The 55,653-nt window shown below is 69.1% G+C and carries 57 protein-coding genes and 1 tRNA gene (1 of these 58 only partly in view); 47 read left to right on the top strand and 11 right to left on the bottom strand.

Annotated features, from left to right (window positions below; all coding sequences use genetic code 11):
• Together dnaJ and ON23_RS10500 are read left to right on the top strand one after the other, a co-directional pair.
• Positions 1-1,095, top strand: the 3' portion of a protein-coding gene (gene dnaJ, locus ON23_RS10505) for a molecular chaperone DnaJ (RefSeq protein ID WP_036499695.1). It extends 54 nt beyond the left edge of the window; the window shows 1,095 of its 1,149 coding nt (coding positions 55-1,149); its start codon lies off the left edge, out of view; the stop codon is at positions 1,093-1,095.
• A 7-nt stretch (positions 1,096-1,102) separates the two neighbouring features.
• Positions 1,103-1,843: a 16S rRNA (uracil(1498)-N(3))-methyltransferase gene (locus tag ON23_RS10500; RefSeq protein ID WP_039777823.1), complete on the top strand. Its 741-nt coding sequence runs from the start codon at positions 1,103-1,105 to the stop codon at positions 1,841-1,843.
• A 31-nt stretch (positions 1,844-1,874) separates the two neighbouring features.
• On the opposite strand, the gene ON23_RS10495 is transcribed toward ON23_RS10500, so the two are convergent.
• Positions 1,875-3,149, bottom strand: coding sequence for an MFS transporter (locus ON23_RS10495; protein WP_051042347.1), 1,275 nt, complete (start codon positions 3,147-3,149; stop codon positions 1,875-1,877).
• 101 nt (positions 3,150-3,250) lie between these two features.
• Between ON23_RS10495 and ON23_RS10490 the strand changes: the two genes are divergently transcribed.
• The 8 genes from ON23_RS10490 to recO all read left to right on the top strand — a co-directional run bounded on the left by ON23_RS10490 (position 3,251) and on the right by recO (position 10,413).
• Positions 3,251-4,147, top strand: coding sequence for a LysR family transcriptional regulator (locus ON23_RS10490; protein WP_039777822.1), 897 nt, complete (start codon positions 3,251-3,253; stop codon positions 4,145-4,147).
• A gap of 196 nt (positions 4,148-4,343) precedes the next feature.
• Positions 4,344-5,420 (top strand): PhoH family protein, encoded by a 1,077-nt coding sequence (locus tag ON23_RS10485; protein ID WP_039777863.1) that lies wholly within the window; start codon positions 4,344-4,346, stop codon positions 5,418-5,420.
• Between the two features lie 186 nt (positions 5,421-5,606).
• On the top strand, positions 5,607-6,161 hold the full coding sequence (ybeY, locus tag ON23_RS10480; RefSeq protein ID WP_030512859.1) for an rRNA maturation RNase YbeY: 555 nt from the start codon (positions 5,607-5,609) through the stop codon (positions 6,159-6,161).
• A 43-nt stretch (positions 6,162-6,204) separates the two neighbouring features.
• Positions 6,205-7,563 carry a hemolysin family protein gene (locus tag ON23_RS10475; protein ID WP_051042346.1) on the top strand — a complete coding sequence of 453 codons (1,359 nt, stop codon included), beginning with the start codon at positions 6,205-6,207 and terminating at the stop codon, positions 7,561-7,563.
• Entirely contained in the window at positions 7,550-7,915 is a 366-nt protein-coding gene (locus ON23_RS10470) for a cytidine deaminase-like protein (protein ID WP_039777859.1), read from the top strand. Before ON23_RS10475 ends, ON23_RS10470 begins: the two co-directional genes overlap by 14 nt.
• Positions 7,912-8,832 carry a GTPase Era gene (gene era, locus ON23_RS10465; RefSeq protein WP_039777821.1) on the top strand — a complete coding sequence of 307 codons (921 nt, stop codon included), beginning with the start codon at positions 7,912-7,914 and terminating at the stop codon, positions 8,830-8,832. The genes ON23_RS10470 and era overlap by 4 nt, the downstream gene beginning before the upstream one ends.
• Before the next feature lie 247 nt (positions 8,833-9,079).
• Entirely contained in the window at positions 9,080-9,493 is a 414-nt protein-coding gene (locus tag ON23_RS10460) for a hypothetical protein (RefSeq protein ID WP_143859879.1), read from the top strand.
• A gap of 146 nt (positions 9,494-9,639) precedes the next feature.
• Positions 9,640-10,413 carry a DNA repair protein RecO gene (recO, locus tag ON23_RS10455; protein ID WP_039777858.1) on the top strand — a complete coding sequence of 258 codons (774 nt, stop codon included), beginning with the start codon at positions 9,640-9,642 and terminating at the stop codon, positions 10,411-10,413.
• Between the two features lie 9 nt (positions 10,414-10,422).
• On the opposite strand, the gene ON23_RS10450 is transcribed toward recO, so the two are convergent.
• Positions 10,423-11,298: an LLM class F420-dependent oxidoreductase gene (locus ON23_RS10450; RefSeq protein WP_039777820.1), complete on the bottom strand. Its 876-nt coding sequence runs from the start codon at positions 11,296-11,298 to the stop codon at positions 10,423-10,425.
• Positions 11,299-11,453: 155 nt separating this feature from the next.
• Between ON23_RS10450 and ON23_RS10445 the strand changes: the two genes are divergently transcribed.
• The 3 genes from ON23_RS10445 to ON23_RS10435 all read left to right on the top strand — a co-directional run bounded on the left by ON23_RS10445 (position 11,454) and on the right by ON23_RS10435 (position 13,542).
• Entirely contained in the window at positions 11,454-12,272 is an 819-nt protein-coding gene (locus ON23_RS10445) for an SAM-dependent methyltransferase (RefSeq protein ID WP_039777819.1), read from the top strand.
• Between the two features lie 74 nt (positions 12,273-12,346).
• A complete protein-coding gene (locus tag ON23_RS10440) occupies positions 12,347-13,135 on the top strand; it encodes an isoprenyl transferase (RefSeq protein ID WP_036499713.1) in 789 nt (262 codons plus the stop codon).
• 8 nt (positions 13,136-13,143) lie between these two features.
• Entirely contained in the window at positions 13,144-13,542 is a 399-nt protein-coding gene (locus ON23_RS10435; RefSeq protein ID WP_039777854.1) for a hypothetical protein, read from the top strand.
• Between the two features lie 784 nt (positions 13,543-14,326).
• On the opposite strand, the gene ON23_RS10425 is transcribed toward ON23_RS10435, so the two are convergent.
• Positions 14,327-14,758 (bottom strand): Fur family transcriptional regulator, encoded by a 432-nt coding sequence (locus ON23_RS10425; RefSeq protein ID WP_086006886.1) that lies wholly within the window; start codon positions 14,756-14,758, stop codon positions 14,327-14,329.
• Complete coding sequence (locus ON23_RS10420; RefSeq protein WP_210743711.1) at positions 14,755-15,150, bottom strand: ArsR/SmtB family transcription factor; 396 nt, start codon at positions 15,148-15,150, stop codon at positions 14,755-14,757. Before ON23_RS10420 ends, ON23_RS10425 begins: the two co-directional genes overlap by 4 nt.
• 158 nt (positions 15,151-15,308) lie before the next feature.
• Between ON23_RS10420 and ON23_RS10415 the strand changes: the two genes are divergently transcribed.
• The 7 genes from ON23_RS10415 (at position 15,309) to ON23_RS10385 (ending at position 22,204) form a co-directional block, all read left to right on the top strand.
• A complete protein-coding gene (locus ON23_RS10415) occupies positions 15,309-16,700 on the top strand; it encodes a glycine--tRNA ligase (RefSeq protein ID WP_039777817.1) in 1,392 nt (463 codons plus the stop codon).
• A gap of 212 nt (positions 16,701-16,912) precedes the next feature.
• On the top strand, positions 16,913-17,833 hold the full coding sequence (locus tag ON23_RS10410; RefSeq protein ID WP_039777816.1) for an NADP-dependent oxidoreductase: 921 nt from the start codon (positions 16,913-16,915) through the stop codon (positions 17,831-17,833).
• A 68-nt stretch (positions 17,834-17,901) separates the two neighbouring features.
• Complete coding sequence (locus ON23_RS10405; protein WP_039777815.1) at positions 17,902-18,837, top strand: ABC transporter ATP-binding protein; 936 nt, start codon at positions 17,902-17,904, stop codon at positions 18,835-18,837.
• A gap of 1 nt (position 18,838) precedes the next feature.
• Entirely contained in the window at positions 18,839-19,615 is a 777-nt protein-coding gene (locus ON23_RS10400) for an ABC transporter permease (protein WP_039777814.1), read from the top strand.
• Positions 19,616-19,697: 82 nt separating this feature from the next.
• Positions 19,698-20,891 (top strand): sensor histidine kinase, encoded by a 1,194-nt coding sequence (locus tag ON23_RS10395; RefSeq protein WP_051042343.1) that lies wholly within the window; start codon positions 19,698-19,700, stop codon positions 20,889-20,891.
• 195 nt (positions 20,892-21,086) lie between these two features.
• Positions 21,087-21,710, top strand: a complete 624-nt coding sequence (locus ON23_RS10390) for a response regulator transcription factor (protein ID WP_039777813.1) — start codon at positions 21,087-21,089, stop codon at positions 21,708-21,710.
• A gap of 35 nt (positions 21,711-21,745) precedes the next feature.
• Positions 21,746-22,204: a VOC family protein gene (locus ON23_RS10385; RefSeq protein WP_039777845.1), complete on the top strand. Its 459-nt coding sequence runs from the start codon at positions 21,746-21,748 to the stop codon at positions 22,202-22,204.
• A 10-nt stretch (positions 22,205-22,214) separates the two neighbouring features.
• On the opposite strand, the gene ON23_RS10380 is transcribed toward ON23_RS10385, so the two are convergent.
• Positions 22,215-24,212 (bottom strand): TPM domain-containing protein, encoded by a 1,998-nt coding sequence (locus ON23_RS10380; RefSeq protein WP_039777812.1) that lies wholly within the window; start codon positions 24,210-24,212, stop codon positions 22,215-22,217.
• A 64-nt stretch (positions 24,213-24,276) separates the two neighbouring features.
• Between ON23_RS10380 and ON23_RS10375 the strand changes: the two genes are divergently transcribed.
• The 5 genes from ON23_RS10375 to ON23_RS10355 all read left to right on the top strand — a co-directional run bounded on the left by ON23_RS10375 (position 24,277) and on the right by ON23_RS10355 (position 29,856).
• Entirely contained in the window at positions 24,277-24,972 is a 696-nt protein-coding gene (locus tag ON23_RS10375; RefSeq protein ID WP_039777843.1) for an MBL fold metallo-hydrolase, read from the top strand.
• A 102-nt stretch (positions 24,973-25,074) separates the two neighbouring features.
• The gene (locus ON23_RS10370) at positions 25,075-25,767 is read left to right on the top strand and encodes a YdcF family protein (protein ID WP_039777842.1); all 693 of its coding nucleotides are present in this window, start codon (positions 25,075-25,077) and stop codon (positions 25,765-25,767) included.
• Between the two features lie 24 nt (positions 25,768-25,791).
• Entirely contained in the window at positions 25,792-27,054 is a 1,263-nt protein-coding gene (locus ON23_RS10365; protein ID WP_086006885.1) for a deoxyguanosinetriphosphate triphosphohydrolase, read from the top strand.
• A gap of 49 nt (positions 27,055-27,103) precedes the next feature.
• Complete coding sequence (dnaG, locus tag ON23_RS10360; protein ID WP_039777810.1) at positions 27,104-29,014, top strand: DNA primase; 1,911 nt, start codon at positions 27,104-27,106, stop codon at positions 29,012-29,014.
• 14 nt (positions 29,015-29,028) lie between these two features.
• Positions 29,029-29,856, top strand: coding sequence for an alpha/beta fold hydrolase (locus ON23_RS10355; RefSeq protein WP_051042339.1), 828 nt, complete (start codon positions 29,029-29,031; stop codon positions 29,854-29,856).
• Between the two features lie 60 nt (positions 29,857-29,916).
• Here ON23_RS10355 and ON23_RS10350 read toward each other — a convergent pair whose 3' ends face one another.
• Entirely contained in the window at positions 29,917-30,162 is a 246-nt protein-coding gene (locus ON23_RS10350) for a hypothetical protein (protein ID WP_036499775.1), read from the bottom strand.
• A gap of 284 nt (positions 30,163-30,446) precedes the next feature.
• Here ON23_RS10350 and ON23_RS10345 point away from each other — a divergent pair.
• Both ON23_RS10345 and ON23_RS10340 read left to right on the top strand, forming a co-directional pair.
• Positions 30,447-30,519: transfer RNA gene (locus ON23_RS10345), tRNA-Asn, on the top strand.
• Between the two features lie 374 nt (positions 30,520-30,893).
• Entirely contained in the window at positions 30,894-31,427 is a 534-nt protein-coding gene (locus tag ON23_RS10340; protein ID WP_039777809.1) for a hypothetical protein, read from the top strand.
• Positions 31,428-31,460: 33 nt separating this feature from the next.
• Here the strand turns inward: ON23_RS10340 and ON23_RS10335 are convergent, their stop codons facing one another.
• Positions 31,461-31,793, bottom strand: a complete 333-nt coding sequence (locus ON23_RS10335; protein ID WP_223273247.1) for a winged helix-turn-helix transcriptional regulator — start codon at positions 31,791-31,793, stop codon at positions 31,461-31,463.
• Positions 31,794-31,967: 174 nt separating this feature from the next.
• Here ON23_RS10335 and ON23_RS10330 point away from each other — a divergent pair, with 174 nt between their 5' ends.
• From ON23_RS10330 to ON23_RS10320, 3 genes are all read left to right on the top strand, one after another.
• On the top strand, positions 31,968-32,705 hold the full coding sequence (locus ON23_RS10330; RefSeq protein WP_063821250.1) for a DsbA family oxidoreductase: 738 nt from the start codon (positions 31,968-31,970) through the stop codon (positions 32,703-32,705).
• The gene (locus ON23_RS10325) at positions 32,702-33,193 is read left to right on the top strand and encodes a nitroreductase/quinone reductase family protein (RefSeq protein WP_051042353.1); all 492 of its coding nucleotides are present in this window, start codon (positions 32,702-32,704) and stop codon (positions 33,191-33,193) included. Before ON23_RS10330 ends, ON23_RS10325 begins: the two co-directional genes overlap by 4 nt.
• Positions 33,194-33,266: 73 nt before the next feature.
• Complete coding sequence (locus ON23_RS10320; protein WP_039777807.1) at positions 33,267-33,737, top strand: PaaI family thioesterase; 471 nt, start codon at positions 33,267-33,269, stop codon at positions 33,735-33,737.
• Here ON23_RS10320 and ON23_RS10315 read toward each other — a convergent pair.
• Positions 33,716-34,384 carry a chymotrypsin family serine protease gene (locus ON23_RS10315; protein WP_039777805.1) on the bottom strand — a complete coding sequence of 223 codons (669 nt, stop codon included), beginning with the start codon at positions 34,382-34,384 and terminating at the stop codon, positions 33,716-33,718. The genes ON23_RS10320 and ON23_RS10315 overlap by 22 nt on opposite strands.
• Before the next feature lie 168 nt (positions 34,385-34,552).
• Here ON23_RS10315 and ON23_RS10310 point away from each other — a divergent pair, with 168 nt between their 5' ends.
• The 9 genes from ON23_RS10310 to rfaE2 all read left to right on the top strand — a co-directional run bounded on the left by ON23_RS10310 (position 34,553) and on the right by rfaE2 (position 45,129).
• Positions 34,553-34,798: a hypothetical protein gene (locus tag ON23_RS10310; protein WP_036508828.1), complete on the top strand. Its 246-nt coding sequence runs from the start codon at positions 34,553-34,555 to the stop codon at positions 34,796-34,798.
• A gap of 338 nt (positions 34,799-35,136) precedes the next feature.
• The gene (locus ON23_RS10305; protein WP_039777804.1) at positions 35,137-37,206 is read left to right on the top strand and encodes a catalase; all 2,070 of its coding nucleotides are present in this window, start codon (positions 35,137-35,139) and stop codon (positions 37,204-37,206) included.
• Positions 37,207-37,208: 2 nt separating this feature from the next.
• Positions 37,209-38,192, top strand: a complete 984-nt coding sequence (locus ON23_RS10300) for an NAD-dependent epimerase/dehydratase family protein (RefSeq protein WP_039777803.1) — start codon at positions 37,209-37,211, stop codon at positions 38,190-38,192.
• Between the two features lie 41 nt (positions 38,193-38,233).
• The gene (locus tag ON23_RS10295) at positions 38,234-39,856 is read left to right on the top strand and encodes a carbamoyltransferase family protein (RefSeq protein WP_039777802.1); all 1,623 of its coding nucleotides are present in this window, start codon (positions 38,234-38,236) and stop codon (positions 39,854-39,856) included.
• A 5-nt stretch (positions 39,857-39,861) separates the two neighbouring features.
• Entirely contained in the window at positions 39,862-40,920 is a 1,059-nt protein-coding gene (locus tag ON23_RS10290) for a glycosyltransferase family 2 protein (protein ID WP_210743710.1), read from the top strand.
• On the top strand, positions 40,913-42,214 hold the full coding sequence (locus ON23_RS10285; RefSeq protein ID WP_039777801.1) for a UDP-glucose dehydrogenase family protein: 1,302 nt from the start codon (positions 40,913-40,915) through the stop codon (positions 42,212-42,214). Before ON23_RS10290 ends, ON23_RS10285 begins: the two co-directional genes overlap by 8 nt.
• Positions 42,211-43,086 (top strand): glycosyltransferase family 2 protein, encoded by an 876-nt coding sequence (locus tag ON23_RS10280; RefSeq protein WP_039777799.1) that lies wholly within the window; start codon positions 42,211-42,213, stop codon positions 43,084-43,086. The genes ON23_RS10285 and ON23_RS10280 overlap by 4 nt, the downstream gene beginning before the upstream one ends.
• An 87-nt stretch (positions 43,087-43,173) precedes the next feature.
• Positions 43,174-43,590, top strand: coding sequence for a ChaB family protein (locus tag ON23_RS10275; protein WP_039777798.1), 417 nt, complete (start codon positions 43,174-43,176; stop codon positions 43,588-43,590).
• A 45-nt stretch (positions 43,591-43,635) separates the two neighbouring features.
• On the top strand, positions 43,636-45,129 hold the full coding sequence (gene rfaE2, locus ON23_RS10270) for a D-glycero-beta-D-manno-heptose 1-phosphate adenylyltransferase (protein WP_039777796.1): 1,494 nt from the start codon (positions 43,636-43,638) through the stop codon (positions 45,127-45,129).
• Between the two features lie 16 nt (positions 45,130-45,145).
• On the opposite strand, the gene ON23_RS10265 is transcribed toward rfaE2, so the two are convergent.
• On the bottom strand, positions 45,146-46,315 hold the full coding sequence (locus ON23_RS10265) for a glycosyltransferase family 9 protein (protein ID WP_083903822.1): 1,170 nt from the start codon (positions 46,313-46,315) through the stop codon (positions 45,146-45,148).
• A gap of 246 nt (positions 46,316-46,561) precedes the next feature.
• Between ON23_RS10265 and ON23_RS10255 the strand changes: the two genes are divergently transcribed.
• The 8 genes from ON23_RS10255 to ON23_RS10220 are packed head-to-tail and all read left to right on the top strand — an operon-like array spanning position 46,562 to position 53,875.
• Positions 46,562-47,773 (top strand): glycosyltransferase, encoded by a 1,212-nt coding sequence (locus ON23_RS10255; protein WP_039777792.1) that lies wholly within the window; start codon positions 46,562-46,564, stop codon positions 47,771-47,773.
• Between the two features lie 19 nt (positions 47,774-47,792).
• Entirely contained in the window at positions 47,793-48,494 is a 702-nt protein-coding gene (locus ON23_RS10250) for an SDR family oxidoreductase (RefSeq protein ID WP_039777791.1), read from the top strand.
• Positions 48,491-49,510 (top strand): glycosyltransferase, encoded by a 1,020-nt coding sequence (locus tag ON23_RS10245; protein WP_083903825.1) that lies wholly within the window; start codon positions 48,491-48,493, stop codon positions 49,508-49,510. The genes ON23_RS10250 and ON23_RS10245 overlap by 4 nt, the downstream gene beginning before the upstream one ends.
• Positions 49,507-50,505, top strand: a complete 999-nt coding sequence (locus ON23_RS39200; RefSeq protein WP_306307117.1) for a glycosyltransferase family 9 protein — start codon at positions 49,507-49,509, stop codon at positions 50,503-50,505. The genes ON23_RS10245 and ON23_RS39200 overlap by 4 nt, the downstream gene beginning before the upstream one ends.
• Complete coding sequence (locus ON23_RS38695) at positions 50,486-51,088, top strand: D-glycero-alpha-D-manno-heptose-1,7-bisphosphate 7-phosphatase (RefSeq protein WP_223273248.1); 603 nt, start codon at positions 50,486-50,488, stop codon at positions 51,086-51,088. Before ON23_RS39200 ends, ON23_RS38695 begins: the two co-directional genes overlap by 20 nt.
• The gene (locus ON23_RS10230) at positions 51,085-51,705 is read left to right on the top strand and encodes a D-sedoheptulose-7-phosphate isomerase (protein ID WP_051042337.1); all 621 of its coding nucleotides are present in this window, start codon (positions 51,085-51,087) and stop codon (positions 51,703-51,705) included. Before ON23_RS38695 ends, ON23_RS10230 begins: the two co-directional genes overlap by 4 nt.
• Positions 51,702-52,706 carry a PfkB family carbohydrate kinase gene (locus tag ON23_RS10225; RefSeq protein WP_051042336.1) on the top strand — a complete coding sequence of 335 codons (1,005 nt, stop codon included), beginning with the start codon at positions 51,702-51,704 and terminating at the stop codon, positions 52,704-52,706. Before ON23_RS10230 ends, ON23_RS10225 begins: the two co-directional genes overlap by 4 nt.
• Positions 52,703-53,875, top strand: coding sequence for a glycosyltransferase family 9 protein (locus tag ON23_RS10220; RefSeq protein ID WP_245555928.1), 1,173 nt, complete (start codon positions 52,703-52,705; stop codon positions 53,873-53,875). The genes ON23_RS10225 and ON23_RS10220 overlap by 4 nt, the downstream gene beginning before the upstream one ends.
• Before the next feature lie 61 nt (positions 53,876-53,936).
• Here the strand turns inward: ON23_RS10220 and ON23_RS35855 are convergent, their stop codons facing one another.
• Together ON23_RS35855 and ON23_RS10210 are read right to left on the bottom strand one after the other, a co-directional pair.
• On the bottom strand, positions 53,937-54,890 hold the full coding sequence (locus tag ON23_RS35855; protein ID WP_051042335.1) for an MspA family porin: 954 nt from the start codon (positions 54,888-54,890) through the stop codon (positions 53,937-53,939).
• A gap of 123 nt (positions 54,891-55,013) precedes the next feature.
• Positions 55,014-55,653, bottom strand: a 640-nt coding sequence (locus tag ON23_RS10210) for an ABC transporter ATP-binding protein (RefSeq protein ID WP_039777790.1), incomplete at its 5' end; no start/stop codon positions are given.

Below are 55,653 nucleotides of genomic sequence, written 5' to 3'. Positions count from 1 at the left end.
GAGATCAAACGCGCCTACCGCAAGCTGGCCCGGGAACTGCACCCCGACGTCAACCCGGATCCGGACGCGCAGGAGCGGTTCCGCGAGGTATCCACCGCCTACGAGGTTCTCACCGACTCCGAGAAGCGCCGCATCGTCGATATGGGCGGCGACCCGATGGAATCGGCGGGCGCGGGCGGTGGCTTCTCCGGCGCCGGCTTCGGTGGTCTGGGCGATGTGTTCGAGGCCTTCTTCGGCGGTATGAACGCGACCAGTTCGCGCAAACCGCGCGGCCGGGTGCAACCGGGCGCGGATTCGCTGCTGCGGACGCGGCTGTCGCTGGCCGAATGCGCGGTCGGCGTCACCAAGCATCTCACCGTCGACACCGCGGTGCTCTGCGATCTGTGTCAGGGTTCGGGCACCAACGGCAATTCCAAGCCGGTGCGCTGTGAGACCTGTGGCGGCGCGGGCGAGGTACAGACCGTGCAGCGCTCCTTCCTGGGACAGGTGATGACCTCGCGGCCGTGTCCGACCTGCCGCGGTACCGGAGAGACCATCCCCGATCCCTGCCGCAAATGCGGTGGCGACGGCCGGGTGCGGGCCCGCCGCGAGATCGCCGCGCCGATTCCGGCCGGTGTGGCCAACGGCATGCGGGTGCGGCTGGCCGCCCAGGGCGAGATCGGCCCCGGCGGCGGACCGGCCGGCGACCTCTACGTCGAGATCGTGGAGCAGCCGCACGACACCTTCGTCCGCGACGGCGACGATCTGCACTGCACGATCCGGGTGCCGATGGTCGATGCCGCACTCGGGACCACGGTGGTCATCGACACCATCCTGGACGGGCCCACCGAACTGACCATTCCGCCGGGCACCCAGCCGGGTGAGGTATCGGTGCTGCGCGCCCACGGCATGCCCAAGCTGCGCTCCAGCTCACGCGGCGATCTGGTCGCGCACCTGGACATCGTGATCCCGACCAAACTGGACAACAAGCAGTTCGATCTGCTGCGCAAGTATCAGGCGATGCGCAACGGCGAACACACCGAGGTGCTCTCGGCCCAGTCCGAACACAACAGCGGATTGTTCGCGCGGTTGCGCGCCTCGTTCAGCGGCCGCTGAAAACGCCGTGGCCGCAACGGTTTTCTACCTCGACGACATACCGCCGGTCGGCGCGGTCGCGGTGCTCGACGGCCCCGAGGGACGGCATGCCGCGACCGTGCGCCGCATCCGGGTCGGCGAGCCGATCACGCTCTCCGACGGTGCGGGACTGCTCGCCGAATCCGAGGTCGTGGCCACCGGACGGGACCGACTGGATCTGAAGGTGCTCGACCGCGTGGTCGCCCCGCCCGTGTCGCCGGCGGTGACGGTCGTGCAGGCACTGCCCAAATCGGATCGCTCCGAACTCGCCGTCGAATTGATGACCGAGGCCGGCGCCGACGCGATCGTGCCGTGGCAGGCCGCCCGGTGCGTCGCCAACTGGGAGACCAAGGCACGCAAGGGCGTCGACAAATGGCGCGCCGCGGCCCGGTCGGCGGCCCGGCAGTCGCGGCGGGCCTATATCCCCGAGGTCGCCGATCTGCACCGCACCGCGGATGTGGCCGAGCTGGTCCGGAAAACCGTCGCGGACAACGGTATAGCGATCGCCCTGCACGAATCCGCGACCGCGCGATTCGCCGAGCTGGCGTTCCCGCCGACCGCGCCGATCGTGCTGATCGTGGGTCCCGAGGGCGGTCTCGACGATTCGGAGCTGGATGCGCTGACCGCGGCGGGTGCCACCGTCGCGCTGTTGGGCCCCACGGTCCTGCGCACGTCCACGGCCGCGACGGTCGCGCTCGGTGCGCTGGGAGCATTGACTTCGCGCTGGTAGATCGCGTCGGCAGGTGCCCTCGGCGGCGCGGTCATTCCACCGAGCCGCCGCGCCGAGTATCGGCGGACGTCCCGGCCGATCGCCGAGATGCGCTGTCCGCTCGCAGGCGGAAACCGAGGCTCGCGACCAGGGCCGCCGCGACCACGATCAGCGCGCCCACGTACAGCACCAATCCGGCCCACCCGTGCCGGCTGTAGGCCAGGCCCGCCAGCGCTCCGACGATCGAACTGCCCACGTAATAGGCGAACAGATACAGCGACGAGGCGGCCGCGCGATTGCCGGTCGCGGTGGCGCCGACCCAGGCGCTGGCCACCGCGTGCGCGCCGAAGAAGCCCGCGGTGAACAGCAACAGCCCGGGCAGCAGGATCGCGAGGTGGTCCGGAATGGTCAGCAGCAAACCGAGGCCCATCGTCACGATGGAGATCGCCACCACCGGGAAACGGCCGAGCCTGTCGGCGAATTTGCCGGCCGCGGTGGACGAGACCGTCCCCGACAGATACATCAGGAAAACCGCACCGGCGGTGGCGGCGGACAACCCGAACGGCGACTGGATCAGCCGGTAGCCGAGGAAGTTGTACACCGAGACGAATCCGCCCATCAGCAGGAAGGCCAACCCGAACAGCGGTAGCAGCGCGCGGTTGCGCAGATGTGCGGCGAGATCGCCGAGCAGCGCGCCGATGCCGAGAGGCCGTGCGACGAAGTGGCGCGAGGGCGGCAGCATCCGCACGAACCACACCGTGCACAGCGCGGCGCCGACCGCGAAAATCGTTGCGCCCCAACGCCAGGACGCCACCTCCAGGGTGAAGGCCGGAATCAGCCGCCCGGCCAGACCACCGACGGTGGTGCCCGAGACGTAGATGCCCATCGCCGCGCCCAATCCGGCCGAACCGATCTCCTCGGCGAGATAGGCCATCGCCACCGCGGGGACGCCGGCCACGGCGATGCCCTGAACCGCCCGCCCCGCCAGCATCACGTCCAGATTCGGGCTGAACGGCAGCAGCAGGCCGATGACGCTGGTCGCCACCGCGGACGCGATCATCACGCGGGTGCGGCCGAACCGCCCCGACAGCACACTCACCGGCACGATCGCCACCGCCAGCAGACCCGTGGTCAGCGAGACCGCCAGTGCGGCGTGCGCGGGCGTCGCGCCGAAGGCCGTCGACAGGCTCGGCAGCAGCGCCTGCGCGCTGTACATCGAACCGAAGGTGGTGAGTCCGGCCGCGAACAGGGCGAGGGTGATCCGTCGTTCGTGGCGCGCGTCCTCGGCCGTCCGAGTGGGGGCGGTGGTCACGGTCGCGCTGGTCATTCCTCCACCGTGGCTCCGCGCGGCTGGAAAAGGAAATGCATAATGATCGGTAAGTTGATGCAATTGCCGCATTAGGCGAGCTGAGCGCTGGGAGCCGTCCGATGGCGAGTGACGAGTTGCACTGGTTTCTCACCCTCGCCGAACTCGAGCGCGTGGGCGCGGCGGCCGACCGGCTGCATCTGGCCCAGCCCACGCTGTCGCGCATGCTCGCCCGGCTCGAACAGCGGCTCGGCACGCAGTTGTTCGACCGGCACGGTAAGCGGCTGACGCTCAACGAATCCGGGCGCATCTTCTACGAACACGCCCGCCGCGCCCAGGCCGAACTGGACGCCGCGGGCCGGGCGCTCGCGGATCTGGCGAATCCGGCGCGGGGATCGGTGCGGCTGGCGTTCGTCCATTCCTTCGGCGGCCGGGTGGTGCCGGAGTTGATCGCCGGCTTCCGGCGGGTATCGGGTCGGATCACGTTCCGGCTCGATCAGGGCCCCGCGAACGTGGTGGCCGCCGAGGTCCTCGACGGCACGGCGGATCTGGGCCTGACCTCGCCCGAACCCGCGCTGCCGGGACTGGGCTGGCGCACGCTGTTCCGGCAGCGCCTCGGGCTGGGCGTACCGGTCGACCACCGGCTGGCGGGACGGCGGCAGATCCGGCTGGCCGAGGCCGCCGAGGCCGAATTCATCGCCATGCCGACCGGATACGGGATGCGCAGGATTCTCGACGAGCTCTGTGCCGCAGCGGATTTCCGCCCGCGGATTGCCCTGGAATCCAGTGATCTGGTGACCGTGTCGGGCCTGGTGGCGGCGGGACTGGGCGTGGCGTTGCTGCCGTTGGAGGAGCCGGCGGTGCGGGGCCCGCAACCCGGACCGGTGCTGGTTCCGCTGTCGGATCCGGGCGCCGCCCGCGCGGTCGGGCTGATCTGGTCGGCCGACGCGGTGCCCGGCGAGGCGGTGCGCACCTTCCGTGACTTCGCCGTCGAATGGGCGCGCCGCAGCGGTCGGTGAACGGATGGTGACGACTGCTCATCTTCCGGGTGAGCGGCCTCTGAGCTGGGGCTGGAGATCAAATAAGTGGGCGGTGTCGGTGCCGCGCGATAGACTTTGAGGAAAGGAGAGGATCCGTTCGAGACCGGAAAGCAGGCCATAGCCCCTTTTGCGAACATCAGGCGATATCGGCGACCCGACAACACCCACGACCGGCATCGGAGCCGGTGCCCCCGGCAATGGTAACGGTTCGGGTCCAGCGGCCCGGACGGTGCGGTCCAGCATCGAACTGGCCCCGGAGTCCGTCTTCGGATTCCTCGGTTCCGCCGATGCGAACCTGCGCGAACTCGAAGGCCTCCTCGACGCCGACATCCACGTGCGCGGGAATTCGGTCACCCTCACCGGTAAGGCCGCCGATGTGGCGCTGGCCGAGCGGGTGGTCGAGCAGCTCGTGGCGTTGACCGCGCACAATCGCGTCGTCACCCCGGAAGCGGTCCGGCATACGGTCTCCATGCTGACCGAGGGATCCTCCGATTCTCCGGCCGAGGTGCTGAGTCTGGACATCATCGCCCGGCGCGGCAAGACCATCCGCCCGAAGACGCTGAACCAGAAGCGCTACGTCGATGCCATCGACGAGCACACCATCGTCTTCGGCATCGGCCCGGCCGGTACCGGTAAGACCTATCTGGCGGTCGCCAAGGCCGTGCAGGCGCTGCAGAGCAAGCAGGTCACCCGCATCATCCTCACCCGCCCGGCGGTGGAGGCCGGGGAGCGGCTGGGCTTCCTGCCGGGCACGCTGAACGAGAAGATCGACCCGTATCTGCGCCCGCTCTACGACGCCCTGCACGACATGATGGACCCCGAGGCGATTCCGAAGCTGATGGCCTCCGGCGTCATCGAGGTCGCGCCGCTGGCGTATATGCGCGGACGCAGCCTCAACGATTCGTTCATCATCCTGGACGAGGCGCAGAACACCACGCCGGAACAGATGAAGATGTTTTTGACCCGGCTCGGCTTCGGCTCGAAGATCGTCGTCACCGGCGACGTCACCCAGGTCGACCTGCCCGGCGGGACCAGGTCCGGGCTGCGGGTGGTCAGCGACATCCTCACCGATGTGGACGACATCCATTTCGCGGAGCTCACCTCCAGTGACGTGGTGCGCCACCGGCTGGTTTCGGAGATCGTCGACGCCTACGAGCGCTACGAGTCCGATGCCCGGCCGCAGGTGGCGCGGCACTACCCGGGTGGCAACCGCGCCCAGCGCCGCGCGGCCGACAAGGCGGCCCGCCGCTGAGTAGCCGGAGCGGCTCGCCGCTGAGCGACAGGAGCGGCTCGCCGCTGAGCGACAGGAGCGGCTCGCCGCTGAGCGACAGGAGCGGCTCGCCGCTGAGCGACAGGAGCGGCTCGCCGCTGTGTTGCCGGAGCGGCTCGCCGCTGATGTGGTGGTGAGCCCCCGCACGGCCCCCATTAGGCTGGCAGGGTGAGTATCGAGATCGCCAACGAGTCGGGTATCGACGTATCGGAACCGGATCTGGTCAGCGTCGCGCGGTTCGCGATCGAACGGATGGACGTGCATCCGGCGGCCGAATTGTCGATGGTGCTCGTCGATCTCGATACCATGGCCGACCTGCACATGCGGTGGATGGATCTGCCGGGTCCCACCGATGTGATGTCGTTCCCGATGGACGAACTCGAACCCGGTGGCCGCCCCGACGGCGCCGAACCGGGCCCCTCGATGCTCGGCGACATCGTGCTCTGCCCGGAATTCGCCGCCGCCCAAGCCGGTAAGGCCGGCCATTCCCTCGACCACGAGCTGGCGCTGCTGACCGTCCACGGAGTGCTGCATCTGCTCGGCTACGACCACGCCGAACCGGAAGAGGAGAAGGTGATGTTCGGCCTGCAGAACCGTCTGCTCGCCGAATGGTACGAAAGCCTGCGCGAGGCCGCCCGCCGTGCCGAACTGGCCGAGCGCGACCGCCGCCTGCTGGGCAAGACCGGATTCACCGCCCCGGGCGACCCCCTGGACCCGGCATGAGCGTCATCACGCGGGCCCGAGCTCATGCCGCCGAGGGCAGAGCGTGAATGCGCTGATCCCGCTGCTGCTGGCGATTCTGCTGGTGCCCGTCGGCGGTGTCTTCGCGGCGATCGATTCCGCGCTGATGACGGTCTCGGCGGCGCGGGTGGAGGATCTGGTCCGCGCCGACCGGCCGGGCGCCCGCCGGCTGGCCCGGATCACGGTCGACCGGCCGCGCTATGTGAATCTCATGGTGTTGCTGCGGCTGACCTGCGAGATCGCGGCGACGGTCCTGCTGGTGGCCGCACTCGGCGAGGTGCTCAGCTGGGGGTGGGCGCTGGCCGTGACCGCCGTGATCATGGTCGTGATCGACTATGTCGTCATCGGTGTCGGTCCGCGCACGCTGGGCCGCCAGCACGCGTATTCGATCTCACTGGCGGCCGCGCTGCCGGTGCAGGCGATCGGGACGCTGCTCGGCCCGGTGAGCCGGTTGCTGATCATGATCGGTAACGCCATCACCCCGGGGCGCGGATTTCGCAACGGCCCCTTCGCTTCCGAAGTGGAACTACGCGAGATCGTCGACATGGCGCAGCAGAGCGGTGTGGTCGACTCCGAGGAACGCCGCATGATCCAGTCGGTGTTCGAACTCGGCGACACCGCGGCCCGCGCGGTGATGGTGCCGCGCACCGAGATGGTGTGGATCGAGGCGGACAAGACGGTGGCGCAGGCGATGTCGCTGGCCGTGCGGTCCGGGCATTCGCGTATTCCGGTGGTCGGCGAGAACGTCGACGACATCCTCGGCGTGGTCTATCTGAAAGACCTTGTGCCGTATGCGGATCGGGGCCGCACCGTGCAGGTGCGGGCGGTGATGCGGCCGGCCGTGTTCGTGCCCGACTCGAAACCGCTGGACGCTCTGCTCGACGAGATGCAGCGTCGCCGCAATCATATGGCGCTGCTGGTGGACGAATACGGCGGGATCGCCGGACTGGTCACCATCGAGGACGTGCTCGAGGAGATCGTCGGCGAGATCGCCGACGAATACGACACCGACGAGATCGCACCGGTGGAGGAGCTGGGCGAGGGCGTCTACCGCGTCTCCACCCGGCTGCCGGTCGAGGATCTGGGCGAGCTGTTCGGCCTGGAGATCGAGGACGAGGACGTCGACACGGTCGGCGGCATGCTGGCCCACACACTTGGCCGGGTGCCGCTGCCGGGATCGGAGGTCGTCGTGCACGGGCTGCTGCTGCAGGGCGAGGGCGGCGCCGATACCAGGGGGCGGGTGCGCGTGCACACCGTCGTCGCGCGCCGGGCGGGGGAGCCGGGCGAACTGTCGGGCGCGCTCGCGGATGCGGTGCGCGGCGACCGTCAGGGGCGGGAAGAGACGTCGAGATACGAGAACGGAGATGGCGATGACCGAGGGTGAAACCGCCGAATTGAGCGCCGAGGACGGCAAACTGCTGGTGCTGGCCCGTGGTGCGATGGGACGCACCGGCGGGGTGGCGGGCGCGGCGATCCGCGATACCGACGGCCGCACCTACGCCGCCGGCACGGTGGACCTGAACGCGTTGTCACTGTCGGCGCTGCAGGCGGCGGTCGCGGCCGCGATCTCCAGCGGCGCGCAGGGATTCGAGGCGGCGGTGCTGGTCGGCGGGCAGGATGGCGATCCGGGCGTGGCCGCGGTGCGCGAGGTGAGCGCGTCGGCCGCGGTCATCGTCACCGATCGCAAGGGTGCGACCTACCGCACCGTCGACGCCGGAACCGAGACGGCACGATGAGCGTCGAGCAGCCCGGCGAGGGCGAATTCCGTTCCGGCTTCGTCTGTTTCGTCGGCCGGCCCAATACGGGTAAATCCACGCTGACCAATGCCATGGTCGGCCAGAAGATCGCGATCACGTCCTCGCGGCCGCAGACCACCCGCCACACCATCCGCGGCATCGTGCATCGCGATCACGCCCAGCTGATTCTGGTCGACACTCCGGGATTGCACCGGCCGCGCACGCTGCTGGGGCAGCGCCTCAACGATCTGGTGCGCGACACCTACTCCGAGGTCGACGTGATCGCGCTGTGCATTCCAGCCGACGAGAAGATCGGACCCGGTGACCGCTGGATCGTGCAGCAGGTCAAGCAGATGGCGCCGAAGACGACGCTGATCGGCGTGGTCACCAAGATCGACAAGGTGGACAAGCCGCAGGTCGCCGAGCAACTGCTCGCGGTCTCGCAACTGCTGGGCCCCGAGGCCGAGGTGGTTCCGGTCTCGGCGGCCAAGGGCGAACAGGTCGAACTGCTCGTCGATGTGATCGCATCCAAGATGCCGGAGGGCCCGGCGTTCTACCCCGACGGTGAGCTGACCGACGAGCCCGAGGAAACCCTCATGGCCGAGCTCATCCGCGAGGCGGCGCTGGAGGGTGTGCGCGACGAACTGCCGCATTCACTGGCGGTGGTGATCGAGGAGATCATGCCGCGCGAGGAACACGAGGGCATGCTCGACGTGCACGCCCTGCTGTACGTGGAGCGGCCGAGTCAGAAGGCGATCATCATCGGCAAACGCGGCGCCCGGCTCAAGGAGGTCGGCACCGCGGCGCGCAAGCAGATCGAGCACATCCTGGGCACCCGCATCTATCTGCACCTGCACGTGAAGGTCGCCAAGGATTGGCAGCGCGATCCCAAGCAGCTGCGCAAGCTGGGCTTCTGATCGAGCGCCACGGATCGGCCGCTGACCGGTGCGGCTCCGATTCCGTCTCGGGTCTCGCGTCGATGCCGTCGTCCGCTGTGATCTCGGTCTCGGGACGCGTGCGAGTCGCGGCGCGGTTCCGGTCACCCGTTCCCATCGGATTCGCAGGTTGGCCGTAGTCGAATTGTGATGTGCGATTCCGGTATTTCCGCAGGAGCGGGCGAACTGTGTGCGCACGCACATTGTGAGACGGGCCTACGATCCTGGCGTGAAGTGGATGTCCCGGGCGTTCGGCTCGAAAGAGCTGCCGCCACAAGTGCGTTCGGATCTGGAATCGGAAGGGATCGTCGTATTCGGCCCGGTGAGTGGATCGCTGGCCAGACGCAATTATCGGACGCCACTGCACTACGGTTCTTCCAGTTGGGAGAACATCGTCGGCGGAACCATCGGGATGAGCAGAAAACGCCTGGTCATCTGGGGTAATCAGGAGGCGTTGGTCGACGTCTGGCTGGGTCATCCCGCCGTCACCATGGAACTGCAGGGACCCGAACGCATGCTCGTCGAGGCCGACCGCGGCGCGATCGACCCGATCCGCACCGGCTGGACCACGCTGATGCTGCGCACGATTCACGCACCGCGCATCGCGCAGCTGTATGCCGAGGGACTGCCGCGCAGCGTGTAGAGGCCGAAGGCCTCGCGCACCCGAGGGGGCGGATGTCCGGCTGATCGGTGACCGGCTACGTCGGCGGGGGCGGGAACGTCGCGCCCGATCGGGGGCCAGTGGCGTGGGGACGCGGGCACGTCGGGGTGGCGTGGGAGACTATGAGCGTGTTGTTGTATCGGGACCAGGCGATTGTGCTGCGCCAGCACAAGCTGGGGGAGGCCGATCGCATCGTCACGCTGCTCACCCGTCAGCACGGGCTGGTGCGGGCGGTGGCGAAGGGGGTGCGCCGCACCCGGTCGAAATTCGGTGCGCGGCTGGAACCGTTCGCCTATATCGACGTGCAGCTGTATCCCGGACGCAACCTCGACACCGTGACGCAGGTGCACACGGTGGAGGCGTTCGCCGCCGATATCGTCGCCGACTACGGTCGCTACACCACCGCCTGCGCGGTGCTGGAGACCGCCGAACGTCTCGCCGGTGAGGAGCGCGCCCCCGCGCCCCGCCTGCACACCCTGACCGCCGGCGCCCTGCGCGCGATCGCCGCCGGCCGGCGCCCGCACGAACTGATCCTCGACGCATTCCTGTTGCGCGCCATGGGTTTCGCGGGCTGGGCGCCCGCTCTCGACGAATGTGCGCGGTGTGCCACCCCCGGCCCGCACCGCGCCTTCCACGTGGCCGCCGGGGGAGCGGTCTGCGTGCACTGCCGCCCGCCCGGCTCGGCCACGCCCGCGGTCGGGGTCCTGGAATTGATGAGTGCGCTCAATCGCGGGGACTGGGACGGACTCGACGTGGTCGCCGAGTCCGTCCGTCGCCAGGCCAGCGGACTCACCGCCGCCCATCTGCAATGGCATCTGGAACGGCAGCTGCGGACGTTGCCGTTGATCGAGCGCTCTCGTCCGCACGAGGCGGCGGAGTCGCCGGCGTCGCGGGTGGGGTAGACCGGCCGGCTATCCGAGGTCGGCCAGCTGCGGGACCGCCGGCGCCATGTCCTCGATCCACGCGGCGGGTGAGCCAGTGGTCGGGGTGATCAGCACCGCGTCGATGCCCAGTTTCGCGTAATCGGCCATGCTGCGGACGAATTCGTCGCGAACGTCCGGATTCGGGCGCGGATTGTTGGCCATGATCGTGGTGCGGATGGTGTCGAAATCGCGACCGACGTCGTCGCAGTGGCGGCGCAGCACGTCGAGTTTGTGGGCGACGTCCTCCGGCGACGTGCCGAACAGATTGCAGGCGTCGCCGTACTGTGCGACCAGCCGCAGCGTCTTCTTCTCGCCGCCGCCGCCGATCAGCACGTTCGGGCGATGGATCGGCTGCGGCGAGCACAGCGTCTCGGCCAGCTGGTAGTACTTGCCCTCGAACGGCCCGTTGTTCTGCGGATCCCACATCTGCGCGCAGATCCGCAGCGTCTCCTCCAGCCGCTCGAACCGCTCGGCCAGTGGCGGGAACTCGACCCCGAGCCCGCGATGCTCGCGCTCGAACCACGCGGCCCCGATCCCCAGCGTGGCCCGTCCGCCCGACAGCACGTCGAGGGTGGTGACGATCTTGGCGAGCAGACCCGGATGCCGATAGGTTACGCCGGTGACCAGCAGTCCGAGGTCGATCGAGGTGGTATGTGCCGCAAGGTATCCCAGCGTGGTGTATCCCTCCAGCATATTCGCCTCGGCCGGTAGGCCGGTCGGCTCGATCTGGAAGTAGTGATCCATGAACGACAGCCAGGTGGCGCCCGCCGCCTCCGCGGCCTGCCCCACCCGCGCCAGCTCTCCCGCGATCGCGGGGGTGCCGCCATCGATATCGAAGATAGGAATGTGAAATCCGAGCTCCATGGAGTTCTCCTCGTCAGTGACTGACTTCCCGGGGAGAACGCTATGCCCTGGAGCGCACTCCAGGTCAAGAGGTTTCCGGGAATGCGGGACCTACGTGCGGCTCGGACGGGGTAATTTCACTCGAAGGTCCCACCAACCTTACGGAGAAAGCTTCGATGTCTCACGAGCTTGTCGAGTTCGATACGGACAAGGCGCATTCGGCGCGGATGTACGACTACTACCTCGGCGGCAAGGACAACTATCCGGCCGATCGGGAGGCCGCGTCGAAGGTGATGGAGGCGTTTCCGGAGACCGCGCAGGCCGCGCGGGCCAATCGCGAATTCGTCCATCGAGCGGCACGTTTCGCGGCCCGCAACGGAGTGCGGCAGTTTCTCGACATCGGCACCGGAATTCCGACCGAACCGAATCTGCACAACGCCGTACAGGCCGTCGATCCGCATTGCCGCGTGGTGTACGTCGACCACGACCCGCTGGTGCTGGCGCATGCCCGCGCGCTGATGATCGGCTCGGAGGAGGGGCGTACCGAATACATTCCCTCGGATGTGCGCGATCCGGAGGTGATCCTCGGCTCGGAGCGGTTCCGCGCGGTGATCGATCTGTCCCGGCCGGTGGCGCTCAACCTGGCCGCGATCATGCATTTCGTCACCGACGAAGAGGGCGCCTACGACATCGTGCGTACCTATATGGACGCGTTCGCGCCCGGGTCGTATCTCAGCATCACCCACGCCTCCAGCGATGTGAATCCGGAACGGCTCGCGAAGGTGGCAGCGGTCTACGCCCCGGCCGGGATGAAGGTCGCCCTGCGCAACAAGGCCGAGGTCACCCGCTTCTTCGACGGGCTGGAGCTGGTCGAGCCCGGGGTGGTTCCGATGCACCGCTGGCACCCGAACCCGGACTTCTACATCCCGGAGGAACGGCTCGCGTGGGCCGACGAGGCGTTCGGCATCTGGGCCGCGGTCGGCGTCAAGCCCTGAGCGAATGCGCAGGTCGGCGCGGAAATCCCACGGCACCGGTCACGCGCGGCGCGCGGTGATGCAGGATAGGTGGCGTGATCGGTAACCGCTCCCAGACCACCCGCACGATTCGTCCGCCGTCACCGCACCCGTCGGGCGCCACCCCGCCCGCGCTGCCGCCGGAGTTCGTGCCCAGGCATGTGGCGCTGGTGATGGACGGCAACGGCCGGTGGGCCCAGGATCGGGGACTGCCGCGCACCGCCGGGCACGAGCGCGGGGAGGCGGTGCTGATGGACACCGTCGAAGGGTGCATCGAGATCGGCGTGAAATGGCTTTCCGCCTATGCCTTTTCGACCGAGAACTGGCGGCGCAGCCCGGACGAGGTCAAATTTTTGATGGGCTTCAACCGCGACGTGATCCGGCGCCGCCGCGACGAGATGCACGAGATGGGCGTGCGGGTGCGCTGGGCGGGCCGGCGACCACGCCTGTGGCGCAGCGTGATCAAAGAATTGGAGATCGCCGAGGAGCTCACCAAGGACAACACCGTGATGACGCTGACCATGTGCGTCAACTACGGCGGCCGCGCCGAAATCGCCGACGCGGCACGGGAAATCGCGCGGAAGGTGGCGGCCGGACAGCTGGATCCGGAAAAGGTCACCGAATCCACCTTCGCGAAATATCTCGACGAGCCGGATATGCCCGATGTGGACCTGTTCCTGCGCCCTTCCGGTGAGCTGCGCAGTTCGAACTTCCTGATCTGGCAGTCCGCCTACGCGGAGTTCGTCTTCCAGCACACCCTGTTCCCCGATTTCGACCGTCGCGACCTGTGGGAGGCCTGTGTGGAGTACGCCAAGCGCGATCGCCGGTTCGGTGGCGTGAAGTGAGCAACGATCTGACCGTCGCCCGGGAACTGCAGGCCCAAGCGGCCGCCTGCCTGCGTCGATGCGATATCACCGTGCGGGAGGAGGACGGTGACGCCCTCGGCTTCGAATACGAGGGCGCGCTGTGCTCGCTGCGCGGCGTCACGCTGGCGCCCGGCCTGGACGTCCTCACGCTGACCTGCGTGCTCGCCTGGGATCGCCCCTTGAAGCCGCAACTGCACAAGCGAGTCGCCGACCGCAACAACGCCCTGCAGTTCGGCTCGCTGACGATCATCGCCCACGAAAAACTCGCCGACGTCCTGCTGCGCTACACCTTCCCGGCAGCCGGCCTCGACCACGACGCCCTGGCGACGATGCTGCTGCTCGTGCTGTCCGGCGCAGGTCGCGCCCGCCAGGGCCTGGTGCCCTGACCGGCACGGAGCCCGCTCGAGCCACGGGCAGTGGATAGGACGCCGGCCTCCCGGTCTTCGCGGAACCGACTGCTCATCCGGGTGAAGATTCCGGACATCACCGCCGAGGACAGCACGCGGTAGGTGAGGTCGCGCCGGCGGATCTGCCATCGGGTCGCGGGCGCGAGGAAGCGGCCCGCGCCGGTGGCGAACTTCTGTGACCTCTCGACCGTGGGGCGCATGATCCGTTCGTAGCGGGCGAAGCCGATCCGGTGATCTCCGTTCGCCGCCGCGAGTTCGCCCGCCAGCGTGTACGTCCCCAGCATGGCGTGGCTGGTGCCGTTGCCGCCCGGGCCGGCGCACCACGCGGCGTCGCCGAGTAATGCGACCCGGCCGTCGGCCCACCGGTCGAGCCGGATCTGGCTGAGCGAGTCGAAATACAGGTCTCCGGCACCCTGGAGCGCGGCGAGCAACTGCGGCGCTCGCCAGCCGACGCCGGCGAAGTGATCGGCGATGAACCGTTTCTGCGCGCCGACATCGCGGCGATCGAATGTCGTTGGGGAGCGGAGAATATGAAGCCGACCACAGCCCGTTCGGGATCTCGGGCGCTGCCGGGTGAGAGGTAGCGGCCCGGCTCGTTGTAGATCAGGCCGCGATCGGCTATCACTTCGGCTCCCGGGACGCACTGCTGATCGAGGCGTTCACCCGGGCGATGGAGGAGTGGGGCCTGCGTATCCAGGAGGCGTGGCCGAAAGTTGTTGCGGCGCCGACGAAAGTGATGCCACAGGACGATGCGCGTCCGCGATCAGCGGGTGAGATGGGCGCAGTCGCGGCAGGTGCCGAACACCTCCATGGTGTGGCTGATGTCGGTGAATCCGTGCTCGCCGGCGATGGCCGCGGCCCAGGCCTCCACCGTCGGGCCCTCCACCTCGACGGTGCGTCCGCACTGGCGGCAGACCAGGTGGTGATGGTGGCCCTTGGAGCACTGCCGGTATACCGATTCGCCTGTGTCCGTGCGCAATACGTCGACCTTGCCGGCGTCGGCGAGGGACTGGAGGGTGCGGTAGACGGTGGTCAGGCCGATGCCCTCACCGCGGCGGCGTAGTTCGTCGTGCAGCTCCTGGGCCGAACGGAATTCCTCGATATCGCCCAGCAGTGCGGTGATCGCGCTGCGCTGGCGGGTGCTGCGAATTCCGACAGTCTTCTCGGCGGTGCCCGTCTTCTCCGGCACGGTCATCCTTCCTCGGCGTGTGCGACGGCGTCGACGACGATGCGTGCCAGATGGTCGTCGACCAACTCGTAGATCACCTCACGGCCGGTGCGTTCACCGCGCACCACGCCCGCGGACTTGAGAATGCGCAGGTGCTGGCTGACCAGGGGCTGCGTGACGCCGAGCGTATCGACCAGTTCGTGCACGCAGCGCGGCGATTCGCGCAGCTGCAGCACGATCGCGATCCGCACCGGCGCGGCCAGCGCGCGCAGCAGTTCACCCGCGTTGTCGAGGGTGGTGCGGGCGGGTACCGCGGGGGCGGTCGGGGCGCGATAGGGATACGGGTCGTGTGGGATCGGCGTGGGCGCCTCGACGGCGACGCGGCTTCGACGCGCGGGAACACCGCTGTCGGCAATCATCGAACCAACTCCTTATTGGAAACCGATGCCATTATTGATATGCACAGGTGCGCATGTCAAGGAGCCATGCCGTCGATACTGCTTCGCGGTGTGCCTCGACGTGTCGCTAGGCTGGGGCGAATCGATCGAACCCATCATCCAGAGGGAGAGCTCCAGCCGTGGCACCCAAGTCGAAGATCGACACCGTCGCGAATCTCGCCAAGCGCCGGGGTCTGGTATACCCCAGCGGCGAGATCTACGGAGGGACCCGGTCGGCATGGGATTACGGTCCGCTGGGTGTGGAGCTCAAGGAGAACATCAAGAAGCAGTGGTGGCGGGCCATGGTCACCAGCCGCGACGATGTGGTCGGCCTGGACTCCGCGATCATCCTGCCGCGGCCGGTGTGGGTGGCCTCGGGGCACGTCAGCGTCTTCAACGACCCGCTGGTCGAATGCCTGAACTGCCACAAGCGGCACCGGCAGGACCACCTGCAGGAGGCGTACGCCGAGAAGCACAAGATCGACGATCCGGACTCGGTGTCCATGGATCTGATCGGCTGCCCGGACTGCGGCACCGTCGGTAAGTGGACCGAACCGCGCGATTTCAACATGATGCTCAAGACCTACCTCGGGCCGATCGAGTCCGAGGAGGGCCTGCACTATCTGCGGCCGGAGACCGCGCAGGGCATCTTCGTGAACTTCGCGAATGTGATGACCACCGCGCGCAAGAAGCCGCCGTTCGGTATCGCGCAGATCGGCAAGAGCTTCCGCAACGAGATCACCCCCGGCAACTTCATCTTCCGCACCCGCGAATTCGAGCAGATGGAGATGGAGTTCTTCGTCAAGCCGGGTGAGGACGAGCAGTGGCACCAGTACTGGATCGATACCCGCCTGGCCTGGTACACCGACCTCGGCATCGACCCGGAGAATCTGCGGCTCTACGAGCACCCGAAGGAGAAGCTCTCGCACTATTCGACCCGCACGGTCGATATCGAGTACCGCTTCCACTTCCAGGGCAGCGAATGGGGTGAGCTCGAGGGTGTCGCCAACCGCACCGACTTCGACCTGTCGACGCATTCCAAGCATTCCGGCACCGATCTGAGCTTCTTCGACCAGAACACCAACGAGCGCTACACGCCGTACGTGATCGAGCCCGCGGCCGGCCTGACCCGCTCGCTGATGGCCTTCCTGATCGACGCCTACAACGAGGACGAGGCGCCGAACGCCAAGGGCGTCATGGAGAAGCGGACCGTGCTGCGCCTGGATCGCCGCCTCGCGCCGGTGAAGGCCGCCGTACTTCCGTTGTCGCGCAACGCCGATCTGTCGCCGAAGGCGAAAGACCTTGCCGCGCAACTGCGTAGGAACTGGAACGTCGACTTCGACGACGCCGGCGCGATCGGCCGCCGCTACCGCCGCCAGGACGAGATCGGCACCCCGTTCTGCATCACCGTCGACTTCGACACCCTCGAGGACCAGGCCGTCACCGTACGCGAGCGGGACTCGATGGCGCAGGAGCGGATCGCGCTCGACCAGGTGGAGGGCTACCTGGCCCAGCGCCTCCTGGGCGCCTGAGTTCACCGCGGCGCGGACGGGTATACCGCATCCGGATTCGGACATAACCGAAGACCCGGACGTCATCGGGACGAATCGCGTGCCGAAGTGGGAGCGGCGGAAATATCGCCGTGGTCCGGGTCGTTCCGAGCACTGAGCAATCCGAGATCCGGCCGCACCCCCCGGGGGGTACGGCCGGGCCCGGCCCACAGGTGCGACGAAAGGTCCTGATCATGGCGCAGGCGGTCAAGTTCGATCGTTACGGCGATATCGATGTGCTCGAGGTTCGCGAGATACCCGATCCGCAGCCCGGGCCCGGACAGGTCGCGGTCGAGGTGGTGGCCGCGGGGATCAATCCGGGCGAGGCCAAGATCCGCAACGGCTCGCTGCACGAACGGTGGCCCGCCACGTTCCCCGAGGGGGAGGGCACCGATTTCGCGGGGCGCATCGTCGCGCTGGGCGAGGGGGTGAGCGGGATCGCCGTCGGCGACGAGGTGCTCGGATTCAGCGACAAGCGTTCCAGCCACGCCACCCGGGTGGTGGTGCCGGCTCAGCAGGTCACTCCCAAGCCGGTGGGTCTGTCGTGGGAGGTGGCCGGATCGCTGTACGTCGCGGGCACCACCGCCTTCGCCGCCGTGCGGGCCGTGAGCCCGGAAGCGGGTGACACCATCGCGGTGTCCGGCGCGGCCGGTGGTGTGGGATCCATTGTGGTGCAACTGCTTCGGGCCCGCGAGGTGACGGTGATCGGCATCGCGGGGCCGGACAACCAGGACTATCTGCGCGAGCTGGGGGCGGTCGCGGTGGAATACGGTGACGGTCTCGCCGAGCGCCTCCGGGAGGCGGCGCCCGGCGGTATCGACGCCTTCATCGATACGCACGGCAACGGCTACGTCGAACTCGCCCTCGATCTCGGCGTGAAGCCCGAACGCATCGATACGATCATCGATTTCGCCGCGGTGGAGAAGTACGGCGTCAAGGCGGAGGGCAATGCGGCCGCCGACACCATCGACGTGCTCGCCCAGCTGGCCGAACTCGCCGCCGCGGGGACCGTCCGGATTCCGATCGCCGCCACCTATCCGCTCGGCGAGGTGCGCGCGGCATTCGCCGAACTCGAACGCGGCCACACCCGGGGCAAGATCGTCCTGCTGCCATGACATTCGTCATGGCACGGTCGTGACGCTCGGGCCAGGTACGACGCCCGGCTCCACGCGACAGTGGAACCATGACATCAGCACTGACATCCGGTTCGGCGGAACGGGTCGCCGCCGCACCGGTGATCGACCTTCGCGGACTGACCAAAACCTTCCGCAGCTCCGGTGGGCCCGTCCGCGCGGTCGACGGACTCGATCTGACCGTCACCGCGGGTGAGGTGGTCGCATTCCTGGGACCCAACGGTGCCGGGAAGTCCACCAGCATCGACATGATGCTCGGCCTGCTGCGCCCCGACGCCGGCACCGCCCGCATTCTCGGCGGCACACCGGCGGAAGCGGTTGCGGCGGGCCGAGTTTCGGCGGTCCTGCAATCGGGTGGCCTGCTTCCGGATCTCACCGTCGGCGAAACGGTGCGGGTCGTGGCGTCCCTGCACCGGAATCCGCGCCCCGCCCGGGAGGTGCTCGTCCGCGCCGGAATCGACGGCATCGCCGACCGCATGGTGGGCAAATGCTCGGGCGGGCAGCAGCAGCGCCTGCGCTTCGCCCTCGCGCTGCTGCCCGATCCGGACCTGCTGATCCTCGACGAGCCGACCACCGGCATGGACGTCGAGGGCCGCCGCGATTTCTGGAACGCCATCCGCGCCGACGCCGGTCTCGGACGCACCGTCGTCTTCGCCACCCACTACCTCGACGAGGCCGACGCCTACGCCGACCGCATCGTGCTGGTGCGGGGCGGGCGGGTCGTGGCCGACGGCAGTGCCGCGTCGGTGAAGAATCTGGCCTCCGGCCGCACGGTCTCGGCGACGCTGCCCGATGCCGATCCGGCGAGTCTGCTCGCCCTCGCCGGCGTGGACCGCGTCGAGCAGCGCGGTGATCGAGTGCTCGTGCACGGCAACGACTCCGACGCGGTCGCCCGCTATCTGCTGACCAGGACACCGGCCGTCGACATCGAAATCACGGGCCGCAATCTCGAAGACGCCTTCCTCGCACTGACCGGAGACAACTGAGATGACCACATCGACCGCGCCCCGTGCCGTCCGTCCGAGCGCCGGCGGCTTCAGCTGGGGATTCCTGCTGCTCGAATTGCGCCGCATGCTGCGCAACCGGCGCACCGTCATCTTCGCGCTGGTGATGCCGGTGGTGTTCTTCGTGATCTTCGGTGCCCAGAACTCCGCCCGCCACGAGACCTACGGATCGGCGAATGTCACCGCCTACGTGATGGTGTCGATCGCCGTCTACGGGGCGATGCTGGCCACCACCAGCGGCGGTGCCATGGTGGCGGTGGAACGCGCCGCCGGTTGGGTACGCCAGCTGCGCCTCACGCCGCTGAGCCCGGCCGCCTACGTCGCTACGAAAGTGGCCGGCGCGATGGTGCTCGGATTGTGTTCGGTCGTCGTCGTTTTCGTCGCCGGTGCGGTGACCGGCGCACATCTGACCACGGCGGCCTGGGTGGGCTGTTTCCTGATCGCGTGGCTGACCTCGGTGGTCTTCGCGGCATTCGGGCTGTTCATGGGATATGTGCTGCCCTCGGAGAACGTGATGCAGATCCTCGGCCCGGTGCTGGCACTGCTGTCGTTCGCCGGTGGATTGTTCATGCCGCTGCACGGCTGGTTCGAGACGGTGTCGAAGGTCTTCCCCACCAACGGCGTCGCGACCCTGGCCCGGTTGCCGCTCGGCGACACCACTGCCGGTTCCGCCGCACTGGCGGTGTTGAACATCGTGGTCTGGGCCTCGGTGTTCGTCCTCGGCGCCGCGGTTCTGTTCCGGCGTGACACCGCTCGCTGACCGTCGCGCCGCACCGTCCGCCCCGGTGGACGGTGCGGTAGCGTCGAAATCCGGCGGCCAGGGCAGGAGACGGAGGGTGAGGATGCGGGTACCCCCGGTCGATCGGCCGATATCCGGAGCGCTGGACCGGATCGCCCGCAGGATGGACCGCGAACCCGCCCCGCATACCGCCATCCAGCATCGACGCCTGTTCTTCGGCGCGGTGCTGGCTTTGATCTGGCTGCTCTATCTGATCGCGCCGATCGTCTCGCAATGGCAGGACGGGCACCGGATGCGAGCCGTCGCGGCGGCGGTATGCCTCGCGGTCTTCTGGGTGCTGACGGCCTCGTGCTTCGGTCCGTTCCGGCAACCGGACTGGGACGAGGGACACGCACAGGCGGTGCTGCCCGTCTCGTACGAGTGGCCGCGATGGCTCGTGGTGGGCGCGCTGGCGGCGCTCGCCGCCACGATGACCGTTTTGCTCGGTGTCACCGGCCTGGGCACCGTCATCTACGTCGCGGCCGCCGCCGTCTTCGTGCTCCCGACCGCGAAATCCGGTGCGGTAGTGGCAGGTACGGCCGCGCTGTTGATCGGCCTGTCGCTGCATTACGGCAGCGCCCCGCTGTATTTCGCCTTCATTCCGGTGGTGATGTGGACCGGTCGCGAAATCGGCCGCCGGCGCGGCCAGTTGCGGGAACTGACGCGCCGTCAGCAGGGCGAACTCGCGATCGTGGAGGAACGCAACCGCGTGGCACGCGACGTGCACGACATCCTGGGTCACTCGCTGACCGTCATCACGGTCAAAACCGAATTGGCGCAACGGCTGCTCGATTCGGATCCGTCCCGGGCCCGGCAGGAGATGGCCGATGTGGAGCGACTCGCCCGGGAGGCGCTGGCGGGGGTGCGCGATACGGTCGGCGGACTGCGCGAGGTGTCGCTCGCGAGTGAACTGGTCAACGCCCGCACGGCCCTGCGCGCCGCCGGTATCGAGGCGGAGCTCCCGGACCCGGCCGAAGTCCCCGAGCGATATGCGGTGATCTTCGGATGGGTCCTGCGCGAGGCGGTGACGAACGTGGTGCGCCACAGCGGTGCCCGCCACTGCCGGGTACGGGTGAGCGAATCGCGGATCGACATCGTCGACGACGGAAAAGGGCTGTCCGGCAGCGTCTTCGGCTCCGGACTGACCGGCTTGCGCGACCGGGTGCGCGCTGAGGGCGGTGTGTTCACCGTCGACACACTTCCCGGCGGGGGAACCTCGATCGCCGTGGACTTCACCACGGCGGATGAGCAACGCTGAGTGAAGCAGGCGGCCACGAACGACACCGGCCCCCTCACCGGGCACGGTCACCACTGTGGCCCGGTATCGAGCGAGGTGCAGGCTGCGGTCGGACGGCCGGGGTGCCGCGCCGAGGTTCGACCGGTCGGGCGGCGGCGAGTCTGTCGTCCGGATTAGGGTCGCAGGTGTGCGATGGATGATGTCGGTCGGTGAATCATGGCGGGGGCGACGGCGGTGATCCGGTTGCTGCTCGCCGACGATCAGGCGCTGGTGCGCGGCGCGCTGGCGGCGCTGCTCGGGCTGGAGGCCGACCTCGAGGTGGTGGCCGAGGTGGGCCGGGGTGACGAGGTTCTCGACGCGGTGCGGCGCACCACCCCGGATGTGGTGCTGCTCGATGTGGAAATGCCCGGAATGGACGGAATTTCGGTGGCGGCGCAGCTGCATGCCGAATTCCCGCGCATCCGGATTCTGATGGTGACCACATTCGGCCGCCCCGGCTACCTGCGCCGCGCCATCGACGCCGGAGCCGGTGGATTCGTCGTCAAGGACACGCCCGCACGGGAATTGGCGGATGCGGTGCGGCGCGTGCACATGGGCCTGCGAGTGGTGGATCCGGCGCTGGCCACCGAAACCCTCACCGCCGGAACCTCTCCGCTCACCGCACGCGAGCGCGAGGTGCTCGCCGCCGCGGCCGACGGGTCGACGGCGGGGGTCATCGCGAAGCGGCTGCATCTGTCCGAGGGAACCGTCCGCAACCATCTCTCGGCCGCGATCGGCAAGACCGGCACCCGCACTCGTGCCGAAGCCGTCCGTGCGGCCGAACGTCTCGGCTGGTTGTGAGCGACCGTGATCGCGGCGGGCGTAGATTCGCCGATGTGCATCTGACGCAGATCCGCCTGATCGTGTCCGAATTCGACCGCTGCATGGCGTTCTACCGCGACGTTCTCGGACTCACACCGCAAACCGACGACCCGCGCCCGCCCTACGCGGCGTTCAAACCGGAACTGGGCAGCACGCTCGCGCTGCACGAGCGCGCGAATCTGGCGGCGGCGCTGGGGGATACGTTGCGGTCCGGGATCGATGCTCGCCCGGCGTCGGGTGGAGACGGGGCGCCGGCCCCGGCCGCCGACACGGCGATGGTGTCGTTGCGGGTCGACGACCTGGACGACTATCTCGCCGTGATCACCGCCCGCGGCGCCGAAATCTCCGGCGAACCGGTCGAATACGACGGACGCCTGCGCTGCGCCTATCTGCGCGATCCCGAGGGCAACCTGATCGAACTGCAGCAGTGGCTCGCGACGCGCACCGGCGAAGCCGTGCCACCGGCACGGTGAGACGAGCAGATCAGAAACGCCCGCCGCGGCTGATCCGCCGGGAACTGTCGGAGCCGCCGAAAGAGGCCGGACCCCATCCGGATCCGCCCATCGAACGGCCGCGATAGCCACTCCCGGCGCCGCGCAGCAGGCTGTCGATCAGAATTCCGCCCAATACCGCGCCGGCCTGTGACGTCCCGGAAGCCGGGCGACGGGTCTGCCACTCCCGCACATCGGCCTCGGCGGCGTGCAGTGCGCGGGTGGCCAGATCGGCGGCCTGTTGGGCACTGCTCAGTGCCGCCTGCGGATCGGTGGCCGAAAGCTCCTGCGCCCGATCGAGATTGCGCTGCGCTTCGGCCAGCCGAGTGCGGGGCGCGGCGTCGATACCGCCGCGGCGGGTGTCGATGAAATCGGCGGCGGCGCGGACCTGGCTCTGCGCGGCGATCACGGCCTGGTCCAGGCGGCGCCGCAGCTGCTCGGCGGCGAGTTTGCGCTCACCGGCCGCCGCTACCGCGCGATCCAGTGCGGTATCGGCCGCGACCGCGCGGTGGAACGTGCCGAGCGGATCGTGGTCCCCGGTGGTCCGGGCCGCCTCCCACGCGGTGCGGGCGCCCGACATCGCCGCCGCCAGTTCCGGGCCGCCGTGTTCGGTCAGGCCCTGCGCGGTCTCGAGGTCGCGGCCCAGTTCGTCGATCGCCGCGGGCAGCCCGGCCCGCGCCTGGGTGATATCGGTTTCGGCGGTGTCCACGGCGTCGAGCAGGGTGCGGGCGGCGGTCACCGCGGCCTCCGCGCCGCGAATCGCCGCGACCACCCCGCCCTGCCGACCGACCGGCGCGGCCGCGGCCAGGCGGCCCTGCTCGATCGTGTTCTCGGCGAACCCGATTCGCTCCCGTGCCATCGCCACGTTGTCGCGCACCGGCGCGGTGACCGATTCCGGCTGGGCGGCCAGCAACTGCCGCAGGGTCTCCTCCGAGCGCGGCAGCCGCACGGTGAGATCGACCACATCGCGAGTCAGCGCGTCCAGTCGTTGCGGCGCATCGATCAGCAGATTGCGCATCGCGTCGAATTCGGCCACCCTGTCGTCGAGTTCGGCGTCGGCCCGCCCGCAGGTGGTGATCAGCTCGATCAGCAGATCGCGGCGCTGATCAGGGGTTTCCGGGATATCGTCGTCGAGTCGCTGGCGGATCGAAAAGGCATGTGCCATCGCCCGTTTCGCCGACTCGAGCGCGGCCGCGAACGGTGCGGTCGCGGTGGCGCCGAATTCGTCGGTGGCCAGCCGCAGTTCCTCGGCACTGGCCCGGATCGCGTTGTCGGTGTCGACCAGCACCCGCGCCGAACGGGACTCGAGCAGATCCGGGCGGAGCCGAGCCAGCGCGGCGGTGTCGGTCGGGTCGACCGCGCGGGCGGCGTCGGTCTCCGCGCGGCCCCGGGCCCGCCGGCGCAACTGGGAATACCCCAGCACCACACCGATCACACCCAGCACGATCAGGGTGATCACGATCAGTGGCCAGATCCCGACACCACCGGAATCGCCCATGGCCGTGGACAATCCATCGGCCGCGGCCACCGCGGCCTCGGCCCACTGACCGTTGTGCAGTCGCGGCTCGACCTGATCGGTGAGCAGCGAATTCAGTTCCGCGTCGCTCACCGAGGGCGGGAGCGCGCCGGTGAAGGAATAGGAGCGATCGCTGGTCGCGATCGACAGCAGCACATCGCGGTCGCCGAATCCGGACGCGGTCGCCGTGCGCTGCCCCCAGGTCTGCGGGTCCACGCCGCCGAAATCGCGGACGTAGACCACCCACAGCCGCTCCCGGTGCGCGGTGTAGAGCGCGTCCACCGAGGCGCGCACGGTGTCGCGCTGCGGACCGTCGAGAACCTGGGCGGAATCGGTGACGTATTCGTTGAGCCGCATCGGTTCGTCGGCGACGGCCGGGCCGCAGCAGCCGAGCACGAACCCGAACACGATCGACAGCAGCACCGCGAGCAGCGTCGGCGGCTGTGATCGGCGAGGACGCGAGTGCGGCGGCATAGCACGAATGTATCCGCCGACACGGCGCGAGGGGCGTTGATCCGGCCGACCCGTGTCGGAACCGATGATTACGATCGGCAGGGTGATCACGCTGGATATCCCCTATACGGGCCACGTCGCGCCGGGCACGAATCCGCAGCAGCGCGACGTGCCGGGCGCCCGGATCGTCAAGATGTCGGTCGGCGGTATGGACAACAACGTCTATCTGGTGCAGGACGCCGCCACCGGCGACGCGGTGCTGATCGACGCCGCCAACGAATCCGAACGCATCCAGGCCCTGCTGGACCAGGAGGTGCCGGGGCGGCTGCGGCTGATCGTCACCACCCATCAGCATTTCGACCACTGGCAGGCACTGAGCGCGGTGGTCGCCGACACCGGCGTACCGACCGCCGCGCACGCCCTGGACGCCGAACCGCTTCCGGTGCGGCCGGATCGGCTGCTCGCCGACGGTGACACCGTCTCGATCGGCGACTTGCGGTTCGACGTCATCCACCTGCGCGGACACACCCCGGGCTCCGTCGCGCTGGCGCTCACCGACGGCTCCGGCCGCACCCATCTGTTCACCGGCGACTGCCTGTTTCCGGGTGGTGTCGGCCGCACCACCTCCCCGGAGGATTTCGATTCCCTCTACAGCGACGTCACCAGCAAGGTGTTCGACCGCTTCGGCGACGATACGGTCGTCTACCCGGGCCACGGCGACGACACCACCCTGGGTGCCGAACGTCCGCAGCTCGCGCAGTGGCGGCAACGCGGTTGGTGAGCGGTTCCGGTGCCCGGCAGCGGTGACGATCCGGCGCTGCGCAGCGGTGAGGATCCGGCGCTCCGCAATCGTGGCGTGACCGAGCACTGGCACACTCGGGGAATGCCCTCGGCCCTCACCCATCCCGCACCGACCCGCCCGCCCGCCGCGCCGCGCCGTCCGCGCGGATCGGCGGTCGTGCGCTGGGTGCGCCGGGTGATCGCCGGCACCGTCCTCATCGGGGTCGTGCTCGTCGGCGGCACCGCCTTCCGGGTCTGGCAGGTGGCGCGGATCGACGACTACAGCCGTGCCGACGCGATCGTGGTGCTGGGCGCCGCGCAATACGACGGCACCCCGTCCTCGGTGTTCGAGGCCCGGCTCGGCCAGGCCTACCACCTGTACACCAAAGGTGTTGCGCCGCTGGTGATCACGGTCGGCGGCAAGCAGGTGGGCGACAACTACACCGAGGCCGCCTCCGGTAAGAACTATCTGAAGAATCGAGGCGTACCCGCCGACCGGGTGCTGGCCGTGGAGACCGGATCGGACACGCTGCAGAGTATCGAGGCGGTCGCCTCCGCGATGCGGGCCCGCGATCTGTCGTCGGCGGTGCTGGTCAGCGATCCGTGGCATTCGCTGCGTACCCGCACCATGGCCCGCGATGCCGGTCTGGACGCGTGGACCGCGCCGACCCGCACCGGCCCGGCGGTCTACACCCGGGAGTCCCAGTTCCACGGCATCGCCCGCGAAACCGGCGCCCTGCTGTGGTATCAGCTCACCCACTTCTCCGCGGATTTCAAATACACCGCGGAGCAGTGAGACACGTACCAGGCGGTATCCCTCATGAGTTTCGACGCGATGCCCGAATGCCCGTATGCCGACAGCGACCACGAGCGCATGGTGTCCGAGACCTCGCCCACGGCGGGGTTGCGGTGGTCGCCGTCACCCGCCCGGCGCAGTGACTTCGCGCGGGACCGGGCGCGGGTGCTGCATTCGGCGGCACTGCGGCGACTTGCCGACAAAACCCAGGTGATGGGCCCGCGCGACGGTGACACGCCGCGCACCCGGCTCACCCACTCGCTGGAGGTCGCCCAGATCGGGCGCAGCATCGCCGAGGGGCTGGGCTGTGACGCGGATCTGGTCGATCTGGCCGGGCTGGCCCACGACATCGGCCATCCGCCGTACGGCCACAACGGGGAACGCGCCCTCGACGAATTCGCCGACGCCTACGGCGGGTTCGAGGGCAACGCCCAGAACCTGCGGATTCTGACCCGGTTGGAGCCGAAGGTCTTCGACACGGCGGGGGAGAGCTACGGCCTCAACCTGACCCGCGCCGCCCTCGACGCCACTGTCAAATACCCCTGGGGCAGAACGGCTTCCGGTGCGAAGTTCGGCGCCTACGACGCCGATCTGGATCGGCTGAACTGGATCCGCAAGGGCGCGCCCGAGCGTCGGCAGTCGCTGGAATCGCAGGTCATGGACTGGTCCGATGACGTGGCGTACTCGGTGCACGATGTGGAGGACGGCGTGATCGCGGGCCGGATCGATCTGCGGGCGCTCGCCGATCCGGACGAACAGGCCGCCCTCGCCGAACTGGGCCAGCGCCAGCACCGCGACCTGTCCGCCGACGATCTGATCGCGGCCGCCCAGCGGCTCTCGCAGTTGCAGGTGATCGCCGAGGCCGCCGGCTACGACGGCACCCTGCGGGCCTCGGTCGCGCTCAAGCGGCTGACCAGCGATCTGGTCGGCCGGTTCGCGACCGCGGCGGTCGAGGCGACCCGCGCGGCGTGGACCGGGCAGTCGCTGTGCCGCTACGCCGCCGATCTGGAGGTGCCCGCCGTCGTGGCCGCGGAGGTGGCGCTGTTGAAAACGGTCGCGCTGCGATACGTGATGTCCGACCCCCGACATCACGAACGCCAGGCCGAACAGCGCGAGCGCATCCGCTTCGTGGCCGAGCGCCTGCTGGCCGGCGCCCCCCAGGGCCTCGACCCGATCCTGCTCCCGTGGTGGGAGGCGGCCACCGACGACACCGCCCGGGTACGCGTGATCGTCGACCAGATCGCCTCCTACACCGAGAGCCGATTGGAGCGGATCGCGGCCCGATGACCCCGGTCGTCGGCGTGGGCCGACCGGTACGCGGCTAGACTCGGTTGCCGTGGCAGGTCGACTTCCGGATCGCGATATCGCGGCAATACGTGAACGCGTACGCATCGAGGATGTCGTCGGTGAATATGTGTCGCTCAAGCGTGCCGGTGCGGATTCGCTGAAGGGGCTGTGCCCGTTCCACGACGAGAAGTCGCCGTCGTTCCACGTGCGGCCGAATCACAGCCATTTCCACTGTTTCGGCTGCGGTGAGAGCGGCGACGTGTTCGCCTTCCTGCAGAAGATCGAGCACGTCGGATTCGTCGAGGCGGTCGAGCAGCTGGCCGACCGGATCGGCTACACCATCAACTACGAGGGTGGCGGGACCTCGGTGCAGCGCGACCGCGGCACCCGCTCCCGGCTGGTCGCCGCCAATGCGGCCGCGCACGAGTTCTATCAGGCGCAACTGCGGGAACCGGGTGCGGAGGTGGCGCGCGCATACCTCACCGACCGCAATTTCGACGCCAACGCGGCGCGGCAGTTCGGCTGCGGTTACGCCCCGGCCGGCTGGGACACCCTCACGAAATACCTGCTGCGCAAGGGTTTCGACATCAAGGAGCTGGAGGCGGCGGGGCTGTCCAAGCCCGGCCGGCACGGTCCCATCGACCGGTTCCATCGGCGGCTGCTGTGGCCGATCCGGAATCTGAGCGGCGACGTCATCGGTTTCGGCGCGCGGCGCCTGTTCGACGACGACCAGATGACCGCCAAGTACATCAATACGCCGGAAACGGTGCTGTACAAGAAGTCCCAGGTGCTGTTCGGGCTCGACCACGCCAAGCGGGAGATCGCCAAGAGCCATCAGGCGGTGGTGGTCGAGGGCTACACCGATGTGATGGCCATGCATCTGGCGGGTGTGACGACCGCGGTCGCCTCGTGTGGCACCGCCTTCGGTGACGAGCATCTGTCGATGTTGCGCCGGTTGCTGATGGACGACAATTTCTGGCGCGGCGAGATCATCTATACCTTCGACGGTGATGCCGCCGGTCAGGCCGCGGCGCTGAAGGCCTTCTCCGGTGACCAGAAACTGGCCGGGCAGACGTATATCGCGGTCGCGCCCGACGGGCAGGATCCGTGTGAATTGCGGCAGCGTTCCGGTGACGGAGCGGTCCGCGATCTGGTGGCCCGGCGAGTCCCGTTGTACGAGTTCGTGATTCGCGGGCTGCTCGCCGACCACAACCTCGACACCCCCGAGGGGCAGGTGGAGGCGCTGCGGCGCGCGGTGCCCGTGGTGGCGCAGATCAAGGACAACGCGCTGCGCAAGGCGTACGCCACCAAACTCGCCGGATGGGTCGGCTGGGACGACATCCAGCTGGTGGTGCGCCGGGTCGGCGATCACGCCCGCCGCGGCAAACCGGTGAAGGGCGTGCCCGGCCGGGAAGCGGCCACCGAGACAGCGGTCGCGGAGTCGGCCGCCGCCCGGCCGAACCCGAATGACCCGGTCCTACTGCCGCAGCGGCAGGTGCTGGCCGCCGCCCTGCAGTATCCGGCGACCGCGGGCCCGATCTTCGACAGCCTCGAGCCCGAGGCGTTCACCCACCCCGCCTACACCGCCGTGCGCGCCGCCCTCGCCGCCGCCGGTGGCACCGCGGCGGGCCTCGGTGGCGCGGAATGGGTTTCGCGCGTCGCCGACCACACCGACGATCTGATGCTGCGCGCACTGGTCTCCGAACTGGCCGCCGAGCCGCTGCCGGTGAAATCGATGGACGACATCCCCCGATTCATCTCCGGCGTGCTGGCGCGGGTGCAGGAGGCATGGGTCGGGCGTCAGGTCGCCGCGCTCAAGTCGAAATTGCAGCGGGTCTCGTCGACCGAACAGCCGGACGACTACATGGCCCTGTTCGGCGATCTGGTCGCCCTCGAGCAGTACCGCAAGAGCCTGCTCACCCAGGCCATGGGCAACTCGGATGATTTCAACGTGGCCTGATCGTTCCAATCGGAATGAGATCGACGTCTTTCCATCGTTCCGGGACCGTACTGACCGCCGAGATCGTCGACGGTGACGGCCCGCCACTGGTGATCGTTCCGGGGGTGATGTCCGACGCCGCGACCTGGCGGCCCGTGGTGGAGCGGCTCGGACTGCCCAATCCGGTGGTGACGATCAATCGCCGCGGGCGGGTGCCGAGCGGTCCGCTGGGGTCGGACTACTCCGTTCGCGCCGAAGTCGACGACCTGCACCACATCCTCGACACTCTCGGCGGTGCGGTGGAGCTGTTCGGGTGGAGCTACGGCGGGCTGGTCGCCCTGGAGGCGGCGTGTGAGCGGTCGGATCTGCGCTCGCTGATCGCCTACGAACCGGTATCGGCGCCCTTCGCCCCCGCCGCGATCCCCGCATTGCGCGCCGCCGTCGACCGCGGCGATCTGGATGCGGCCGTGGGGCTGGTCAACACCGACGTGTCGGGGTTCTCCGCGGAATATGTTGCCGCACTGCGGGAATCGCCGGCGTGGGCGGTGCTGCGGCCGCTGGCCGCGCCGCTGCCGACGGAACTCGAGGCCATCAATGTTTATCCGGCGAACCTACAGCGGTATCGCGCTCTGACCGTGCCCGTCACCCTCCTGCTGGGCGAACGCAACGCGAACGCCGAACCCTACGGCACCGCCTTCGACCGCATCGCCGATGCACTGCCGCAGGCCCGCATCGATCTGCTGCCGGGGCAGGGGCATCTGGCTCACGCACAGGCGCCACAGCTGCTCGCCAGGCACATCGCCGCCACGGTGGGCGCACGGACCGGGCAAGAGCCTGAGGAGATCGGCTCGACCGGTAGGTAGGGCGCGTTCGGAGGCACGCGGACCGGCGAGGACGCCGGCCGCGGGCCCCGGGTTCGCGGCTCAGCGCCGGAGCTGGTCCTGAGGGACGAGGACGGTGGTGCGCTCGTCGATCGGCTCCATGGGTTCGAGCCGCGGCTGGGTATTGAGTCGATCCGACAGCTTCTGGCGGCTGGCCTGGACCAGCTTGCGGGTGACCGGGCTGGCGGCGACAGCACGGGTGGTCTTGCTGATCTGCTCGTAGCGAGCCCGCCCCGCCTTGGCCCCCAGCACGTAACCGGCTGCGACGCCGATGATCAACCGCAGCATTCTTTCGGGCTCCTCCCAGTAGCTGTCCGCGCCGTACATCCTGCCCGACACCGAGCCGGACTGTCGATCCGGCACCACCTTGCCAGACCCCACCGACAATTTCCGATCCCCGGCGCCGGCCCTTCGAATTCCTCACCCGCACAGCCCGGTTGGCGCCCGCGTCGCGCGCCCCGGACCTGCCACCACGTTCCGCATTTCCCCAGCTCCCGGGCCGATTTGGGGAGCGGACCGGACATAAGCTAAAGTTTGTGCTCGGCCAGCCCACACGGGCTGAACCGGAGCAATCCCCTATAGCTCAATTGGCAGAGCAGCCGACTGTTAATCGGCAGGTTTCTGGTTCGAGTCCAGATGGGGGAGCAGAAACAGCAGGTCAAGCCCGCTAACCGGGCTTGACCTGCTTCTTTTCTGACCGGCAAGTGTCAAGAAATTCGGATTCGCGCCCTATTTCGATGCTGTTCGTTCCCGGTCATCGCTGTGGTGTCGGGGCGTACCCCCAGATGGACAGCTACCGCCGCAGTCGCATTGCAGGGTGTGTGGCGTGAGGGGCAAGTGACGCCGGTGGGGTCATCGAGCCGGTTGTGAGTGCGCTGCTGCACAATCACGGGGCTATGAATTCGTTGTTCTCGATCGTTCCGCTCGCGGTAGTGGACTCCGTGAATGTCCTTGCGTTGCTTGCGGTCTCCTTTGTGTGGGTATCGAGCGCTTCGCGGGCGGCGTATGCGAGGACAGCCGTGTCGTTCATGATCGGTGGGATCTGCGGGCTGGCGCTGACCCTGGTGTTCTCGTTCACGGTGATCCTGCAGCTCGTGCACCGAGCCCTCGACTCGCTGTCTCCGGCGGCTGTTGCCGTGATCGTGGTGGTAGGTGCGGTACTGGTCATCGGTATGTCGGTGCGCGGATTTCTCCGCCCGCCGATGTCGCTGCCGGTGCATCGCGATCTGCACCCGGTCGCGGCCATCGCGCTCGGTCTGATCATCTGGACGGCCCAGTCGCTGACCTCGGCACCGTTCTACGGGGCCATCGCCGTCATGGCCGACGAGACCATGGCCTCGCGCCTGGGCCTTTCCACGGTCTTCGTCGTGATCGCGGTTGCGCCCGTCGTCGCGCTCGTGTTCGCGCTGTTGCTCTGCCCGACCGAGGCCGGACATCGCATGCTCGCCCACCTGCAGGCAGCACTGCCCATGACATCGCGGGTCGTCGCGGCACTCCTCATCGTCGCCGCCGTTGTCGCAGCCGCCATCGGACTGACGATCATCCTCGGATAGCCGCGCAGGCTCGGACACCTGGGGCTGAACGGTTCAGGGTGCGATGGCGGTGCGTGCGTGATGGGCGCGGATCTCGTCGTGATGTTCGGCGGCCCAGCCGATCAGGGAAGAGACGATTTCGTGGAGACCTCGGCCGAGTGAGGTGAGCGCGTACTCCACGCGCGGGGGGACCTCGGCGTAGGCGGTGCGGCTGATCAATCCGTCCTGCTGCAGTTGGCGCAGGGTGAGGGTGAGCATGCGCTGGGAAATGCCGGGCACCTGGCGCTGCAGGTCGGTGTAGCGAAGGGGGCCGGTGTCCAGCACGGCGATCACCAGCAGGCTCCACTTGTCGCCGACGCGGTCGAGTACCTGGCGGATGAAATCCATGTGCTCGGCGGGGATGCTCGCGCACGGCCCCACTGCCGCCGCCCCGCCCGAATCGTTCGTGAGCTCCATGACGCACATTCCTCTCCGTCACGCACACCGCTGTGCCTTTTGTACCGCCTCCGATACCGGTCCATTATGGCGTTACGAACAAATAATATGAATTGGAGGTGTGGCATGCGCGTGGAGATCTGGGCCGAGGTGACATGTCCGTGGTGCGGGCTGGGTAGTCACCGCCTGGACCGGGCTGTCCAGCAGTTCCGACTCGAGCACGGCACACGGATCGAGGTCCTACATCGCTCGTTCCCACTGAGCAGCGCCTTCCCCGCCGATCGCACGATCGGTGTCCGTGCGGCGCTGTTGCGGCAGCACGGTGTCAGCGGCGCGCAGGCGGAGGTGTCGACGCGCCGGATCGAGGCGCTGGCCGAGGCCGAGGGGCTGAGCCCGTATCGGGTGCTGGACAACCGGGTCGGCAACACCGATCTGGCGCACGAGTTCCTCGCACACGCCACGACCGAGGGCTGCAACCGCGCGGCCTGGGATGCGATTTTCCGGGCCTACTTCGGTCAGGCACGGCCGGTCTTCGCCCTCGACGATTTGCTCGACCTGGGCGAGGAACTCGGACTGGACCGAGCCGAGACCCGGCGCGCTTTGACCGAACGCCGCCATCGCCCGCAGGTCCAGGACGAGCTCGCACGGGCTCGGCGATTGGGTGCCGCGGGTGCCCCTTTCATCCTTGTCGACGGCAAGTTCGGTGTGGCAGGTGCGCACACGAGCGACAGTCTGCTCGACACTCTGCGCCGGGCCTGGGACGAGTCCCATCCGGCCGCCGTGGACGACCCGGCGGAAGGTCCGTGTGCGGGCCCGACGGCTGCGCTCTACCCGCCAATCACGACAGACAGGACAGCACGATGACCAACCCCGGCCAGTCCGCCGCCGTGAACCGGCCCGGTCCGCCACCGCCATGGATTTTCCGGTTCGCCAACAAGATAATTCGCCCATTGCTGGCATCTCCGTTCCACAAGCCGCTCAGCGGCCGACTCATGCTGCTCACCTATACCGGCCGCAAGAGCGGCCGCCGGTTCACCATCCCCATCGGGTACTTCGACTGGGATCCCGGTACCGTCCTCGCCCTGTCGAGCCACCTCGGCTGGGTCATCAACCTGCGCGGCGGACCCACCGTCGGTCTACGCATCCGCGGCCGGAACCGCATAGCCGTCCCGGTCGTCATCGAAGGGCCCGGCGAGATCGTCGCAGTCCTGAAAGAGTTCGCCGACCGCAAGGGCCCCAAGGCGGCCAAAGGCCTGATGCTCGGACTCCCCGGCGACCGGCAGCCCACACAACAAGAGCTCCGGGACGCGGCCGCCAGAACCCGCCTCGTCCGCTTCCAGCTGACCGCTTGACGCCATCGCCGCCGGGTGGTCGCAGTACGCGGGGGATACGATGTGCGCCGCGAACGGGCTCACGAGGAGATCGATGGACGAGGCAGCGCACGAGCAGGCGAGTCCCGCTGTGCGGGCGCGCATTCGGGACAGTTTCGAGCGGCAGGGGCTCATGCGTCATCTGGGCGCCCGGCTCGCCCATATCGGGCCGGGGCGGGTGCACATCGAACTGCCGCACCGGCCGGAGGTGACGCAGCAGCACGGGTATGTGCATGCCGGTGCGACCAGCGCCATCGCGGACAGTGCCGGCGGGTATGCGGCGTACACGCTGTTCCCCGACGACTCGTCGGTGCTGACGGTGGAGTACAAGATCAATCTGCTCGCGCCGGCCGAGGGGGATCACCTCGAGGCGGTGGGCGTCGTCCTCAAATCGGGGCGCACGCTGACCGTGTGCAGGCTGGAGGTGTTCGGTGTGCGGGATGATCGGCGCACGCTGATCGCCACCGGCCAGCAGACGCTGATCTGTCTGAGCGGCACATCGGATCAGCCGATTCGGAAGCCGTAGCCGACGATCCCCGGACGGGAGTTGATCTCGGCCAGCACGCCCTCGATGCCGGAGAACCAGAACGGGCCGTCCGGTGTCGTGGGGTTGATCTGCGAGTCGATGCCCACCAGGCCCGTGCCCTGATATGCGGGGGCGCCGCTGTCGCCGTTGAGTCCCGGGACGGAGGTGTGGATCACGTTGTCGACGACCGAATCGACCTGGCCGCTGGTGGACCGGGTGGTGCTGCCGTATTTGTCGATGCGGCTGCCGGGGGCGGGGGCCGCGCCGAAGTGGTCGATGACGGCGCCGTTCGGGGCCTCCGTCGAGATGCCGAGGCCGGGGCGAAGCGCGATGACGGCCCAGTCGCTGGTCGAATCCGATTGCAGCAGAGCCCATTTGGTTGTCCAGCTGGCGTAGTGGCCGATTCTGCCGATGCCGGGCGCGACCACGCTCTGTCCAGGGCTGAACATGCAGTGGCCGGCGGTGAGGGCGACCGCGTTGCCCGCCGCGTCGTGTCCGGCCGCGGTGATCGTGCAGAGGCCCAGCGAGGTGCCGGGCCCCACCGTCCGGGTGGGGGAATCGGCGGGAGCCACCGCCGGCGCCACCAGGACGGCGGCCCCGGCCAGCAGCGCGGTCGCGATGATCGATCTCTTCGTCTGCTCGGTCATGGCGCTCGGCCTCACTCCTCTGTGCAGCCTGCGATGTCGCTGTGGCCTTGTCCACCGGCCGGTGCCCGCCGTCGGGAGGGACTTCGGTCACCCGCCGAGGAATAGTCGCGATCGACTCGGGTAGTGCGCGTGATGGGGAGGGAAATGCGTCCGACGAGGAGGATCACGATGGGTAAGGAACAGGAAACCGGGCAGTTCACGGGCACCTTGGACAAAGACTACAACCTGGTCTGGTTCACCGAACAGTGTATGAGCAACGCTTTGCGGATGGAGGTCTACAGCCGCGATGCCGAGCGAGCCGGCGACGCCGAACTCGCAGACTTCTTCCGGCGGGCGCAGGCCGACAGCCGCAAGGGGGCGGATATGGGGAAGGAACTCCTCGCGCAGCGCCTCGCCGGAGCGGGAGCGCACTGACTGCTGCCGGCACCGCGGGGGAACAGGTATCGCGGCCCGGGTGATCTCGTGGGTGATCACCGGTCGTGAACGCCATAGCCGGGCGCACGGAGGTATCGGTTTGCCGTCGTGCTGCCCGGACTCGCCGTCTCCAGGGCCGGCCCGAGCCGTCCACCGGCTGATCGATCGGGATGCCGAGGGGTGCAACGATTTTCGCTCGATGTCGGGGTCCGGTGCGCTCCCTCGCTGATGTTTACCGCGTGGCCCTGTCGATAGCCGCGCGAACGTTTGCCGCTGTGGCGGGCGGGTATCGGCTCGGTGACCGAACGGTTCGGCGTACAGCGGCAGGAGGTCGGGAGATGACGGACAACGTGGCGGGTCGGCCGGGCAACGGCGGCGAAACCCACCAGGAGGCATCCGGAGACGACGTGCGGCTGACCACCCAGCAGGGTGTGGTGGTCGGAGACGATCAGAACACATTGCGGGCGGGGGAGCGCGGGCCCGCGCTGCTGGAGGATTTCCATTTTCGCGAGAAGATCTTCCACTTCGACCACGAGCGGATTCCGGAGCGCGTGGTTCATGCCCGCGGTTTCGGCGTGCACGGCTACTTCGAGAACTACGACTCGCTGTCCGATCTGACCCGGGCCGATCCTTTCCAGGAGGCCGGTCGCCGGACCGAGGCATTCGTCCGGTTCTCCACGGTGGCCGGGAACAAGGGGTCGTTCGATCTCGCCCGTGACGTCCGCGGTTTCGCGGTGAAACTGTATACCCGAGAAGGTAACTGGGATCTGGTCGGAAACAATATTCCGGTCTTCTTCATCCAGGACCCCATCAAGTTCCCGGATATGGTCCACGCCGCCAAACAGGAACCCGACCGCGGTTTTCCGCAGGCCCAGACCGCGCACGACAATTTCTGGGATTTCGTCTCGCTCACCCCCGAATCGACCCACATGCTGCTGTGGATCATGTCCGACCGGGCCATCCCGCGCTCGTTCCGGTTCATGGAGGGATTCGGTGTCCACACCTTCCGGCTGGTGAATGCCGAGGGCCGCTCGACCTTCGTGAAATTCCATTGGAAGCCGAAGCAGGGATTGCAGTCGGTGGTGTGGAACGAGGCGCTGAAGATCAACGGCGCCGATCCCGATTTCCATCGCCGCGATCTGTGGGATGCCATCCAGTCCGGTGACTATCCGGAATGGGAACTGGGCATGCAGCTGTTCGACGACGACTTCGCCGATCGCTTCGCCTTCGACATCCTGGATCCGACGAAGATCATTCCGGAAGAGGAAGTGCCGGTGCGTCCGGTCGGCAAGCTGGTGCTGAACCGGGTCGTCGACAATTTCTTCGCCGAAACCGAGCAGGTCGCCTTCTGCACGCAGAACATCGTGCCGGGCATCGATTTCACGAACGATCCACTGCTGCAAGGCCGGAACTTCTCGTATCTCGATACGCAACTCAAGCGGCTCGGCAGCCCCAACTTCACGCACCTGCCCGTGAACGCGCCCAAGTGCCCGTTCGCGACATTCCAGCAGGACGGCCATATGGCCATGGTCAATCCGAAGGGCCGCGTCAATTACGAGCCCAATTCCTGGCCCGACGACATCAAGGGTCCGCGCGAGGATCCCGAACGCGGCTTCACGACCTATCCCGAGACGATTTCGGGTCCCGAACGCCGGCTGCGGGCGGAGAGTTTCGCCGACCATTACAGCCAGGCCCGCCAGTTCTTCGTGAGCCAGACGAGTATCGAACAGCAGCACATCGTCGACGCGTTCGTCTTCGAGCTGAGCAAATGCGATCGAGTCGAGATCCGTGCCCGGGTCGTCGGCGCGCTGCGCAACGTCCACGAGGATCTGGCCACGGCGGTCGCCGACGGCCTCGGCCTCGCGGAACTGCCGGAACCGGCGCGTTGCGCACGCGAGCCGATCACCGATCTGCCGCCCTCACCGGCCCTCAGCATCGTGCGCAACGGCCCGGACAGCATCGCGGGACGCAAGATCGGCGTGCTGGTCACCGACGGCGTCGACGCGAAGGCATTCGCCGAGGTGCGCGACGCGGTGCAGGCGGAGCAGGCGATTCTCGAGGTCATCGCGCCGAAGGTCGGCGGTGTCACGACCGACGACGGCGGACGCATCGAAGCGGACCAGAAGATCGACGGCGGACCGTCGGTGCTCTACGACGCGGTCGTGATCCTCGCGACCGACGCCGGCGCCGCCGAACTCGCCACGCTGCCGCCGGCGCGCGATTTCGTCAGCGACGCCTACGCGCACGGCAAGTTCATCGCTCACCGCAATGCGGGTTCGCTCTTCGCTGCCGCGGGACTGACCGGCGAACTCGATGCCGGTGTCATGGATCTCGCGGCCGGCGCATCGGTGGCCGATTTCCTCGGCCGGTGCCGGGAAGTCCGGTACTGGGCCCGGTTCGAGAGCTGACGATGGCGAGCGCGCCGCGGTTTCGCCGGGCGGCCGTGACCGGGTGTGCCGGATTCATCGGCACCCACCTGTGCACGGCCCTGCTCGAACGCGGCACGGCGGTCGTGGGTGTGGACAACTTCGCCACCGGAGATCCGGACAATATCGCGGAACTGGAAAAGTATCCGGATTTCCGGTTTCTCGCCCACGACGTGACCCAGGGGCTGCCGGATATCGGTCCGGTCGATCTCGTGGCGCATCTCGCCTCACCGGCGTCGCCGATCCACTATGCCCGGCTCGGGGTGCAGACGTTGCGAGCCGGGGCGGACGGCACCGCGGCGGCGCTCGAGCTGGCGGATCGCCACGGCGCGCGGTTGCTGCTGGCCTCGACGAGCGAGGTCTACGGTGATCCGGCCGAACATCCGCAGCGCGAAACCTATTGGGGCAACGTCAATCCCGTCGGCCCGCGCAGTGTGTACGACGAGGCGAAGCGGTACGCGGAGGCCCTGGTGACCGCCTATCACCGCGACCGCGGCACCGATGTGGCGATCGCCCGCATCTTCAATACCTACGGCCCCGGCATGCGTGCCGACGACGGCCGGATGGTGCCCGCCTTTATCGACCAGGTGCTGGCCGGGGAACCACTCACCATCACCGGCGACGGCGAACAGACGCGCTCCATCTGCTATGTCGACGACACCGTGCGCGGGCTGCTCGCACTGGCGGAGTCCGGTCATCGTGGTCCGATGAACATCGGGAATCCACAGGAGATGACCGTCAACGAGATCGCCGCGCTGATCCAGCGGCTCGGTGGCGGTCACTCACCGATCCGATCGCTCGACACCCCGGTCGACGATCCGCGGCGGCGGTGTCCCGATATCGGTTCCGCCCGTGCGCTGCTCGGCTGGGAACCCACCGTCTCGCCGGAAGAGGGTTTGCGCCGGACACTGGCGTGGTTCGCGCAGCGGCGGGCGCGGGCGCGGTTTATGCGATCACACGCCGGGTAGTTCGCCGGCACAAGCCTTGCGACACCCGTGGGAGGTGTTCGATGCGCGTTCTCGGAATCAATGCGATATTTCACGATTCGGCGGCGGCACTGGTCGTGGACGGCAAGGTGGTCGCGGCCGCCGAGGAGGAACGGTTCAGCAGGCGCAAGCACGGCAAGCGGCCGGTGCCGTTCTCGGCCTGGGAACAGCCCGGACAGGCCGCGGCCTGGTGTCTCGCCCAGGCGGGCCTCACCGCGGCGGATCTCGATGCCGTGGGTTACTCCTACGATCCCGCACAGGTGGACGAGAGCCTCGGCGGCCTCGACCCGAGCTGGGAACCGTTGCGCACCCGGTACGCGGAGCGAGCGCCGTATCTGCTGGCGACCGAGCTGCCGGGCTTGGACCCGGACAAGGTCCGTTTCGTGCGGCACCACGTCGCGCACGCGGCGTCGTGCGGACTCGCCGCGCCGTTCGGAGACGCCGCCGTGCTGACGCTGGACGGCCGCGGCGAATCCACCTCGATGCTCGCGGGCGAATATCGCAACGGCAAACTGGATGTCCTTGCCACCCAGCAGCTTCCGCATTCGCTGGGGCTGATGTACGAGGAACTGACCGCCCACCTCGGCTTTACGCGTTCCAGCGACGAGTACAAGGTGATGGCGTTGGCCTCCTACGGACAGCCGCGATTCGTGGACTGGTTGCGCGACAAGGTTTTCAGCACCGGCGACGGAGGTTTTCGAACCCACCCGATCAACTGGGATGCCTATGCCCCGAAGCGTGCGCCGCACGAGCCGATGTGGCCCGAACACGCCGACCTCGCCGCGTCGGTCCAGCAGGTCCTGCAGGAGGTGATGCTGGACCTGTGCCGGTGGTTGCACGCCGCCACCGGCGCGGACAAACTCACGATGGCCGGAGGGATCGCGCTGAACTGCGTGGCGAACACCGAACTGTTCGATCAGGGGCCGTTCGACGACATCTGGGTGCAACCGGCGGCGGGTGATTCGGGCACCGCGCTCGGCGCGGCCCTGGCGATAGCGGCCGAAGCGGGACCGCCTCCCGACCCGATGACCACCGCCGCTCTCGGCCGCGGATTCTCCGATGCCGCGATCGAACAGACGTTGCGCGAGGCCCACATACGCTACGAGCGACCGGCCGACCTGGCCGGCACCGTCGCCCAGGCGCTGGCCGGCAACGAGATCGTCGCCTGGTTCCAGGGCCGGGCCGAATTCGGGCCCCGTGCCCTCGGTTGTCGTTCGCTGCTGGCGCATCCGGGGTACGCCGGAAATCTGGAGCGGCTCAACGCCGTCAAGGGCCGGGAGCAGTTCCGTCCGGTGGCGCCGATGGTGCTCGCCGAGCGGGCGCCGGAGATCTTCACGCGGGGGCCGCTGCCCAGTCCCTACATGCTTTTCGTACATGATGTGGCCGAACCGTGGCGGGAGCGACTGCCGGCGGTGACCCATGTGGACGGCACCGCCCGCATCCAGACCGTCGACGGTGCCGACCAGCCGTTGCTGGCCAGGATGATCACCCGGTTCGAGGAATTGACCGGGTTGCCCGTGGTGGTGAATACGAGCCTCAACACCGCCGGCCGGCCGATGGTCGATTCACCCCGCGACGCGCTCGAGTGCTTCGGTTCCGCGCCGGTGGACCTGCTGGCGATCGGCCCGTTCGTCGTGCGGCGGTGAGCGGCGTGCGCGGCGCTGTGACTCCGGGCGGCACCGCCGCGGAGGGCATCGACTACACCATCGTGATCCCCACCATCGGGCGTGCCGGATTGACGAACGTGCTGGCGGCGGTGAATCGGCCCGGCGGTGTCGCCCCGGCTGAAATCGTCGTCGTCGACGATCGGCCGCCGGCCGGCCGATCGGATGCCGCCGAGCCACTGCCGTTGCCGCCCAGCGACATTCCGGTGCGCGTGGTGCGCTCGGGTGGTCGCGGACCGGCGGCGGCGCGCAATGCCGGATGGCGCGCGGCCGAGTCGGAATGGATCGCGTTTCTCGACGACGATGTGGTGCCGTCGCCGGAATGGCGGACGCGCCTGGCCGAGGATCTGCGCGACCTGCCGGGGCACGTCGCCGGATCGCAGGCGCGGTTGTGGGTGCCGCTGCCGTCCGGACGCCGGCCCACCGACGCCGAACGCGGAACCGCCGCCCTGGCCGGTGCGCGCTGGATCACCGCGGATATGGCCTATCGCCGCGCCGTGCTCGCCGAATTGGGTGGCTTCGACGAACGCTTCCGGCGCGCCTACCGGGAAGACTCCGACTTCGCGCTGCGCGTGGTGCGGACCGGTCGCGACATCACCTCGGGCAGCCGGGTGACCACCCATCCTCCCGCACGAGGTTCGCTGCTGTCGTCGCTGCGCGCCCAGGCGGGGAACGCGGACAACGCGTTGATGCGCCGCAAATTCGGCCGCACCTGGCGCGAGGACATCGGCGAGAGCGGCGGCCGGCTCGGCACGCACGCGGCGATTTCCGCGGCGGGGATCGCGGCCGCGTTCTTCGCGGTGCGCCGTCGCCGCGGACCCGCCCTGGCAGGTGCGGGCGTGTGGCTCGCGGGTACGGCCGAATTCGCCGCGCGGCGTATCAATCAGGGGCCCGCGACCGTTAGCGAGGTCGCCGCCATGACGCTGACCAGTGTGCTGATTCCGCCGGCGGCGTGCTGGCATCGACTGCGGGGCGAATGGCAGGTGGCGCGCGGAACTCGGCTGCCCCGGCCGGCGGCCGGCGGATCGGGGGCCGGCCATGAGTGAACGCATCGGTGTCGTGGGAGCCGGGTACGTCGGCACCACCACGGCGGCGGGACTCGCGCATCTCGGGTTGCCGGTGACCGCGGTCGACGTCGACGCGGGCTGTGTCGAACGATTGCGGCAGGGACGCACCGAACTGCAGGAACCGGACTTGGAACCGCTTCTGCGCCAAGGTATTCGGGCAGGCCTGCTGGAGTTCGACACCGATATCGAGCGGCTGGCGCAGGCGGAGGTGGTCTTCGTCTGCGTGCCGACGCCGGCCACCCCATCGGGTGCGGCGGACGCCAGTGCCGTCCAGGAGGTGCTCGCCGTCCTGTTCGGACTGCTCTCACCCGGCGCGATCATCGTGCTGAAGTCCACCGTCCCGGTCGGCACGGCGCGGGAGGCCGCCGCGGCGGCGGGCCGGCATGGGCTGCATGTGGTGAGCAATCCCGAATTCCTGCGCGAAAGTCATGCGGTCTACGACTTCCTGCACGCCGATCGCATCGTCATCGGTGCCTCCGACGCCGGGGCCGGTGAACGGATCGCGCGGCTGTATCAGGGCGTGGAGTCTCCGACGGTGCAGATCGTCGACTTCGAAAGTGCGGAAGTGGCGAAGTACGCGAGCAATGCCTTCCTCGCGACGAAGGTGTCGTTCGTGAACGAACTCGCCGAGCTGTGCGAAAAGGTCTGTGCCGATATCGAACTCGTCGGCGAATGCCTGGGCTCGGATCCGCGCATCGGCGCCGCGTTCCTGCGGCCGGGGCCGGGCTGGGGCGGGTCGTGTCTGCCGAAGGACACCGAGGCGCTGCTGCACATCGCCCACGACAAGCAGGTGAACCTGGGCGTGCTGGAGGCCGCGGTGGCGGCCAATCGCGCGCAGACCGACCGCACCGTCGCCACCGTCGCGCGGGTACTGGGCCGCACCGGCGGAGACCTGGACGGGGTGCGGGCCGCACTGTTCGGCCTGACGTTCAAGGCCGGGACCGGCGATCTGCGCGACTCGCCGGCCCGTCGATTGGCCGCCGCCCTGGCCGGACACGGCGCGCAGCTGTGCGTCTACGACCCGACCGTGGCGCCGGTGCGCGGACGGGATCTGGGCCTGCCGGCCAGGGTGCGCATCGTCGACGATCCCTACGATGCCGCGCAGGAGGCGGACGCGGTGGTGGTGGCGACGGAATGGCCCGAATTCGCCAAACTCGACTGGCCGCGGCTGGGCACTCTGACGCGGCGCCGAGTGATCGTCGACACCCGGAATCTGCTGGATGCCGAGGCCTTGCGGCGCGACGGCTTCACCGTGATCGGCAACGGCCGATGAGCGCGGAGCGCGGCAGAACCACCGTGGTCATCGCGACCCGCAACCGGGCCGACGAACTGGTCACCACCCTGGACCGCCTCGCCGAGAACGAGCCGCAGCCGCCGATCGTGGTGGTGGACAACGCTTCCGACGACCACACCGTGTCCGCGGCGCGGGGGCTGCACGGCCGGATCCGTGCGCTGGAGGTGGTCGAACTGCCGCGCAACGACGGCGCGGTCGCGCGCAATCACGGTGCCCGATGTGCCACCACGCCGTTCGTCGCGTTCTGCGACGACGACGCCTGGTGGGCGCCGGATGCGTTGCCCACGGCCGAGCAACTGTTCGATCGGCATCCCGAGGTGGGACTGCTCGCGGGCCGGACCCTGGTCGGTCCCGACGGGCGCGAGGATCCGGTCAACGAGTTGATGCACCGCAGTCCCCTGGGGACCGATCCCCGGGCGCCGGGACCGTCGGTGCTGGGTTTTCTGGCGGGGGCGGCCGTGGTGCGCCGCGATCCGTTCCTGGCGGCCGGCGGATTCTCCCCGGTGTTGCATTTCGCCGGTGAAGAGACGCTGCTGGCCTACGATCTGGCCGCCGCAGGGTGGTTGCTCTGTTATTCGCCGCAGATCGTCAGCCGGCATATGCCCTCGCCGCGGCGGATGCCGAATACCGCCCGGGCGCACCTCGAATCCCGCAACGCCGCGCTCACCGCGCTGATGCGCCGGCCCGTCGGTGCCTGCCTGCGGGATCTGGCCGCTCTGGGACGCACCGCGTTGCGGCACCCCGGTGGGATCCCGGCCGTGGTGAGCTTCGCGGCCCGGATGCCGCACGCCCTGCGTGAACGCCGTCGCCTGCCCGAGCACGTCGAAGCACAGATCGCGCTGCTGCGGTGAATATGCGGGAGCAGTGCGGGTAGTGCGTCGACAGGGGCCGCCGGTTCGGCGTCCCGAGCAGTTGTCCGTCGACGAAAGGAGCAGACGATGCCCAAGACCACTCGGCGCGGTGACCCGAAACTGTCCGAATTGCCCAGCACCATACGGAAATCCGATGAGCACGCGCAGCGAATATTCGCCGAGGTGCACGATTCCGCGCTGGAGGAGTACCAGAGCGAACAACGCGCGCACCGCGTGGCGTACGCCGCGCTCAAGCACAGCTACGAGAAGGTCGGCGACCACTGGGAGCCCAAGAAGCAGAAGGGTCCCTCCGACGAGCGCGCCAGGCACGGCGGCCCCGAGCCGGCGGGCAAGACCGCCGCTGGTGTGGATGCCAATGCGTCGAAACAGCATCTGCTGGACATCGCCAAGCGTCTCGACATCAGCGGCCGCTCCCGGATGACGAAGAAGGAATTGATCGAATCGATCGAACGGTCGAACGAACGCGCCCGCCGGAAGAACTGATTCGTCGGCTCGACACCCGAAGGCCCGCCGCCTCGAGGAGGACACATGAATCGTGAAGCGGGATCACCGGTTTCGCGGAGTCTGGTTCCGGAGATCGCCGACCGCCTCGCCCGGCAGCATGCCACGGTGGTCGTCCTCGGGGACGCGGTGCTCGACGTCTGGATGTGGGGTCGCTCGGAGCGGCTGTGCCGGGAGGCGCCGGTGCCCGTCGTCGACGTGCACACGACCAGTTACCTGCCGGGCGGCGCGGCCAATACCGCGGCCAATATCGCGGCACTGGGCGCCGAGGTGCGGTTGGTGGCGCTGGCGGGCACCGACGAGCACGGCACCCAGCTGCGCGACTCGCTGCGGCGCTGCGGCGTGGACACGACCTATGTGAGCGCGGCCGGCGCCGAGACCGTGGCGAAATGCCGGGTGGTCGCGGGGGATCAGATCGTGGTCCGCTTCGACCGCAGCCCGACCGAACCGGCGACCGGCGCGGACGTGGACCGGGTGATCGACACGCTGCCCGAGGCGCTCGCCGGGGCGGATGCGCTCGTGGTCTGCGATTACGACGGCGTACTCGGGGAGCGGATCCGGGAGGCGCTGGCCGCCCGCCGGGCCGAGCTGCCGCTGCTGATCGTCGACACTCACCATCCCGCCCGGTGGGCCGAGCTGCGTCCCGATCTGGTCACTCCGAATGCCGACGAGGCCGCACGGGTGCTGGGGATGCCGGCGGCGATGCCGGGGCGGTCCCGCGTGGAATGGTTCGACCGGCACCGCGACCGGCTCTTCGAACTCACCGGTGCGGGCGCGGTCGTGGTGACCCTCGACCGCGACGGCGCGGTGCTGCTCCAAGGTGACCGGCCGCTGCACCGGACCTGGGCCGAGCCCGTGCCGGAGAGCCAATCTCCCGGTGCCGGAGACACTTTCGTCGCCGCGCTGACGCTGGCGCTGCTCGGCCGATTGCCCTCGACCGCCGCGGTGGAGGTGGCACAGGCGGCCGCGGATGTGGTGGTGCACCGCACCGGGACCTCGATGTGTTCGACCTCCGAACTGCGTGATCGGCTCGCGCGCAGCGCGGGGGCGGTGTTGCCGGCACGCGACCTCGCCACGGTCCTGGCGCATCAGCGGTCGGCCGGCAAACGGATCGTATTCACCAACGGATGCTTCGACGTGCTGCACGCCGGCCACATCGCCTATCTCAACGAGGCGAAACGGCTCGGCGACGTGCTGGTCGTCGCGGTGAATTCCGACCGCAGCGTGCGCGCGCTGAAGGGGCCGGACCGGCCGGTGAATCCCGACCACGAGCGCGCGGCCGTACTGGCGGCGCTGAGCTGCGTGGATCACGTGACCGTCTTCGACGAGGACACCCCCGCCGCCCTGCTGCGCGCGACCACACCCGACCTCTACGTCAAGGGTGGCGACTACCGCCCGGAGATGTTGCCGGAGGCGCCGATCGTGAACGGCTACGGCGGTGAGGTGCGAGTGCTGAGTTATCTGGCCGATCACTCGACATCGCAGGTGATCGCGCGCATCCGCTCCGGCGCGTCGCCGTAGCGAGCGCGGACGAGGATCACGTCCAGCCGAGCAACTCGTCCACGTCCGCGCGCACCGCCGCGACGGGCACCGTGGACACCAGCGAATCACCGTGCGGGCAGCGGGGCACCCGCTCGTCGGTGGCGTCGCGGCCACACGCCGGGCAGTGGGTCTGCCAGGAGATGAGCACGCGGTCGCTGCCGCGACTCAGCGGCCCGGCGCTGATGACGTTGCCGATCCAGAACACCCCCACGGTCGGGGTGCCGACGGCTCGTGCGAGATGTCGCGGCCCGCTGTCGTTGCCGACCAGGACCGCGGCGCGGGCGAGCACTCCACACAGTGTCGGCATATCGGAGCCGACCAGGGTGCGCAGCCGGTCCGCCCGGGCATCGCCGTTCGCCGTGACCGGGACGCGGGAACACAGATCCGCGACCAGCGCGTGATCCGACGGGCCGCCGATGATCATCACCGTCGCGCCGCGATCCAGGCAGTGGGTGACGATCTCGGCGAAGGCGTGCGCGGGCCAGCGCCGGCGGGAATCGTTCGCACCGGGATGCACGACCACCAGCGGTCCGGTCACGGTGTTCAGTACCGCGTCCGCCGCGGCCAGATCCCGTGGGGTGAGCTCCACGCGCGGCTCCATCACCACCGGCGCCGCGCCGGCCAGCCCGACCACCTCGAGTGCCCGCAACACCTCGTTCTGATAGAAGCGATAGGCGAGGTTGCGGTCCAGCGGCGCTGCGCCCTCGGCTCGGGAACCGATGCTCAGCCGTGGATTCAACTGGCGCAGAAAGGGATTCGACCAGGCGCCGCCGCCGTGCAGTTGCACGGCCAGATCCACCGGGCGTTCGCGCAGGCGGTCGGCGAATTCGGCCTCGGCCGGTTGCGCGGGTTCGTTCCAGTCGGTGCGGGTGACCGGCAGTACCGCGACCTCGTCGACCGGCCCGGGACGGTCCCGCAGAAGTGCGGCATGCAGGGCCGAGCCGAGCAGCGTGATCTCGGCGCCGGGATATGCCGCGGCCAACGCGTACAGCGCCGGGACCGCGTACAGCAGATCGCCGAGTGCGCCACCGCGCAGCACCACGATGCGCCGCACGTCCGGCACCGTGTCGCCGATCGGGCCGATGCTCGGACGCTCGGGCACGGGAACCGGCTCGGGCCGGTATGGTGCGGCCGTCGCGGTCGGGACTGTCGTCGTCTCGGACATACCGCAGCCCTACCCGGACGAGCGCGACTCAGTCCTGCCGGATCCGCGGTCCGCCCGGTCGTCGGACAGTTCTGCTCCGGACAGTTTGCATCCCGTCTGCGCGGGCATGTCGACCCACGAACCGGTTCAGAAGTCGAACGATCGAGCCGGTCGCGAGTCGCACAACATCCATGGCACGGTTTCCGCCAGCTATGGCGCAGTTCGAGAGCGCGAGATCCACCGGCGGCGACGCGGATCGGAGGAAGCGTGAAGATTGCGATGGTGTCCGAGCACGCGAGCCCCTTGGCCCCCTTGGGTGGCGTGGACGCGGGCGGGCAGAACGTGCATGTCGCCGAACTCGCCGCGGGACTGGCCCGATTGGGGCACGACGTGCGGGTCTACACCCGCCGAGACGACCCCGACATCCCTGCCGAGGTGCTGGTGGGGGCGGGATATCGCGTGATCCACGTTCCGGCCGGCCCGCCGTGCCACATTCCGAAGGACGAGATCGTGCCGTTTCTCACCGAGTTCGCCGCCTTTCTGCGCCGGCAGTGGAGTGCCGATACTCCCGATGTCGTGCACGCTCATTTCTGGATGTCGGGTATCGCCGCCGAACGCGCCGCACGGGATCTCGCCGTCCCGGTCGTGCTGACCTTCCATGCCCTGGGCACCGTGAAGCGGCGCTATCAGGGGCTGGCCGACACGAGCCCGCGGTCGCGCATCCAGTCCGAGCGCAGGGTGGCGGCCGGCGCGACGCATATCGTGGCGACCTGTTCCGACGAGGTCCGGGAACTGGGCAGGATGGGTGTGCCGCGCGAGCGCACGTCGGTGGTGCCGTGCGGTGTCGATCTGTCGCTGTTCACTCCCGACGGCCCCGCCGAGGAACCGGATCTGCCGCGGCGGATCGTGTCGGTGGGCCGCATGGTGCGGCGCAAGGGGTTCGACTCCGCGATCGCGGCACTGTCGGAGGTGCCCGATACCGAACTGGTGATCGCGGGCGGTTCGCAGAGCACCGAGGACGAGGCCGAGCAGGCGCGGTTGCGTGCCGTGGCCGCGGAATACGGTGTGTCGCAACGGGTTCGGCTGCGTGGACCGGTGCCGAGGGCGGAGATGCCGATGCTGTTGCGCTCGGCCGACGCCGTGGTGTGCACACCGTGGTACGAGCCGTTCGGCATCGTTGCGCTCGAGGCGATGTCGTGCGCGAAACCCGTGGTGGCCACCGCGGTCGGCGGAATGCTCGACACCGTCCTCGACGGGGTGACCGGGCGCCTGGTCCCCTCGGGTGACCCCGCGGTTCTGGCCGAGGTCCTGTCCGGCCTGCTCGACACCCGGCAGGCGCGGCAGGCGATGGGGGAGGCGGGTCTGCAACGTGCCCGCGGACGTTATTCGTGGGATCGGATCTCCAGAGATACCTCGGCGGCCTATCGACGGACCGCCGCCACGGCCGCTGCGGGCGACATCGCGTCGTCCGCTCGCTGACATCAGGAGGAACGCGCGGATGAATCAACCGACTCGACCCCTGGGCAATGTCGTCATCACCGGTGGGGCCTCCGGCCTCGGCGCGGCGACAGTGCACGCGGTGCGCGCCGCCGGCGGCGTTCCGCTGGTCATCGATCGGAACCGGCCCGATACCGACGTCGACTGGGAGCACGCCGATCTCGCGGATTCGGCGGCGGCCGAGGAGGCGACGCGAGCCCTGGCCGACCGGGCCGGTGGCCGCGTCGACGGCGTGTTCACCGCCGCCGGTATCGACGCCTGCGGCCCGCTGGAGAAGGTCGACGCGGCCGCCTGGGAACGGGTGGTGCGGGTGAATCTGCTCGGCACGGCCGCGGTGATCCGCGCCGCGCTGCCCGCCCTGCGCGCGTCTCGCGGACACGTCGTCACCTGTGCGTCGACGCTGGGTATGCGGGCGCTGCCCGATGCCACGGCATACTGTGCGTCGAAATTCGGGGTCGTGGGATTCACCCGGGCACTGGCCGCCGAGACGGCGGGGGAGATCGGCGTGACGCTGATGATTCCGGGCGGCATGGACACACACTTCTTCGACGACCGCCCGGAGCAGTACGTCCCCGGGCCCGACGTGCGCCTCGAACGACCCGAAAACGTCGCCGACGCAGTCGTTTTCGCCCTCACCCGCCCCGCCGGATCCGAGGTGCGGGAAATGCTGGTCTGCTCCTCCACCGAATCGTCGTGGCCATGACCGCTGCCGCTGTACCGGGTTCGGATCCCCTGCGCGTGCTCGTATGGCACGTGCACGGGTCCTGGATGACCTCTTTCGTCCAGGGGCGTCACCGTTATCTGGTGCCGTCCGATCCCCGGCGGCGGCAGTGGGCACTGGGCCGGTGCGGACGACCCTGGCCCGAATCCGCGGTCGAGATCGCACCGGCCGATCTGGCCGACGAACCGGTCGACGTGGTGGTCCTGCAGCGTCCGGAGGAATTCGACCTGGTGCGCGACTGGCTCGGCCGGGTGCCCGGCCGGGAGGTGCCGGTGATCTACGTCGAGCACAACACTCCTCGCGAACACGCGGCCACCAGCCGGCATCCGATGGCCGACCGCGGCGATGTGACGCTGGTGCACGTCACCGGATTCAACCGGCTGATGTGGGACAACGGGCGCTGCCGAGCCGAGACGGTCCCGCACGGTGTGGTCGATCCGGGCTACCGGTACACCGGGGAGCTCGAGCGCGCGGCCTCGATCATCAACGAGCCGGTGCGGCGGTGGCGGATCACCGGCACCGATCTGCTCGGTGACCTGTCGCGGACCGCGCCGATCGACGTCTTCGGCATCGACACCGGCGAATTGCACAAATGGGAGCACTGCCCCGCGACACACATTCATGGCGCGGGTGACGTCGGCCAGGAACGGCTGCACACCGAGATCGGCCGGCGCCGGGTGTTCGTGCACACCGCCCGCTGGACCTCGCTCGGTCTGTCGCTGCTCGAGGCCATGTTCGTGGGCATGCCCGTGGTGGCGGTCGGCGCCACCGAGGCGCCCTGGGCGGTGCCGCCGGAGGCGGGTGTCGTCTCCACCGACCCCGACGAGCTGGCCCGCGCGATCGGCCGCTACGTCGCCGATCCGGAACTCGCCCGGCGCACCGGACAGGCGGCCCGGGCCTGGGCCGCGAAGAATTTCGGCATCACCGAGTTCGCGCAACGCTGGGACCGGCTGCTCGCCGACACGGTCGCCGAATTCCACAGCGGGAGGCGCGGATGAACGGCCACGTTCTGGTGGCCCGCCTGGACAGTGCGGGCGACGTGCTGCTGACGGGCCCGGCCGTGCGGGCGGTCGCCGCCCGCGCGCAGCGGGTGAGTTTTCTCGCGGGGCCACGCGGGCGGGCCGCGGCGCAGCTACTGCCCGGTGTGAGCCAGGTCCTCGAATTCCACGCCGGCTGGGTCGATTTCGATGCCCCGCCGGTGGATGCCGAATCGATTGCCGAGCTGGTGAAACTCGTCGACACCCAGCAGCCGGACGAGGCGATCATCTTCACCTCCTTCCATCAGTCGCCGTTGCCGCTGGCGCTCGTGCTGCGAATGGCGGGGGTCGGGCGGATCTCGGCGATCAGTCCCGACTATCCGGGATCGCTGCTCGATGTCCGCCATCAGCTGGACGACGATGTGCCCGAGGCGATTCGGGCGCTGTCGCTGGCCGAGGCGGCGGGCTATCCGTCGGTTGGGCACCGGCTTCGGGTACGCACCGATCTGCCGGATGTGTCCGCGCTGACCGGCGAGCCGGGCTATATCGTGCTGCACCCGGGGGCGGCCGTGCCCGCCCGCCGGATGTCGGCGCAGCGGTCGCGGGCGGTGGCCCTCGCCCTGGCCGAGGCGGGATACCGCGTGGTGGTGACCGGCGGCCCCGACGAGCGCGAGCTGACCGCCACCGTCGCCGGGACGCACGCCCGCGATCTGGGCGGCGCGACCGATCTGCCGCAGCTGGCGGCCGTGCTGCGCGGGGCCGATGTGGCCGTCGCGCCCAATACCGGCGCCGCACATCTGGCGGCCGCCGTCGCGACCCCCCGTGGTCTCGTTGTTCGCCCCGGTCGTTCCCGCGATCCGCTGGGCGCCGCACGGTGTTCCGTGCGTGGTGCTCGGCGATCAGGCGGCGGCCTGCGCCGGCACCCGGGCCCGGCAGTGCCCGATACCGGGCCATCCTTGCCTGAACCGGATCTCCGACGAACAGATCGTCGACGCGGTGGCACATCTGCGGGGTGAGAAGCCGCGGCGATCGACGAGCGCGGAACGGCCCGACGGCCCGCCCGCGGTCCTGTTCGACCGCGACGACACCCTGATCATCGATGTGCCGTATCTGTCCGATCCGCGGCTGGTGGAGCCCGTACCCGGTGCGGCCGCGGAGCTGGATCGGCTGCGCCGGGCCGGCGTGCGGATCGGGGTGGTGAGCAATCAGTCGGGGGTGGGTGCGGGCACCATCACCCCGGAACAGTTGGCGGCGGTGACCGCGAAAGTGGAGGATCTGCTCGGGCCCGTCGACACCTGGCAGATCTGCCCGCATCGCCGCGACGAAGGCTGCGAATGCCGCAAACCCCAACCGGGGCTTGTCGTTTCGGCCGCCGAGGCACTCGGCACGACACCCGACCGATGTGTCGTGATCGGTGATATCGGCAGCGATGTCGAGGCCGCCGCCGCGGCCGGAGCGCGGGCGGTGCTCGTGCCCACGGCGAAGACGCGGCCCTCGGAGATCGCCTTCGCCGCGGTGGTCGCCCATGTCGCGCCCGACCTGCGGACCGCAGTGTCGCTGGCACTTGCCGAACTCGACGGGAAGGACACCCTGTCATGACCGGTCCACGAGACGAGTACCGGCGCCACGACGTCGCCGGTATCGGCACCGAGCTCGAGGAGCACTTCGAACTCCTCGGGACGGCGCTGCGCCGCAATGTGCGTCCCTCGGTCGCCCACATCTGGGACTGGGGGGAGCGATTGGCGTGCGTCTACCGCGACGGCGGCAGATTGTTCGCCTGCGGCAACGGCGGCAGCGCGGCGGAGGCACAACATCTGACCGCCGAACTGACCGGGCGTTTCCGGGAGGAACGCAGACCGCTGTCGGCGGTCGCCCTGCACGCCGACACCTCGAGCGTGACGGCGATCGCCAACGACTACGGATTCGACGAGATGTTCGCCCGCCAGCTGCGGGCGCACGGCCGGCCCGGGGACGTACTGGTCGCGATGTCCACCAGCGGTTCCAGCGGCAATGTCGTCGCCGCGGCGAAGGCTGCCGCCGATATCGGCCTGACCAGCTGGGCGCTGACCGGACCGGCGCCGAATTCGCTGGCATCGCTGTGCGACGACGCGGTGGCGGTGGAGGCGGAGTCGACGGCGACGGTGCAGGAGGTGCATCTGGTGCTGGTCCACGCGCTGTGCACGGCACTGGATTCCGCGCTGCGGGACCGCTCGTGATCGCACCGCTGGTCGTCGTCGGAGATGTGCTGCTGGACAGCGATATCGAGGGCCGCGCCGACCGTCGCAGTCCCGACGCCGGCGTTCCGGTGGTCGACGTCCGCACCGGGATCTGGCGTCCGGGCGGGGCGGGGCTGGCGGCGTTGCTGGCCACCGCGGACGCCGGCGAGGTGGTCCTGGTCGGCGGATTCGGCGACGACGAGGCCGGTCACCGGCTGCGCCGGCTGCTCGCCGGGCGCGTGCGAGTGGCGCCGCTGCCGATGCCGGGAACGACGGTGTGCAAACAGCGGATCCGGGCCGTCGGACCGTGCGCTCCGGCCGCCGCGGACGGTACGGGCGATCGCCCGGTGTCGGTGGTCCGGGTCGACTCCGGTGACGGCCGGATCGGGCCGGGCCCGTTACCGGCCGATGTCGAGGCCGTATTCGATTGCGCGCGTGGAATTCTCGTCGCCGACTACGGTCACGGCGTCGCCGCCCACCCCGGAATCCGCGCCCTGCTGGCCCGGCGCCTGGGCGAGATTCCCGTGGTGTGGGATCCGCATCCGCGCGGCCCGGCGCCGGTGGCCGGCGCGACTCTGGTGACACCGAATCGCGACGAGGCCGCGAGCCTGGTGGCCGGAGACGGTGACTTCGGGGATCGGGCCCGTGAGCTGAGCCGGCGATGGTCGGCGCGGGCGGTGGCGGTCACCCTCGGCGCCGAGGGGGCGGTGCTCTACCGGCACGGTACGAAAGGCACTGTGGCCGTGGGGATACCGCCGGACCTCCGGTGCGGTCCGGGGTACGACGTGTGTGGCGCCGGGGACCGTTTCGCCGCGGCGGCCACCGCGGCGCTGGCTTCCGGTGATTCGGTGACCAACGCGGTCCGCCGGGCCGTCGATGTCGCGGCGCGGTTCGTTCGCGACGGTGCGGTGTCCTCGCTCGGGATGGGCGAGACGCGATCGGATCGCGCGGCGGTGACCGCGGCGCCGAGCCGCTCGGCGGTTCCACCGTCATGGGCGTGACGCTGGTCCTGCGGGCGCTGGGGCTGGGTGATCTGCTGACCGCGGTGCCGGCGCTGCGGGCGTTGCGGGCCGCGCGCGGCGACGACCATCTGGTGCTGGCGGCTCCCCGCTGGCTGGCGCCGATGGCCGAGCTCGCCGACTGTGTCGACGAGGTCCTTCCGACCGCCGGACTGGGCGAGCTGCGCTGGGACCGCCCGTCGCCCGAGCTCGCGGTGAATCTGCACGGCAGTGGTCCGCAGAGCATCGCCGATCTGATGACAGTCCGCACCCGACGCCTGATCACCCACCGTCATCCGGACTTTCCCGAGGTGACCGGCCCCGCCTGGCCCGAGGACGTGCACGAGGTCCAGCGCTGGTGCCGGTTGCTCGGCTCGGCCGGCATCCCGGCCGACCCCGGTCGGCTCGGGATCCGGCGGCCGAGCGTCGAGGCGCCGGTGGGCCGGGTCGTGGTGCACCCCGGAGGCAGTTCGCGGGCACGGCGGTGGCCGCCGGAGCGTTTCGCCGCCGTCGCCGCGCATCTGCGGCGTCTGGGCTACCGCATCGTCGTCACGGGAAACGCCGACGAGGCGGCGCTGGCCGCGCAGGTCGCCGACGCGGCCGGCCTGCCCCGGAACTCCGTGCAGGCCGGTGCGCTGACGCTGACCGAGCTGGCCGCCCTCGTCGCCAACGCCGCCCTGGTGATCAGCGGGGACACCGGCGTCGGACATCTCGCCAGCGCCTTCGGCACGCCGTCGGTGGTGATCTTCGGACCCACCCCGCCGGCCTGGTGGGGACCGCCGCCCGACCCGGCCCATATCGCCCTGTGGGCCGGGCATATCGGCGATCCGCACGGCGCCGAACCGGACCCCGGACTGTTGCGGATCCAGCCCGTCGAAGTGATCGTGGCAGCGATTCGGCAACTGCGATGTTTGCGCTCCGATTCTGGTGGTATCGCGCCGTCGTTCCAATCCCGAACGGACAGTACCGAGAGAGGAGAAACGATGAGCCAGAAGGTGAATCCCATTCAGGTGCAGAAGTATCTCTCCGGCGTGGACTATCCGTGTGACCGCCGCGATATCGTGCGCGCGGCGCGGAACAACGGCGCCGGCGCGGAGATCGTCGACGCGCTCGAGAGCATGCCCGATCGGATGTTCGACGGGCCGAATGCGGTGAGCGAGGCCGTATCCTGACCTGAATGCACCTGGGCCGCCCGCGATGCGGGCGGCCCAGGCTGCGTGAGGGGGCTGCGCGTCAGAAGGTGAACTGATCGCCGTATGCCGTGGTCTGAACCAGGCCCGTGGGCGTCGACACCGTGGCGGAGACGAACGGGACCGCCGCGACCGGGGACGCGCATTGGGAGACGTTCAACGCGGCGTTGTTGAATGCGATGTGGTACGGGAACGCGGTCGTGTTGTCCAGGGTGGCCGTCGCGGTGGTCGCGGTGGTGACCTGACCGGGACCGATGTTCGCGTCCAGGTTCTCGGACAGGCCGAGGGAGCCGCCGACGCTCGGCCCGAGGTCGAAACCGGGCGGTGATACTCCGGGCAGCCCGGCACTGCCGGATGTGGTGGGCAGGCTCGGGGTGGTGATCGTGGGGGTGTCCGTGGTGGGGACGACAGTGGTCGGCGGCGTGACAGTCGTGGTGGGTGTGGTGGTCGTGGTGGGGGTCGTGCTCGTGGTGGAAACGACACTCGTACGGACAGTCCTGGTGGGGGTGGTAGTGGTACGGGCGGTCGTGGGGGAGGCGCCGGCACCGCTGGTTGTCGGAGTGGCGCTACCGGTCGTCGCGATGGGGGCGGCGGCGGTTGTCAGAGACGGTGGCGTGAATGTCGGAGAGATACTGAGTTGCAGTCCTTGGTTGGGCGAGATGCCCACGTCGAAACCGCCGGCCACGCTGATCCCGCATCCGAGCAGGAATCCCGCGACCGCCTGACCCGAGGTGATGGGGTCGCCTTCGATGTTGACCGAGAAATTCCCGGACATCTGCGCGGCGTGCGAGAACGTCATGAGGTAGTTCGGTGTCCGGTCACCGGGTTGGTTCACGCCGATGTTGTCCACCGACGCGCTGAGATGGACTCCCGAACCGGTCACGTCCGTGCCGGGTGGCTGGGCGTGGCTCGTTTCGCTCCCGCCGGTCCATAAGATCGACGCGACGGCGGTCACCGCGGCGATGCCTGTCGCGGCGGCGATGAGGGGACGTCGCATAGCTGGATCCTGTTCCTCGTTGTCACGGCAGCAGATCGCGAACAGCTATCGACCGGCAAGCATAATGCTCGCAGCCGCGTCGACCGGTAAATCGGTGCGCGCCACGCCGCCGGCCTCGAGATATCAAGCCGGATAGACGTGGATCTCGGTGGCCTTGACCGCCGCCCATACCCGCATATCCGGTTGAATGCGCAGGTCTGCCACCGCTGCCGGGGTGATGTCCGCGAGTACCGGCGGAGCTCCGTCGAGCCGGACGCGGGTGAGGTGGGCGTGGTGTTCCAGGCCGCCGACGGTCACCGCCCAGGAGTTGCGCGGGCTGCCAGTAGGTTGCTGCAGATGCAGACTCACTGCGGTGGGCGGGAAAGCGAGGAAGACCCGGCCGGTGGCCGGCGTGGCGACGGTGAGGTGCCCGCCGTTGTCGAGCTCGACACCGGTGCCGTCGGCCGTGCCGCGAAACAGGTTGAGCCCCATCAGATCCGCGACATAATCCGAACGTGGCCGCCGCGCGATCTCGGCGGGTGCGCCCTGCTGGACGACCGTGCCCTGTTCGAGGATGACGAGCCGATCCGCCAGCACCATCGCATCGAGCGGATCGTGGGTGACCACCACGGTATGTCCGCGATAGTCACGCAGATGCCGGGCCAGCTCGGCGCGCACCTGCATCCGGGTCCCGGCGTCGAGCGCGGCCAGTGGTTCGTCGAGCAGCAGCACCTGCGGGTCCGTGGCCAGGGCGCGCGCGAGTGCCACCCGCTGCGCCTGCCCG

The sequence above is a fragment of the Nocardia cerradoensis NBRC 101014 genome, from assembly GCF_000308535.1.
Lineage (GTDB): Bacteria > Actinomycetota > Actinomycetes > Mycobacteriales > Mycobacteriaceae > Nocardia > Nocardia cerradoensis.
This window is presented reverse-complemented; position numbering and strand designations above follow the sequence as displayed.

What these genes read in the sequence shown, in the direction of transcription:
- ON23_RS10495 (WP_051042347.1), bottom strand. Translation starts at nt 3,149, where the DNA reads ATGACCAGCGCGACCGTGACCACCGCCCCCACTCGGACGGCCGAGGAC.
- ON23_RS10490 (WP_039777822.1), top strand. Translation starts at nt 3,251, where the DNA reads ATGGCGAGTGACGAGTTGCACTGGTTTCTCACCCTCGCCGAACTCGAG.
- ON23_RS10470 (WP_039777859.1), top strand. Translation starts at nt 7,550, where the DNA reads ATGACCGAGGGTGAAACCGCCGAATTGAGCGCCGAGGACGGCAAACTG.
- era (WP_039777821.1), top strand. Translation starts at nt 7,912, where the DNA reads ATGAGCGTCGAGCAGCCCGGCGAGGGCGAATTCCGTTCCGGCTTCGTC.
- ON23_RS10450 (WP_039777820.1), bottom strand. Translation starts at nt 11,298, where the DNA reads ATGGAGCTCGGATTTCACATTCCTATCTTCGATATCGATGGCGGCACC.
- ON23_RS10445 (WP_039777819.1), top strand. Translation starts at nt 11,454, where the DNA reads ATGTCTCACGAGCTTGTCGAGTTCGATACGGACAAGGCGCATTCGGCG.
- ON23_RS10425 (WP_086006886.1), bottom strand. Translation starts at nt 14,758, where the DNA reads ATGACCGTGCCGGAGAAGACGGGCACCGCCGAGAAGACTGTCGGAATT.
- ON23_RS10420 (WP_210743711.1), bottom strand. Translation starts at nt 15,150, where the DNA reads ATGATTGCCGACAGCGGTGTTCCCGCGCGTCGAAGCCGCGTCGCCGTC.
- ON23_RS10410 (WP_039777816.1), top strand. Translation starts at nt 16,913, where the DNA reads ATGGCGCAGGCGGTCAAGTTCGATCGTTACGGCGATATCGATGTGCTC.
- ON23_RS10405 (WP_039777815.1), top strand. Translation starts at nt 17,902, where the DNA reads ATGACATCAGCACTGACATCCGGTTCGGCGGAACGGGTCGCCGCCGCA.
- ON23_RS10400 (WP_039777814.1), top strand. Translation starts at nt 18,839, where the DNA reads ATGACCACATCGACCGCGCCCCGTGCCGTCCGTCCGAGCGCCGGCGGC.
- ON23_RS10395 (WP_051042343.1), top strand. Translation starts at nt 19,698, where the DNA reads ATGCGGGTACCCCCGGTCGATCGGCCGATATCCGGAGCGCTGGACCGG.
- ON23_RS10390 (WP_039777813.1), top strand. Translation starts at nt 21,087, where the DNA reads ATGGCGGGGGCGACGGCGGTGATCCGGTTGCTGCTCGCCGACGATCAG.
- ON23_RS10380 (WP_039777812.1), bottom strand. Translation starts at nt 24,212, where the DNA reads ATGCCGCCGCACTCGCGTCCTCGCCGATCACAGCCGCCGACGCTGCTC.
- ON23_RS10375 (WP_039777843.1), top strand. Translation starts at nt 24,277, where the DNA reads ATGATTACGATCGGCAGGGTGATCACGCTGGATATCCCCTATACGGGC.
- ON23_RS10370 (WP_039777842.1), top strand. Translation starts at nt 25,075, where the DNA reads ATGCCCTCGGCCCTCACCCATCCCGCACCGACCCGCCCGCCCGCCGCG.
- ON23_RS10365 (WP_086006885.1), top strand. Translation starts at nt 25,792, where the DNA reads ATGAGTTTCGACGCGATGCCCGAATGCCCGTATGCCGACAGCGACCAC.
- ON23_RS10355 (WP_051042339.1), top strand. Translation starts at nt 29,029, where the DNA reads ATGAGATCGACGTCTTTCCATCGTTCCGGGACCGTACTGACCGCCGAG.
- ON23_RS10350 (WP_036499775.1), bottom strand. Translation starts at nt 30,162, where the DNA reads ATGCTGCGGTTGATCATCGGCGTCGCAGCCGGTTACGTGCTGGGGGCC.
- ON23_RS10335 (WP_223273247.1), bottom strand. Translation starts at nt 31,793, where the DNA reads ATGGATTTCATCCGCCAGGTACTCGACCGCGTCGGCGACAAGTGGAGC.
- ON23_RS10330 (WP_063821250.1), top strand. Translation starts at nt 31,968, where the DNA reads ATGCGCGTGGAGATCTGGGCCGAGGTGACATGTCCGTGGTGCGGGCTG.
- ON23_RS10325 (WP_051042353.1), top strand. Translation starts at nt 32,702, where the DNA reads ATGACCAACCCCGGCCAGTCCGCCGCCGTGAACCGGCCCGGTCCGCCA.
- ON23_RS10320 (WP_039777807.1), top strand. Translation starts at nt 33,267, where the DNA reads ATGGACGAGGCAGCGCACGAGCAGGCGAGTCCCGCTGTGCGGGCGCGC.
- ON23_RS10315 (WP_039777805.1), bottom strand. Translation starts at nt 34,384, where the DNA reads ATGACCGAGCAGACGAAGAGATCGATCATCGCGACCGCGCTGCTGGCC.
- ON23_RS10310 (WP_036508828.1), top strand. Translation starts at nt 34,553, where the DNA reads ATGGGTAAGGAACAGGAAACCGGGCAGTTCACGGGCACCTTGGACAAA.
- ON23_RS10305 (WP_039777804.1), top strand. Translation starts at nt 35,137, where the DNA reads ATGACGGACAACGTGGCGGGTCGGCCGGGCAACGGCGGCGAAACCCAC.
- ON23_RS10300 (WP_039777803.1), top strand. Translation starts at nt 37,209, where the DNA reads ATGGCGAGCGCGCCGCGGTTTCGCCGGGCGGCCGTGACCGGGTGTGCC.
- ON23_RS10295 (WP_039777802.1), top strand. Translation starts at nt 38,234, where the DNA reads ATGCGCGTTCTCGGAATCAATGCGATATTTCACGATTCGGCGGCGGCA.
- ON23_RS10285 (WP_039777801.1), top strand. Translation starts at nt 40,913, where the DNA reads ATGAGTGAACGCATCGGTGTCGTGGGAGCCGGGTACGTCGGCACCACC.
- ON23_RS10280 (WP_039777799.1), top strand. Translation starts at nt 42,211, where the DNA reads ATGAGCGCGGAGCGCGGCAGAACCACCGTGGTCATCGCGACCCGCAAC.
- ON23_RS10275 (WP_039777798.1), top strand. Translation starts at nt 43,174, where the DNA reads ATGCCCAAGACCACTCGGCGCGGTGACCCGAAACTGTCCGAATTGCCC.
- rfaE2 (WP_039777796.1), top strand. Translation starts at nt 43,636, where the DNA reads ATGAATCGTGAAGCGGGATCACCGGTTTCGCGGAGTCTGGTTCCGGAG.
- ON23_RS10265 (WP_083903822.1), bottom strand. Translation starts at nt 46,315, where the DNA reads ATGTCCGAGACGACGACAGTCCCGACCGCGACGGCCGCACCATACCGG.
- ON23_RS10250 (WP_039777791.1), top strand. Translation starts at nt 47,793, where the DNA reads ATGAATCAACCGACTCGACCCCTGGGCAATGTCGTCATCACCGGTGGG.
- ON23_RS10245 (WP_083903825.1), top strand. Translation starts at nt 48,491, where the DNA reads ATGACCGCTGCCGCTGTACCGGGTTCGGATCCCCTGCGCGTGCTCGTA.
- ON23_RS39200 (WP_306307117.1), top strand. Translation starts at nt 49,507, where the DNA reads ATGAACGGCCACGTTCTGGTGGCCCGCCTGGACAGTGCGGGCGACGTG.
- ON23_RS10230 (WP_051042337.1), top strand. Translation starts at nt 51,085, where the DNA reads ATGACCGGTCCACGAGACGAGTACCGGCGCCACGACGTCGCCGGTATC.
- ON23_RS35855 (WP_051042335.1), bottom strand. Translation starts at nt 54,890, where the DNA reads ATGCGACGTCCCCTCATCGCCGCCGCGACAGGCATCGCCGCGGTGACC.